This is a genomic window from Bradyrhizobium sp. UNPF46 (assembly GCF_006658625.1).
GTDB lineage: Bacteria > Pseudomonadota > Alphaproteobacteria > Rhizobiales > Xanthobacteraceae > Bradyrhizobium > Bradyrhizobium nitroreducens.
Genome location: NZ_LFJB01000002.1, coordinates 1 through 57077 on the forward strand (window position 1 = coordinate 1; position 57077 = coordinate 57077).

Consider the following 57077-nt stretch of genomic DNA (forward strand, 5'->3'; position numbering starts at 1 on the left):
CAGGCGATGAGCGGCATCGTCGAGCTCATCAACAACATCACCGGGCAGATCAACCTGCTCGCGCTGAACGCGACGATCGAATCCGCGCGCGCCGGCGAAGCCGGACGCGGCTTTGCGGTGGTCGCCTCCGAAGTGAAGAGCCTCGCCAACCAGGCCAAGCAGGCGACCGACAAGATCGGTCAGGAGATCGGCAGCCTCAACGGCATCTCCGGCGACGTGGTCAGCGCGCTGGGCTCGATCAAGCAGGCGATCAACAATGTCAGCGAATACGTGACGTCGACCGCCGCGGCCATCGAGGAGCAGAGCACGGTGACGAACGAGATGTCGACCAGCATGCAGCGCGCCGCCGCGGAAGCGGCCGCGATCGCGGCGCGGGCGTAGCCTAAGCACTCGGAAGCGTAGGGTGGGTTAGCGCAGCGTAACCCACCATTTCTCTTGGTTGCGCAGCGGTGAAATCGGTGGGTTACGCCTTCGGCTAACCCACCCTACGGTACCGTCACGCCTTCGGCAGCTTGGCCTTCAGCGCGTAGAGCGCATCGAGCGCCTGGCGCGGGGACATCTCGTCGGGGTGCAGCGCCCTCACGGCTTCCATCAGCAGTTCCGCTTCGCTCGGCGGCGCGGCTTCTGCGGCGGCGCGCGAGGGGACTGCGAATAGCGGCAGATCGTCCACCAGGGCGCGCGCGGTCTGGCCGCGGTCCTGCGCCTCCAGCTTGGAGAGCACGGCTTTCGCGCGCGTGATCACGGCCGGCGGCAGGCCGGCGAGCTTCGCCACCTGGATGCCGTAGGAGCGGTCGGCCGAGCCCGGCAGAACCTCGTGCAGGAACACGACATTGCCCTGCCACTCCTTCACCCGCACCGTCGCGTTGAACATGCGCGGCAGCTTGGCCGAGAGCGCGGTCAGCTCGTGATAATGCGTCGCGAACAGCGTGCGGCAGCGGTTGCTCTCGTGCAGATGCTCGATCGCGGCCCAGGCGATCGAGAGACCGTCGAAGGTCGCGGTGCCGCGGCCGATCTCGTCGAGGATCACCAGCGCACGCTCGCCGGCCTGGTTGAGGATCGCCGCGGTCTCGACCATCTCCACCATGAAGGTGGAGCGGCCGCGGGCGAGATCGTCGGCGGCGCCGACGCGCGAGAACAGGCGGTCGACGATGCCGATGCGCGCGCGTGTCGCCGGCACGAAACTGCCAATCTGGGCAAGAAGAGCAATCAGCGCGTTCTGGCGCAGGAAGGTCGATTTACCGGCCATGTTCGGACCGGTGAGCAGCCAGAGCTGGCCGGACTTTTGCGCAGGGTTTGGTGACAGGTCGCAGGCGTTGGCGATGAACGGCTCGCCGTTGCGCTTCAGGGCCTGCTCGACCACCGGATGGCGGCCGGCTTCGATCGCGAAGGCGAGCGAGGAATCCACCTCGGGCCGGACGTAGTTCTCGTCGATCGCCAGCTTGGCCAGCGATGTCGCGACGTCGAGCAGCGCGAAACCTTGCGCGGCCGCGCGCAGATCGTCGCTGATCTCGAGCGCCTTGGCGCAGAGTCGCTCGAAAATCTCGAGCTCGAGCCCGAGCGCGCGGTCGCCGGCATTGGCAATCTTGGCTTCGATCTCGCCGAGCTCCGACGTCGTGAAGCGCACCTGGCCGGCCAGCGTCTGGCGATGGATGAAGGTCGCGTTCAGCGGCGCCGACATCAGCTTGTCGCCGTGCTGCGCGGTGACCTCGACGAAATAGCCGAGCACGTTGTTATGCCGGATCTTGAGGCCTTTCACGCCCGTGTCGTCGGCATAGCGCGCCTGCATCGAGGCGACCACCAGGCGCGAGGCGTCGCGCAGGTTGCGCGCTTCGTCGAGGGCAGGTTCGTAACCCTGGCGAACGAAGCCGCCGTCGCGCTTGATCAGCGGCAGCTGATCGTCGAGCGCCGTCGCAAGCTCGGCAGCAAGCTCGCGCGATGGTCGCTTCAAGGCCGCCATCACCACCGCGATCTCCTGCGGCGGATGGTCCAGTTCGCCCAGCCGCGCCAGCACCTGGTCGGCGGCGATGATGCCGTCGCGAAGTCCGGCGAGGTCGCGCGGGCCGCCGCGCCCGACCGAGAGACGGGCCAGCGCCCGCGACATGTCGGGCGCGCCGCGCAATATGCTGCGGATGTCCTCGCGCGCGGCGGAATCGGCAACGAAGGTGCTGACCGCGTCTAACCGCCGCGCGATTGCGGGCGCGTCCGTCAGCGGTGCCGCCAGGCGCTGGGCCAGCAGGCGCGAACCGGCCGAGGTCACGGTGCAATCGATGGCGTCGAGCAGCGAGCCGCGGCGTTCGCCCGCGAGCGTCCGCGTCAACTCGAGATTGGCGCGCGTGGCCGGATCGATCGCCATGGTCGCGCCCGAGGCCTCGCGTGCGGGCGGCGACAGCGGCGGATGCTTGCCGACCTGGGTGCGGTCGACATAGGTGACGGCAGCAGCCGCAGCCGTGGCTTCCAGACGGGTGAGCTGCGCGAGGCCGTCCATGGTCGCGACCGCAAAATAGTCGCAGAGTCGCTTCTCGGCGGTGGCGCCGTCGAAGACGTCGCGGGTCAGCGGCGTCACCGCCGGCAGCTCGCGCAAGGTCTGGCTCAGCTCGTTGTCGCTGTAGAGCGCATCGGTGACGATCGCCTCGTTCGGATTGATCCGCGCCAGCGTTGCCGCGAGCTCGCCGCCCGAACACTCCAGCACCGCGAATTCGGCGGTCGAGATGTCGATCCAGGCGAGGCCGAAGCGGTCGCCGCCTGCCGATGAGCGTGCCCGCGCGATCGCCAGCAGATAGTTGTTGGCGCGCGCATCGAGCAACGTGTCCTCGGTCAGCGTGCCCGGCGTGACCAGCCGCACCACGCCGCGGCGCACCACGCTCTTGTTGCCGCGCGCCTTGGCGGCGGCGGGATCCTCGGTTTGCTCGCAGACCGCGACCCGGTGGCCGGCCGAGATCAGGCGATGCAGATAATCCTCGGAACGTTCGACCGGCACGCCGCACATCGGGATGTCGGCGCCCTGGTGCTTGCCGCGCTTGGTCAGCACGATGCCGAGCGTTCTGGAGGCGATCTCGGCGTCCTCGAAGAACAATTCGTAGAAATCGCCCATCCGGTAGAACAGCAGCAGGCCCTGATGCGCCGCCTTGATCTCCAGGTACTGTTCCATCATCGGCGTGACGCGCGCGGCGGCTTCCGCCTGGGGCGCGGGCGCTTCGTCGGGGGGCGGTGCTTGTATCGGCTGTTGCATCGTCATGGGCGGCGCAACCTACAAAATTTCGCTTCCTGCTCCTATCGGTTTGGCTTGATAGGGGAGGTTTTCCACGTTGTCCGTGTGGGGGGGCGCGAGGTGCTGCCACATTCTCGCTCGTCATTCCGGGATGCGCCGGCAGGCGCAGACCCGGAATCTATCGGGCCGCACGTCACGCAGACAAATGGATTCCAGGCTCGCGCCAAATGGCGCGCCCCGGAATGACGTCTGCCCCGCGAAACCGTCAATTGACCTGCTGCGGGCACCCTCCTAAAACTCCGCCGTCATTGAAGAATTCTGGCCGAACCGCGGCATTCAGGGAGAACAACGATGCGTGACGTCTTTATCTGCGATGCCGTGCGGACCCCGATCGGCCGTTTCGGCGGCTCGCTCGCCAAGGTGCGCGCCGACGATCTCGCCGCCGCCCCGATCAAGGCGCTGATGGCCAAGCACCCCAATCTCGACTGGGCGCAAGTGGACGAGGTCTTCTTCGGCTGTGCCAACCAGGCCGGCGAGGACAACCGCAACGTCGCGCGCATGGCGCTGCTGCTCGCAGGCCTCCCGGATTCGGTTCCCGGCCAGACCCTGAACCGCCTCTGTGCCTCCGGCCTCGATGCGGTCGGCGCCGCGGGCCGCGCCATCCGCTCCGGCGAGATCGAGCTCGCCATTGCCGGCGGCGTCGAGTCCATGACCCGCGCGCCCTTCGTGATGGGCAAGGCGCAGGAGGCCTTCTCGCGCTCGGCCGAGATCTTCGACACCACGATCGGTTGGCGCTTCATCAATCCGCTGCTCAAGGCGCAGTACGGCGTCGATGCGATGCCGGAGACCGGCGAGAACGTCGCCGAGGAATTCCAGGTCTCGCGCGCCGACCAGGACGCCTTCGCCATCCGCTCGCAGCAGCGGGCAGGCGCCGCGATTGCGGCGGGCTATTTCGCGGAGGAAATCACGCCGATCACCATTCCCGGCGGCAAGGCAGGTCCGATCACGATCGACAAGGACGAGCACCCCCGTCCCGAGACCACGCTGGAAGGCTTGGCCAAACTGAAGCCGATCGTGCGCAATCCAGGCACGGTGACCGCCGGCAACGCCTCCGGTGTCAATGACGGCGCTGCTGCCATGATCCTGGCATCCGAGGCCGCGGTGAAGAAGCACGGCCTGACGCCCCGCGCCCGCATCCTCGGCCTTGCCTCGGCCGGCGTGCCGCCGCGCATCATGGGCATCGGCCCCGTGCCCGCGACCCGCAAGCTGATGGAGCGCCTCGGCAAGAAGATCGGCGATTTCGACCTGATCGAGCTCAACGAAGCCTTCGCCTCGCAGGGCATCGCCTGCATGCGTCAGCTGGGCGTTGCCGACGATGCCGATTTCGTCAATCCGCATGGCGGCGCCATCGCGCTCGGCCACCCCCTCGGCATGAGCGGCGCGCGCCTCGTGCTCACCGCCGTCCACGGCATGGAGAAGCGTGGCGGCAAGCTCGCGCTCGCCACCATGTGCGTCGGCGTCGGACAGGGCGTTGCCGTGGCGATCGAGAAGCTGAATTGACGAGACGCACAGCGTCTCGTCATCCCGGGGCAGCCCGTCAGGGCTGAACCCGGGATCTCGAGATTCCGGGTTCAGCCCTATCGGGCTGCCCCGGAATGACAGGGAAGGACCGCCCCATGATCATCGAGCGTGAGCAGGACGTCACGGCCGCGGCGCTGGCGGTGATGGAGCGGACGTCCGATCCGCGGCTGCGCCAGATCATGGTGTCCCTGGTCAAGCATCTGCACGACTTCGTCCGCGATGTCCGCCTGACGGAGAAGGAGTTTCGCGATGCCACCGCGGTCATCGCCGAGCTCGGCAAGCTGACCACCGATACGCACAACGAAGTCGTGCTGATGGCGGGCTCGCTCGGCGTCTCGCCGCTGGTGTGCCTGCTGAACATGGCGATCAGGGCAATACCGAAACCGATCAGTCGCTGCTCGGGCCGTTCTGGCGGCTGAACTCGCCGCGGGTCGAGAATGGCGGATCGATCGTGCGCTCGGAGACGCCGGGGGCGCCGCTGTTCGTCAACGGCCGCGTCGTCGACAGGGACGGCCGTCCGGTTGCCGGTGCGGAGGTCGATGTCTGGCACGCTTCGCCGGTCGGCCTTTATGAGAACCAGGACCCCGATCAGGCCGACATGAACCTGCGCGGCAAGTTCACGACCGACCAGGATGGGCGCTTCGCCTTCCGCTCGGTGATGATGGTCGGCTATCCCATTCCGACCAATGGCGTGGTCGGCCGCCTGCTCGCGGCGCAGGGCCGCCACCCCTATCGACCGGCCCATCTTCATGCCCTGATCTTCAAGCCGGGATTCAAGGTCCTGATCTCGCAGGTCTACGATCCCAACGATCCCCATATCGACAGCGACGTGCAGTTCGGGGTGACGCAGGCGCTGATCGGCAAGTTCCAGCGCCACGATGCGCCGCATCCGACCATGCGCGACGTCGCGACGCCATGGTACTCGCTCGACCACACCTACCGGCTCGAGGCCGGTGAGGCCGTGCTGCCGCGCCCGCCGATCAAATAGCGCTGCTGACGGGCGCAGGGCGCCCGCCAAACCCGCTTCCCCAAATTAGTTATATCCTATAATGATTGGCGGAAGCGTTGACCGGCCGGATCAAAAATGGCCGGGGAGGAGTTCGCCTATGACATTCATCTACCCCACGGACAGCAACAAGGCGCATCCGCTGCCGCTGTCGCCCGACTACAAGAGCTCGATCAAGCGTGCGCCGAACAAGCCCTTGATCCCGATGCGCCACACGCTGTCGGAGCTGACCGGCCCGGTCTACGGCCATGAGACCGTGCGCGAAGGCGACAACGATCTCACCACCCAGCACACCGGCGAGCCGATCGGCGAACGCATCATCGTTCACGGCCATGTGCGCGATGAGGACGGTCGCGGCGTGCCGAACTCGCTGGTCGAGATCTGGCAGGCCAATTCCTGCGGCCGCTACGTCCATGTCCGCGACCAGCACCCGGCGCCGCTCGATCCGAACTTCACGGGCGCCGGCCGCACCGTGAGCGATGCGAGCGGCTACTATCGCTTCGTCACCATCAAGCCGGGTGCCTATCCCTGGGGCAATCACCACAATGCCTGGCGTCCCGCGCATATCCATCTCTCGGTGTTCGGCCATTCCTTCGTCACGCGCCTCGTGACGCAGATGTACTTCCCGGCCGACCCGCTATTCCCGTTCGATCCGATCTTCAATTCGGTGCCGGACGAGAAGGCGCGGGCGCGGATGGTCTCGTCGTTCGACCTCGAGAATACCCAGCCCGAATGGGCGCTGTGCTACCGCTTTGACGTCGTGCTGCGCGGCAAGAACGCCACGCCCATGGAGAACCACTAAAGTGCAAGAGTCCGTGAAGCCCGACGGTATCACCCCGTCGCAGACCGTCGGTCCGTTCTTCAAATACGGTCTGACGCCGACCGGCGAGTACGCCTGGAACGACGCGTTCACCAATTCGACGCTGACCCCCGACGTCACGGGCGAGCGCGTCCGTATCGAAGGCCGCGTGTTCGACGGTGACGGCGTTGCCGTGCCGGATTGCATGCTGGAGATCTGGCAGGCGGACGCGCAGGGCCGCTTTGCCGACCCGCAGGACAAGCGCGCGCTGCCGAATGCGAGCTTCCGCGGCTTTGCCCGCTGCGGCACCGACAAGGACGGCAATTATTCCTTCGAGACCATCAAGCCGGGCGCGGTGCCGGATCCCGACGGTAAGCCGCAGGCGCCGCACATCCTCCTTGCGGTGTTCGGCCGCGGCATGCTGCGGCATCTCTACACCCGCATCTATTTCAGCGATGAGGCCGGCAACGCCGCCGATCCCGTGCTGGCGCTGGTGCCGGCGGATCGCCGCGCCACGCTGACCGCCGTGCGGGATGCCGGCAAGCCGGTCTACCGGCTCGACCTGCGGCTTCAGGGCGACAACGAAACGGTGTTCTTCGACGTGTAAGGCCATGCGTGCCGGGGAGGGCTCATCCCCGGCACGCATATCTCATCCGGCGCATCGACGCCGAGGCTGCGTTGTTGCAGCCGAAACGTTTCTCCCGTGCGTGTGTCAGCTTCGCTGACTCAAATACCGATAGCGCGACGTCCAAATCCCGTAATTATGCGGAGCTCGCGCGATGCAATTCCTCCGCGAAGCAATCCCGCATTTACCGTATTTGTCTAAGGTGGCCGCAGTTCAATGCCGCTGCTCCGGATTGTTTCATGAAATTTCGGCTGTCCTTGTCCTCTGCGATCGTCGCGTTCGGCATCGTTCTCGCCATTGGCTTTGCCGCCGTGGTTTCGACCAGCCTGTACGCCTTGAAAGAGCTCAAGGTCGGCGGTCCGCTCTACTCCGACATCAAGCTGGGCAACGACCTCATCGCGGACATCCTGCCGCCGCCGGAATATGTCATCGAGGCCTATCTCGAGGCGACCCTGGCGATGCGCGAGCCGGATCAGCTGGCGGCCCACGGCGAGCGGCTGGTTCAGCTCCGCAAGGACTACGACGAGCGCAAGGCGTTCTGGGTCACATCGAGCCTGTCGGCCGACCTGAAGACGGCGCTGGTGTCGAAGTCCGACGCCGAGGTGCAGAAATTCTGGAAGGCGTCCGACCAACTCCTGCCGGCCCTCGAGGCCAAGGACGCCGCCGCTTCCGAGCGTGCCTATGCGCAGCTCAGGGACGCCTACACCGCACATCGCGCCGTGATCGACAGCATCGTCGAGAGCGCCAACAAGCAGAATGCCGCCATGGAGAAGCTGGCGGCGGACCGCGACAGCTCGATGCTCTATATCCTCCTCGGCGTCTCCGCCGCCGTCCTCGCCTTCGTTGCCGCGGGCCTGCTCGGCGTCGCCCTCGGCGTGGTGCGCCCGATCGTCCGCATGACGGGCACGATGCAGAGACTCGCGACCGGCGATCTCGCCGCGGACATTCCATTCGCTGAGCGCCAGGACGAGGTCGGCTCGATGGCGGGGGCGCTTGTGGTGTTCAAGCAGGCGGCGGTCGAGAATGCCCGTCTGCGCGAGGAGCAGTTGCGGCAGGAGCAGGAGGCGGCGCTGGCCAAGCGCTCCGCCCTGCACCAGATGGCCGAGACTGTCGAACGGGAGACCGGTCGCTCGGTCGACACAGCCGGTGCGGCGACGCAAGGCGTCGAGCGGGCGGCGTCCAGCCTGTCCGAGATCGCAAGGTCGCTCTCCGCGCAGTCGCAGGCGGTGGCGGCAGCCTCCACCCAGGCCCTCGGCAGCTCGCAGACCGTCTCGGCCGCGGCCGAAGAGCTGAGCGCCTCGATCCGCGAGATCGCAAGCCAGGTCCTGCGGACCAGCACTGTCACGAAGTCGGCGGTCGCCGGCCGCGAGCAGGCGCGCTCGACCATCCAGTCGCTGGCCGGATCGGTGAAGAAGATCGCCGAGGTCTCCGACCTCATCGGCGGCATCGCCGGCCAGACCAACCTTTTGGCGCTTAACGCCACGATCGAGGCGGCGCGCGCCGGCGAGGCCGGCCGCGGCTTCGCCGTGGTCGCCGCCGAGGTGAAATCGCTGTCGGACCAGACCGCCAAATCCACCGAGGAAATCACGCGGCTGATCGCCGAGATCCAGACCTCGACCCAGGCTGCGGTCGACGCCGTCGAGACGATGGGGGGACACATCGCCGAGATCGACGGCGTGGCGACCTCGGTCGCCACCGCGATGGAACAACAGGACGCTGCGACCCGCGAGATCTCGCGGTCGATTTCCGAATCGGCGTCCGCGGCGAAAGAGGTCTCGGCCAAGATCGGCAATGTCAGCCGCGACGCCGCCTCGGTCAACGAGCGCGCCGCGGAGGTCAGGCAGGCGATCGCCGGCATGGCGGCCAATCTCGAACAGCTGCGGTCGGTCGTGGTGCGGACCGTGCGCGACTCCACCGCGGCGGCTTGAACCGGGCGCCAGGCCTGCCGCTGGTGCCCTGGGTTGTGATCGTGCAGTATGGCGCGGGACAGGGGCATCGTGGTCATGACACCTCCACAACTGCCGGCGGTCGTTGAGCCCGCCCAACTGACGGCCGCACTGCGCCGGAGCGGCGTGCTCGACGCCGGCGCGGTCCGCGAGGTGAAGGTGCTGCATCAGCGCGACACCGTGGTGTCACATATCGTCAGGCTCGGCCTACGCTATGTCGGCGAATCCGCCGGTGCTCCGCAGTCGCTTATCCTCAAGATGACGCACGCTTCGTTTGCCAGAACACTCGCGGATCGCGGCGAGCACGAAGTCGTCTTTTACACCCAGCTCGCCCCGAACATGCCGCCTGGACTGGTGCCGCGCTGTTTCGACGGCCATTTCGACGCGGAGAGCGGGGCCTGGCATCTGCTGCTCGAAGACCTCACCGACAGCCATGAACTCGCGACTATACCGACGCTGCCACCGTCGCGAGACCAGTCGATGGCCATCGTCACCACGCTGGCGCGCATGCATGCGGCCTGGTGGAATCATCCCGGCCTCGGCGAGACCGTCGGCACCTGGGCCAGCACCGACGATAGCGTAGCCCGCATGGAGACCTTCGCCGCTCATTACGATCGCTTCGCTGACGAGCTCGGTGACCGCCTAAGCGAGGAACGCCGCATCCTCTATCGCCGTCTCATCGAACAGTCGGCCCGGCTGTCGCAGCGTTATCATTCACGCCGCCATGTCAGCATCGTCCATGGCGATGCACATACCTGGAATTTTCTGCTGCCGCGCGCGGGTGTCGCCGACACCGTGCGCATCTTCGATTTCGACCTGTGGGGGATCAATGTGCCCACCGGCGACCTTGCCTACATGATGGCGATCCAATGGTACCCGGAACGCCGGCAGGCGCTGGAGCGGGCGCTGCTCAACCGCTACCACGAGACGCTGCTCGCACACGGCGTCACCGGTTATACGCGCGGCGCGCTCGACCAGGACTATCGCTGGTCGGTGCTCTGGCACATCACCAAACCGGTCTGGCAATGGGCCATCAACCTCCCGCCGGGGATCTGGTGGAACAATCTGGAGCGGGTGATGATGGCCATCGAGGATCTCGGCTGCGAGGAGCTGTTGTAGGGGGCGTGTCCCGGGCGCGGTGCAGCGTGTAGCGCTGCGCCGCAGAACCGGGACACAGCATGCCGGGGCATGGGCCCCGGCTCAGCGGCGCTTCACTTGTGTGCTGCGCCGCGTCCGGGGCACTAAAGCGCGATGAGATTTGGATGAATCATCATCGCGCTTTAGCTTGTTGTTTGCGCATGATCTTTTCGGAAAACCGCTTCGCACTTTTCCGGATCATGCTTTAGGCTCCCGCTACTCCATCACCGCATGTTCCGGCCCGGCTGCCTGCTTGCGCAGCGTGGCCTTGGTCGAGCCGATCAGCAGAGCGAGCGGGATAGTGCAGAGGATGAAGAGCATTACCAGCTGGTAGTCCTGCGAAAACGCGATGATCTGCGCCTGCACGCTGACCATCCTGTCGGCCATGGCGCGGCCGGCGTCGGTGGACAGGTTGATCAAGCCCCGGACGTCGGGCATCTGCAGGGCATGGTTGAACGGATTGATGTGCTCGGACAGGATCGCGTAGGTCCGCCGCGTCCCCTGCGTCAACTGCGCGATGACGACGGAGATGCCGACCGAGCTCGCGACGTTGCGCATCAGGGTCAGCATCGCGGTGCCGTCGGTACGCAAATCGTTCGACAGCGTCAGGAACGCCACGGTCGAGAGCGGCACGAAGACGAGGCCGAAGCCAAACCCCTGGATGACGCTGACGGTGACGATCTCCGGCACCTGGGTCAGGTCGGTCCAGCCGGTCATCTGGAACAGCGAGCCCGCGGTCAGCGTCAGGCCGGAGATGATCAGCGTGCGCGCCTCGAAATAACGCATCATGCGGCCGACCAGCATCATCGCGAAGAAGGTGCCGAAGCCGCGGCTCGCCAGCAAGAGGCCGGCGGTGATGATGGGATAGCCGATCACGTTCTGCATGTAGGGTGAGGCCAGCGCCATGGTCGAGAACAGCACGAGCCCCATCACGATCATGAACATGCAGCCGGTGACGAAGTTGCGGTCCCGGAACAGCGCGAAGCGGATGAACGGTGTCGAGGTCGTGAAGGAGTGCGCGAGGAAGAAGTAGAAGGCGACGGCCGAGATGATGAACTCCGCGAGGATCTCATTGGATTCCAGCCAACCCAATTGCTCGCCACGGTCGAGCGCGAGCTGCAGGGCGCCGATCGCAACCGCGAGCGCCGCGAAACCGAAAAAATCGAACTTGAGGCTGAGGTCCTTCCTGGTCTCGTCCATGAACACGATCAGCCCGAGCACGGTGATGGCGCCGAACGGCAGGTTGACGAAGAACACCCAGTGCCAGGAATAGGTCTCGGTCAGCCACGCGCCCAATGACGGCCCCATGATCGGGCCCATCATCACGCCCATGCCCCAGATCGACATCGCCTTGGCGCGTTCCTGCAGCGTGTAATAGTCCAGCATCACCGATTGCGACAGCGGCACCAGCGCGGCGCCGAACACGCCTTGCAGCAGGCGGAACAGCACCATCTGGTTGATGTCCTGCGCGAGGCCGCACAGCACCGAGGCCATGGTGAAGCCGGCCGAGCAGATGATGAAGATGCGCTTGCGGCCGAAGCGGTTGGCGATCCAGCCCACCGGCGCCGTCATGATCGCGGCGGCGACGATATAGGATGTCAGCACCCAGTTGATCTGGTCCTGCGAGGCCGACAGCGTGCCTTGCATGTAGGGCAGGGCGACGTTGGCGATGGTGGTGTCGAGCGCCTGCATGATGGTCGCCGTCATGGCGCAGATCGTCACCATGTTCCGGCGCAGGCCGGGGACCATCAAATTGGCGTTGGGACCGGACATCCGATCAGTCCTCGTCTCGTCAGTCTTTGTCTTGCTGGTCTTTGTCCTGGCTCGCCGTCGCCGACAGGCCGAACAGGCCCGCGAGCGATCGCTTGTGGCCGGTGTCGATGGTGGCATAGACGCTCATGCCGGCCTTCAGCTTCCGCACGTATTTGTCGGTCTCGTCGAAATAGATGCGGATCGGCACGCGCTGCACCACCTTGACGAAATTGCCGGTGGCGTTCTGAGGCGGCAGGATGGCGAATTGCGCGCCGGTGCCGGGCGAGAGCGAGCCGATCTTGCCCTTGAAGACGTGGTTCGGGAACGCGTCGACCTCGAGCGTGACCGGCTGCCCCTCGGTGACGTGGGTGAGGTCGCTCTCCTTCGGATTGGCGTCGACCCAGGGATGGGCGACGTCGATGATGGAGAACACCGGCGTGCCGGCGGCGACGAAGCGGCCGAGCTGGATCTGCTCGACCTGCGTCGCGACGCCGTCCATCGGCGCGCGCAGCACGGTGTGGTCGAGATTGCGCTGGGCATCGTCCAGCTTGGCTTTCGCCTGTGCGTAGGGCGGGAATTGCTCCAGCGGCAGATCGGGATTGCCCAGCAGCTGCGTCCTGGCGTTGGAGAGCTGCTGCTTGATGTATTGCGCCTGCGCACCGGCGGTGACCAGCGCATTCGAGGCGTTGTCGAGATCGAGTTGCGAGCCGAAATTGTTCTTCACCAGCGCCTGCTTGCGCTCGACGTCGCGCTGTTTCAGATCGATGCCCTGCTGGGCGAGGCCCAGCATGTCGCCATAGATCTTGATGTTGGCGACGAGGTTGTCATAGGTCGTGCGCGCCTGCGCGAGCTGCGCCTTGGTCTCCTCCACCGCGAGGCGGAACGGAACGGGATCGATCTCGAACAGCTCGTCGCCCCGTTTGACCGACTGGCCTTCCTTCACGACCACCTTCAGGATCTTGCCGGAGATGTCGGGCGTCACCAGCACCTTCTGCGCGCCGACATAGGCGTCGTCGGTGCCGACATAGCGCCCGCCATGGAGGTAGAAGGTCAGGCCGCCGATGGCGGCGATCACAGGCAGCACGACGAGGAGCAGGAAGCGGCGGTAACGCCGCAGGCCCGCGACCAGGCGGCGGCGCGGATCGGTGCCGGCTTTCTTTGTGGGCTTGCCCCCGTCGGTCTTCTGCTCCGGCTGGAACTTGAGGACTTGGTCAGCCATAGCGCTGCTCCTTGCGTGCTTGCTCCGCGCCGGATGTCTGGATCGCGGTCCGCACGTTTTCCTTGATGGTTTCGAGCTGGGTCAGGAGGCGATGGGCGTCCGCCGGCGTGATGCCGTCCAGCGCGTTGGCCGTAAGCTCGGACTTCAGCCCGCTCATCCGCCCCAGCAATTGTCGCCCGGCCTTCCTCAGGTACAGCCGCTTGACGCGGCGGTCTGAAGGATCGTTGCGGCGCTCGATCCAGTCGCTGTCGCAGAGCTTGTCGATCAGGCGCGTCAGCGTGATCGGCTGCATCTCGAGGAGCTCGGCGAGTTCCGACTGCTTCATGCCCTCGCTGCGCTCGACCTTGGCCAGCACCGCCCATTGGGCGCGGGTGATGCCGAACCGCGACGCCTCCTTGTCGGCATAGACGCGCAAGAGGCGGTAGAGCTCGCCCAGCGTGAACAGGAAATTCTGGTCGACGGACCCGCGGGTCATAAGCTTGGTCTCCAATAAGTTTCGAATATAATAAGCAAGCTTATGATTATTCCATGGCCGATTAGCAGGATGCTGTCCCGCAGCGCGAGCATGGCTGGCAGCCGCTTGCAGGGTCGTGCTTTGGGTTCCCGGGCCCAAATGCTAGAATATTTTCATATGACCCTCGCAAAGCCGGCATTTCCGACGCCCGACCACGATCACGGCCGCTGCACAGCGGATGCGCTGGCGCATGCCGAGGAGGTCTGCGAGCAGCGCGCGCAGAAATTCACGCCGATTCGCCGCCAGGTGCTGGGTGCGCTGCTCTCCAGCCACCGCCCGCTCGGCGCCTACGAGGTGATCGACGAACTTGCCAAGTCCATGCCGCGCCCGGCGCCGATCACGGTCTATCGCGCGCTCGATTTCCTGATGGCCAACGGCCTTGTGCACCGCATCGAAAGCCGCAACGCCTACCTCGCCTGTGCCGCCCATGATCACGATGCGACCTCGGCGGTGGCGTTCCTGATCTGCGAGCGGTGCGGCCTGGTCGGCGAGATCCCCTCGGCGTCATTCGCCAAGGACCTCAACGCCGCGGCGCGCAGCTCAGGCTTCGCGCCAAAGCTGTCCGTGGTGGAGATCACGGGCGTCTGCACTCACTGTCAGAAAGCTGCATAAAGCAACAACGGCGCAAAGCCGGTTTTTCGGGAAGACATGTCCTCACCACAAGCCATATCGTCCGCCGCACGTCCCCTCAGTGCCGGCGCCATCGCCCTGATGCTCATGCTGTGCCTGACCTGGGGGTTCAACCAGATCGCGGTGAAGCTGGTGCTGCCGGATATCCCGCCGATGCTCCAGGCCACGATCCGCTCGGCGGGCGCGCTGCCGGTGCTGTTCATCATCGGCTCGCTTCGCGGCGTCAAATTCTTCGAGAATGACGGCACGTGGAAGCCGGGCCTCGTTGCCGGGCTGATGTTCGGCATCGAATTCGTGCTGATCTTCCAGGGGCTGCGCCTCACCTCGGCCTCGCGTGCGGTGGTGTTCCTCTACACCGCGCCGTTCTTCGTCGCGCTCGGCTCCTATCAGGTGCTGGGCGAGCGGCTCGGCGCCTCGCAATGGCTCGGCCTCGCCATCAGCTTTGCCGGCGTTGCGCTTGCGATCGGCGTGCCGCAGCCTAATGTCGATTCGCATGTGCTGCTCGGCGATCTCATGATCGTCGGTGGTGCCGCGCTGTGGGCGGCGACCACGCTGGTTGCCAAGGGCACGCGGTTGCGGTTCGCCGCGCCGGAGAAGGCACTGGGCTATCAGGTCGCGACCTCGATCCCGATCCTGGGGCTGGCGGCCTGGCTGTTCGGCGAGAGCATCACGCACATGCCGGCGCCGCTGTCGCTCGGCCTGATGGCGTTCCAGGCGATCTGGGTGGTTGGAACCACGTTCACGCTTTGGTTCGCTCTGGTAAAGGCCTATTCGGCCAGCAAATTGTCGGCTTTTACCTTCATCACCCCTTTGTTTGGCGTGGTGGGTAGCTATTTCATCATGCACGACACCCTAAGCTTGGCATTCGGGGCGGCTGCCCTCCTTGTAATTGCTGGGCTTTTTCTGGTTAACCGTCCCAGCCAAGTGGCTGCGGCGCCGCGTGATGCATTGCTGAACGTCACCAAAACCTGATATTTGGACCCCATGAACAAGCCCGAAACATCAATCGATTCCGACATCGCGGGGCCCGCGCCGCGCCATCATACCACCCAGGTCAAGGTCGGCGACGTCGCCGTCGGCGGCGGTGCGCCGATCGTCGTGCAGTCGATGACCAACACCGACACCGCCGACATCGACGGTACCATCGCCCAGGTCGCAGCACTCGCGCGCGCCGGCTCCGAAATGGTCCGCATCACCGTGGACCGCGAGGAAGCCGCAGCGGCCGTGCCGCACATTCGCGACGGCCTCGCCAAGCGCGGTATCACGACGCCGCTGATCGGCGACTTCCACTATATCGGCCACAAGCTGCTCGCCGCCTATCCGGCCTGCGCCGAGGCGCTCGCCAAGTACCGCATCAACCCGGGCAATGTCGGCTTCAAGGACAAGCGCGACACCCAGTTCGCCGACATCATCGAGATCGCGAACAAGAACAACAAGCCGGTCCGCATCGGCGCCAATTGGGGTTCGCTCGATCAGGAGCTCCTGACCAAGCTGATGGACGAGAACGCCGCGTCCGCCAATCCGCGCGACGTGCGCGCGGTGACGCGCGAGGCCATGGTGCAGTCCGCTCTGCTGTCGGCCGCGCGCGCCGAAGAGCTCGGCATGCCCAAGAACCGCATCATCCTCTCCGCGAAGGTCTCGGCGGTGCAGGATCTCATCGCGGTCTATCAGGATCTCGCCAGCCGTTCCGACTACGCCATCCATCTCGGCCTCACCGAAGCGGGCATGGGCTCGAAGGGCATCGTGGCGTCATCGGCCGCACTCGGCATCCTCTTGCAGCAGGGCATCGGCGACACCATCCGCATCTCGCTGACGCCGGAGCCCGGCGGCGACCGCACTCGTGAAGTGCAAGTCGGCCAGGAGCTGCTGCAGACCATGGGCTTCCGCACCTTCGTGCCGCTGGTCGCGGCATGCCCCGGCTGCGGCCGCACCACATCGACCACGTTCCAGGAGCTGGCCCGCTCGATCCAGGATTTCATCCGCGACGAGATGCCGACCTGGAAGACCAAATACCCTGGCGTCGAAGAGCTCAACGTCGCGGTGATGGGCTGCATCGTCAACGGCCCCGGCGAATCCAAGCACGCCAATATCGGCATCTCGCTTCCGGGCACCGGCGAAGCGCCGGCCGCGCCCGTGTTCGTCGACGGCAAGAAGTTCCGCACGCTGCGCGGCCCGACCATCTCCGCCGACTTCAAGGCGCTGGTGATCGACTACATCGACCAGCGTTACGGCCAGGGCGCCAAGGTGCCGGTATCAGCGGCGGAGTGATTTCACTCCGCTAACGCCCACACTCCGCTGTCGTCCCGGACAAGCGCGCCTCAAGCGCGCGCCGATCCGGGATCCATCACCACAGGACTGTGTGGTTACGACGGATAGTCACGCCGAGTTTTCGCCAAACACCTCCCTGTGGCTATGGATCCCGGATCTGCGCTTGCGCTTGTCCGGGACGACGACTGTGTTTGCGGTGCAGATTGCACATCTATGACAGCGCGCTACGATGCTCCCAATCAACAACGATCGGGAGACACGCCATGAGCTCACTCGCCGGCAAGCAGGGCCCGCGCTACCGCCACATCGCTGAAGACGGCGCACCCTACGAGACCATCGCGGTCGAAAAGCTCACGCCCATCATCGGTGCGGAGATCTCCGGCGTCGACATCGGCTCGCTCGTCGAAGGCGACACGCGCTCCAACCGGCAGATGGACGAGATCCATCGCGCGCTCGCCGAAAACCTCGTCATCTTCTTCCGCGACCAGAACATCACGCCAAAGCAGCACCTCGCTTTCGGCCGCAAGTTCGGCGAGCTGCATTTCCATCCCGCCGCGCCGCATGAGGATGAAGACCCCGCCTTGATGAAGATCTATGCCGACAAGAATTCGCCGCGGGCCAATGGCGAGGGCTGGCATTCCGACGTGTCCTGCGATCTCGAACCGCCGATGGGCTCGATCCTCTACATCAAGCAATGCCCGCCGCGCGGCGGCGACACGCTGTTCGCCAACATGTATGCGGCCTATGAGGCGCTGTCCGACCGCATGAAGGCCTATCTCGACGGGCTGACCGCGCTGCACGACGGCGAGCCGATCTATCGCGGGCTCTATGCAAACTACGGCGTCGCCGACCGTCCGTCTTATCCGAACGCCGAGCATCCCGTTGTGCGCACGCATCCGGTCACGGCTAAGAAGGCGCTCTACGTCAACCGGGGCTTCACCCGCCACATCAACGGCATTCCGCGCGACGAGAGCGACGCGATGCTCGCTTACCTCTACCAGCACGCCGAAAACCCGCTGTTCCAATGCCGCTTCCGCTGGACCGAGAACGCCATCGCGTTCTGGGACAACCGCTGCACCCAGCACCGTGCGATGTGGGACTACTGGCCGCATACGCGCTCGGGCACGCGCGTGACGGTGAAGGGGGAGCGGCCGGTTTAGGCGGCTTCGCGCGTTAACCGCCTGCCGCCCCGCATCAAGGGTTCGCACTCTTGCCAGACCTGGCATCGCGCTTGGACATTTCCTCCAGAAGACGCTCATGTGGTAGAGCAATTTGGTCGTCGCCGAAGTAACCGAAGAATCGTAAGTTGGCGAGCTGTTCGTATGCTGGTCCGGGATTGAAGCGGTAGCCGATGGTGTTGTCGGTGTGTGCGAGACGTTCCCAGTTGGTGCCCCTGCTAGCTTCGGCTCTCGCCTCTCTGTTCCACTTCGCGATCGTCCGTTCGTCGTTCTGAATGACAAGGAGGGCCTGACGCTTGCTTTCCTCGTCTTGAATTTGAAATGGTTGCAACGATTCCAGATCAATTTCGAACACGGTTTGCACTACTTCTATGGCTCTCATCTCCAGATCGTATAGGACCTTCGCCGTCTTAATCGTGTGCAGGGGCAGATACACTTCAAAGGACTGCCACGAGAGATCCCACAACGTCTTCTTGAAAATTTTGGAACCCAGCACTTTTGCGGCCGCTTCTGTGTTCTGGTTCCGGCAAGCCGCAGTTGGTCTCTGTGTGTACATGCAGGCAGCAGCGACGAACGCGTCCTGTCGGGCGGAAGGGGGAATGTGAATATTCTGGTTGTTGGTGTTGTCGGTGTCGCTGTTCCCCTCGCCATTACAACCGGAGACACAATTGTGGTGAGGCTCCGGGGGGATGTATTGAGCCGATAATCCCCCACCACCGGTCAATAGGGCTATGCTCACCGAGAGAGTCGCCAAGCGCCGAGACTTCATGTCCGCAACTCCTTCGTCAACAAGTGGAAGACTAGAAAATATCGCCTCTTCGTTGAGTCACTCAAGCAGATATCGGATTAGTTGTTATCGCCCGTTCGGGGTCTCGTTCCCATTTCTTCACATTCAGTTTCTTTCCTGGCGACGACAGTGATGCCATGCCTACCTATCTATCCGCATTGCGGTCCCGCTTCTGCTGGGATCGAGAACGCCATCGCCTTCCGGGACAATCGCTCCACCCGGCACCGGGGTGATTTGGGGCTACTGGCCGCACACGCGATCGGGCTCGCGCGTAACGGTGAAGGGGGAGCGGCCGACATAGATTAGATGAACAAAGCTCTCAACAGATTCTCATATTGCCCAAGCCCAGCGCTTTCGACGTATCACGAGCCGAAGCGTATAGATGGCAACGTCTTCACCGGATGGGCGGTTTTGGCGAACTATCGAGTTTATTTTTGCGCCAAGCGCGCCGTCAAAAAGTTCAACAAAACTGTTGCTGGGATGCATGTTGGCCACATCCTGCCTCCTGCCAGTCGCATTCTCGAATCTGACTCCGTTGAGAGAGTTGTTCGAGATGTCGCCAATTGCGAGGTCGAGTCTATTCTCTTCCCAATTGATGCTCCAACTGCGGCAGAAGGGGGTCTCGTGAGCTCTTCTCTCAGCAACCAAGTCATATTCTGCTCGGGTGTAGAAAACAAAACCTCTGATAGATCTAAACAGAAGTGACAATATGAGCAGCGCGACGGTCGAAGCTGCTGAGACGATAATCTTGGTACCAATATCTGCAAGACCGATCGCGTCCACGATCATCTGGCCGGTCCTCCTGGGCAAAAAGACTGATGCAATTATAAGTTTATGAAACTAAACTATAATCCGGCCACAGCAAAGATCGGTCGGCCGAGGACCGGATCAACATTTGACGTCCTCCCGCGCTCGCGCCAATCTTCCCCAAAACAAGATCGGGAGGATTTTCCATGCTTCGCGCAGAGGACAACAGATTCCTGACCGAGTCCGGCCCTGGTACGGGCATGGGCGAATTGCTGCGCCGCTTCTGGATTCCGGTTCTGCTCTCGGAAGAGCTTCCCGAACCCGACGGTGAGCCGAAGAAGATCATCGTGCTCGGCGAGGAGCTGCTCGCCTTTCGCGACTCGCGCGGCGTGGTCGGTGTCATCGACCAGTACTGCCCGCATCGCGGCGCCAATCTCTGGCTCGGGCGCGTTGAGGAGTGCGGCATCCGCTGCGTCTATCACGGCTGGAAGTTCGACACTGATGGTCGGTGCGTCGACATGCCGACCTCCTATCCCGATCTCGATGCCAAGGATCTCATCCGCATCAAATCCTATCCGGTGCGCGAATGGGGCGAGATGATCTGGGCCTATATGGGGCCTCTCGAGGCGATGCCCGAGCTGCCCGATCTCGAGATGGCGCTGCTGCCGGCTTCGCACCGCTACGTCAGCAAGAAATGGCAGGACTGCAACTGGGTGCAGGCACTGGAAGGCTCGATCGACACCGCGCACTTCACCTTCGCTCATCTCTCCTTCGACAAGGAGGAGAACGAGATCCTCGATATCAAGAAGCACTTTGTGAATCCGATCGCGCGCATGTCGAGCGATCACATGCGCTGGATCGCGGAGGATCCGCGCCCGGTGATCAAGGTTACCCCGCACGAGGCGGGGCTGACGATTGCCGGCGGCCGGCTCACCGGCAGCGACAATATCTACTGGCGCATCGCGCAGTTCCTGATGCCTTTCCATGCCTATGCGCCGAGCGCGATGCCGGGCGAGAACATCTTCGGCCAGACCTTCGTGCCCGTCACCGACACCAATTGCTGGATCTATACCTACGCCTGGAATCCGGAGCGGCCGCTGACGCAAGCAGAGCGCGAGGCCTATGATCGTGGCAACGGCGTGATCGCAGAGGTCGACGACAATTACGTGCCGCTGCGCCACAAGGGCAACGACTATTTGATTGACCGCAAGCTGCAGAAGACCCGTAGCTACACCGGCATCAGGGGCGTCTCCGAGCAGGACGCCGCCGTGCAGGACAGCCAGGGCCCGATCGCCGACCGCACCCGCGAGCATCTCGGACCGACCGATCTCGGCATCATGCATTTCCGGAAAGTCGTGATGGAGCTGGCCCGCGCGCTCCAGCAAGGCGAGCCGCCGCCACAGGCGGCGCATCAGGACCGCTGCGCAGTGCGCTCCGGTGCCTGCGTCACCAGCAAGACCAAGGATCTGCCGGCCGTGATGCTGGAACGGTTTGGCGATGTCGCGGGCTTTGTCGGCCGCCCGCGGATTGCGGCTGCGGAGTAACGCATGGGGCAAGCGCGCAGCATCATCGCCGGACTGGTCGCCGCGATCCTGGTGTCATCGCTTGCGCCAGCCGGCCGCAGCGAGGCCGCTGCGCGAAAAATCGAGACGACCAGACCGCCCGCCAAGTGCGAGATGCCGAAATTCCGGATCGTCGTCGACGTCGGTCACACTCCCGACTCCTACGGCGCCCTCAGCGCGCGCAATGATCCGGAGTTCGGCTTCAATTTCGTTCTTGCACGACGCATCACGGCAAAGCTCAAGTCCGAAGGTTTTGAGGCAACCCGCCTGCTCGTCACGGACGGCAAGGCGCGGCCGAGCCTGTTCAAGCGGGTCAGCGCCGCCAATGACGTCCGGGCGGATCTCTTCCTGTCGGTTCACCACGATTCGGTGCCGGACAAATTGCTCGACACCTGGGAATTCGACGGCGCGAAGAGCAATTTCAGCGATCGCTTCTCGGGTCACTCATTGTTCGTGTCGCAGCAGAACCCGCACTTTAGCAACAGCCTGATGCTGGCACGAATGATCGGCCGGCAGTTGAAGGAGCAGGGCCTGCATTATGCCAGCCAGTACACCTTGCCGGTGATGGGTCGTTATCGCCGCCAACTGCTCGACAAGGATGTCGGCGTCTACCGCTATGATGGGCTCGTCGTGCTATCGCGGACCAGAAGCGCCGCCGTGCTGCTCGAAGCCGGCTCCATCATCAACCGCGACGAGGAGATGGCGATGAACTCGCCGGAGCGGCAGGAGGCGGTCGCGGGGGCTGTTGCGGCTGCGATGAGGGAGTTTTGCGAGAGGCGGTAATCTGCTCCGTCGGTTCGATGACGAGGGAGCTACAGCGGCACACCCCTGTACTCCCGGTTCGCCAGGCTCGCCTCCTCCAGATCCAGATCGCGCTCGATCCGCCGCCGCGTCTCGTCGGTGATCTGGCCGTCGCGCAGGAGATTGTGAATGAATTTTCGTTCGGCGGCGATCAGGTCCCGGGTCAGCGCGGTGCCGGCCGCGGAGACGTCGTGGTGGGTGGGATCGAGCGAGTCAGGAAGCTGGTTGACCCGGATCTCGTGACGCGCACGCAGCAGCCGCATCACCTCGTCGGAGACATCCTTCTCTTCAGTCAGCGCGTCGAGCGATTTCAGCGCGGCGTCCAGCGCCTGACGCCGCGCCGTGATCTCGGCCTCGTGCTCGGCGACATGCTCGTTGCGGCCGGCCTGGGCGACACCGAGCCAGCGCACCACCGGCGGCAGCGTGAGGCCGACGCCGATCAGCGTGACGAAGATGACGCCGAAGGCCACGAACAGGATCAGGTCGCGGTACGGGAAGGCATTGCCATCGGGCAACGTGAACGGCAGCGCCAGCGCGGCCGCGAGCGACACCGCGCCGCGCACGCCGGTGAAGGCGAGGACGAACGGCCATTGCCAGGGCGGTGACGGATCGCGCCGGCGCAGCGATTTGCTGAGCATTCGCGGCAGATAGGTTGCGGGATAGAGCCAGGCGAAACGCGCGATCACGATGATCACCAGCACCAGCGCGGTCGCGATCAGGATGTCGTCGAGCGGAAACGTCTTCGATTTCTCGTAGAGCGCGCGCATCTGGAAGCCGGTGAGCAGGAACAGCACGCCCTCGATCAGATAAATCACGAGGTCCCAGAAGAAGATGCCTTGCAGTCGCGTCGCCGAGGAGATCAGCAAGGGGCCGTTCCAGCTCACATAGAGCCCGCAGGCCACCGTCGCGATCACGCCGGAGCCGCCGAGATGCTCGGGCAGCCAGTAGGAGACGTAGGGCGTGATCAGCGACAGCGTCAGCTCGACCTGCGGATCCCCGGACCATTTGCGGAAGCGAAGGGAGAGCCAGCCGACGCCGATGCCGAAGGCGATCTCGCTGGCGACGATGAGAAGGAACTCGCCGGCCGCGAGCGGCAGCGAGAAATGCCCGACCATGATCGCGGCCAGCGCGAAACGATAGAGGATCAGCGCCGTGGCATCATTGGCGAGCCCTTCACCCTCGAGAATGACCAGGAGCCGCCGTGGCATGTTGAGGCGGCGCGCGATCGCGAGCGGTGCCACCACGTCGGGCGGTGCGACGATGGCCCCTAACAGGAAGCCGATGGTCCAGGGCAGGCCGATCATGGTGTGCGTGGCGGCCGCTACCAGCGCCGCGGTGAAGATCACCGCACCGACCGCGAGCAGCACGATCGGGCGCAGATTGTTCTTGAACTCGCGCCAGCTCATGGCGACGCTGGCCGAATAGATCAGCGGCGGCAGCACCATCAGCAGCACCAGTTCCGGCGGCAATTCCACCGGCGGCATGCCCGGCACGAAGGCGAGGCCGACGCCGGCCAGCATCAGCAGGATGGCGGGCGCGATGTTGAAGCGGCGGGCGGCAAGTGCGGTGCCCGCCAGCACGGCGAGCAGGATGAGAAAGGTCTGAAATTTCGCTTCCATGGCGGTCTGTCTTGACCCGGAAGCGACTGCTGCGTCAATGCGCGCGGCTCACGCCAGCCGCTCGGCCACCATGCGCCCGATGCGCGCGAATGCGGCTTCGATCTGCGCCGGATTCGGCGTGCCGCCCTGGGTATAGGCCGTGATCAGGATCGGCGTCTCGGGCTTGGTATCGGGCCTGGGCCAGACGACCGCGATATCGCCTGACGCATCCTTGCCGTTGTTGCCGGTCTTGTCGCCGACGATCCAGCCTGCGGGCAGGCCGCCGCGCAGCCGGTTCGCGCCGGTCTTGCAGTTCACCATCCACTCCGTGAGCTGCGTCCGCGAGGCCGGCGTCAACGCCTCGCCCACCACCAGGCGCCGCAAATTGCCTGCCATCGCCACCGGCGTCGTGGTGTCCTGGGGATTGCCGGGCGGTGAGCGGTTGAGCTCCGGCTCATTGTGATCGAGCCGCGAGGTGCTATCGCCGAGCGATCGCCAGAATGCCGTGAGGGCCGCCGGCCCGCCGATCCGCGCCAGCAGCAGATTGGCGCAGGTGTTGTCGCTGAGCTCGACGATCGCCTTGCACATCTCGGTGACAGACATCGCGCCGGCAGCGAGATTCTGCTTGGCGACCGGCGCATAGTCCAGCAGGTCGGCCTTGCCGTAAGGAATCATCGCCGCAAGCTGCTCCTCGCCGCGATCGACCCGCGCCAGCACGCAGGCCGCGAGCGAGGCCTTGAAGGTCGAGCACATCACGAAGCGCTCGTCGGCGCGCCAGGCGAGCTTCTTGCCGGTCGCAAGGTTCTCCGCATAGACCCCGATCCGTCCGCCGCTCTCGCGCTCGTAGGATTCGAGTTCGGGCGGCGCCTCCGCGGCAAGCGCCGGAGACGCGGCCATCCAGGCGAGTGAGGCGAGCAGAGAGCGGCGGTCGAGAGGCATGGAGAACTTTCGGGCGAGTGGAGGTGGGAGATGGAGCGCTCGCTTCATCCGCATCGTCATTGCGAGCGAAGCGAAGCAATCCAGAGTCCTTCCGCGGAGGGATTCTGGATTGCTTCGTCGCAAGGGCTCCTCGCAATGACGGGGCGAGAGCTACGCCCGCAATGACAGAGAATGGGGAGCGAGCGCGTCCGAATTGGGGCAGCGGAGCAGCACCCCTCACTCCTTCAGATCATATCGATACGATTTCGACACGATCTGCCAGCCGTCGGCGAGCTTCATCGCCACCAGGTAGTCGGTGAAATAGCGCGGCGGCAATTGGCATCGCACCTTGATGAAGGCGGTCTTGTCGTCCGAGCGGTCGATGGTGACGATGAAATCCTCGCGCGGCTTGCCTTCGGCCTTGCCGGAGGGGCGCTTGCGCACGCGGTCGAGCCAGTCGGGCACGGTCAGGACCTGCAATTCGCCCTTCTCGACCCAGCGCAAGTCTGCGGAGGGATGGAAGATGGCGCCGAGCTTTTCGGCGTCGCCCTCGTAGAGGCCGTCGAAATAGGCTTGCACGACGGCTTCGACGCTCGACCGGTTCTGGCTCATGGGTCATCCTTTTGCATGATGGCTTGGGGCGAACTTAGTCGTACGCATCAGAATGCGCTATGGGTGTGTCGGCCATTTGCGCCGAGGTTTGCCATGACCGGATCAGAAAATTCGAATGCTCCTATCCTGATCGGCGAATGCTACTGCCGCACCATCAGATTCGAAGTGGCCGACGCGTTCTCCTATGCGATGAACTGTCACTGTTCGAACTGTCGCCGGACCACCGGCTCGGCCTTCAAGCCGTTCGCCGGCATCGCGCAGGACAGGCTTCGCATCGTCAGGGGTGGCGAGCACCGGCTCATTTTCGGCGACGACACCACCCATGACGCCCATTGTGGGCGATGCGGCTCGCTGCTTTATTCCCGGGTGCGCGAAGGACAATGGGTCCACGTCGCCATGGGAACCCTGGTCGATGCCCCTTCGATCCGGCCCAGCGCCCATATTTTCGTGGCCTCGAAGGCGCCCTGGCACGAGATTACGGACGATCTGCCGCAATATCGGGGGCATATCGGCGATGGCTAGGGAAACTCGGTCGATCCGCCCGCCTGGCTGCGAACCGCGACCGCGCTGGCGCGACAAACAAAGGGGGGCTTTCGGGTTGCTGGCGGCGCGGCCTTCGTGACCTCCATCACAAGCGCCGCCACCAGATCCTGCTAAAGCGGTTCCAAAGGGGCTTGAACGTCCCGAACTTCGGAAGTCGTGTCATGCGCAAAATGCTCGGATTCTGCCAGCTTCTCCTCGCCGCAGCGCTGCTGTTCGGCTCCGGTCCCGCTCTCGCCGGCAACCGCGTCGCGCTGGTGCTTGCCAACTCGGCCTATCGGCACGCGCCGTCGCTCGCCAACCCCGTCAATGACGGTGCGGTGATGGCGAAAACGCTGAAAGAGGCCGGTTTCGATGTCGTCGATTTCCGGCAGGACCTGTCGGCCCTGGATACGCGGCGCGTGCTGCGCGAATTTGCCGACACGACCCGCACGGCCGACATCGCCGTGGTCTACTATGCCGGTCACGGCATCGAGGTCGAAGGCTCGAACTATCTGATCCCCGTCGATGCCAAGCTCGAGCGCGACACCGACGTCTATGACGAGGCGCTTTCGCTCGACCGCGTCCTCGTCGCCGTCGAACCGGCAAAGCAGCTTCGTCTGGTGATCCTGGACGCCTGCCGCGACAATCCATTCGGCAGGACCATGAAGCGCACCGTTGCCTCGCGCGGCATCGGCCGCGGTCTTGCCCAGGTCGAGCCGACCAGCCCCAACACGCTGATCGCCTATTCGGCCAAGGCGGGCTTCACGGCCCAGGACGGCGACGGCGCCAACAGCCCCTTTACGGTCGCGCTGTCGCGGCATTTGACGACGCCGGGCCTCGATGTCCGCCGCGCCTTCGGCTACGTGCGCGATGACGTGCTCAAATCGACGGGCAACAAGCAGGAGCCGTTCGTCTACGGCTCGCTCGGTGGCGAGGATGTGCCGCTGGTTCCGGTCAAGGTGGCGGCTGCCGCGCCGGCGGCGCCCGTGGTCAACCGGCAGGCCGACATGCGCCGCGACTACGAGCTCGCGCTCCAGGTCGGCAACAAGCCGGCGTGGGAAGCTTTCCTCGCCCAGCATCCCGACGGCTTCTATGCCAACCTCGCCAAGCTCCAGATCGACAAGCTCCAGGCCGAGCAGGCCCATGCGGCCGCGGTCGAGAAGGCGAAGCAGGCCGAGGCCGAGCGCGATCGTCTCGCCGCTCTCGGCGCCCAGAAGGACGCGCAGGCCAAAGCCGCCGCCGATGCCAAAGCCGCCGAGCAGGCCCAGCTCGCCGCGCAGAAGGCGAAAGAACAGGCGCAGCAGCAGGCGGCCGCCGCGGAGCAGCAGCGCGTCAATCTCGCCGCGGCTGCGCCGAGCGCCGCACCGGCCAGCACCGCGAGCCCGGCCGGCACCAGCGTTGCCTCGCTGACGCCGGCAGCCGCGCCGGCCGATCTCAGCCGCTCGGTGCAGACCGAGCTTGGCCGGGTCGGATGTTTTTCAGGGCAGGCCGACGGCAACTGGAACACCTCCTCGCAGCGCTCACTGTCGCAGTTCAACCGCTATGCCGGCACCAAGCTCGACGTGAAGGTCGCGAGCACCGACGCGCTCGATGCGGTCAAGGCCAAGCCGGCTCGGGTCTGTCCGCTGGTTTGCGAGCACGGCTTCAAGGCCGACGGCGACAAGTGCACCAAGATCGTTTGCCGTGAGGGCTACGCGGTCAATGACGACAATGAGTGCGAGAAGCAGCGCGCCGCAAAGCCGGCCAAGCCTGCAACGGCAAAGCGCGACGACGGTGATGAGCGTCCCGCGCGGCAGCGTCGACAGGCCGGCGGCGCGGCAGCCGGAGCCGCTGGCGGCTATGGCGCTGCGGCCGGCATTGCCGCTGCGGCCGGTGCGAGCCGTCCCACGGGTGGCGGCCAGATGTTCTGCAACAGCACCGGCTGCCGTCCGGTCAGCCGTGGCTGCCATCTCGAATATCGCGGCGGTGGCGGCCCCGCCAATGACGCCAATGCCGAGGTCTGCAACTGACAATTCAAGTCGTCCCGGCAATGCCGGGACGATGTCAGTTCGAGATGGCGCTCGCGGCAATGTTGACCGTCAGTGCCAGCAAGGCCGTGTTGTAGATGAACGAGACGATCCCATGCGCCGTGGCCGTGCGGCGGATGGTCTTGTCGGTGATGCCGACATCGGAGACCTGCGCGGTCATGCCGATCACGAACGAGAAATAGACGAAGTCCCAGTAGTCGGCGTGGTCTTCCTTGTCGCCGCTCGGGAATTGCAGTCCGCCCGGTGGGTGCCGGTAATAGTCGTGGGCGTAATGCAGCGCGAAGGTGGTGTGCACGGCGGCCCACGACAGCGCGATGGTGGTGATCGCGATCGTGAGTTCTGCGGGGCCGCGATGGACGCCCAGTTCGGCGACGATCGCCGCGATGCTCGCGAACGCGCCGATCGCCGTGACCAGCAGGATCACGAAGCGGCCGTCGTCCTGCATCGCGGCGCTGCGGCGGATGTGCTGGTGGTCGTTGCAGAGCATCATCGCATAGACCAGCACGAGATAGACCGCGATCAGCGCGTCCCAGCCGAGCACGAGCCGCGTCGTCAGCCGGGGTGAGCCCGGTAGCAGCAGGCCAACGAGGATGCCGATACCCAGCGAGATGAACGTCCGCGGCCGCGCATAGATCAGCCGCATCGGCCGCGACATTTTTTGGAAGCGCGTGAGGACGGGATCTTCCTGGTCGATGCCCGTCATCGCACGGTCAGTTCTTGCGCTCGGCGACAAACCGCGCGGCGGCCTGCAGCACGGCGGCGCGGTCGCCGAAGATCGAGACGGCGCTGTCGGCGCGCGCGAGCAGGTCGCGGACACGCTGCTTGGCGCCTTCGATGCCGAGCTGGGTGACGAACGTGGTCTTGCCGAGCACGGCATCGGCGCCGGCCGGCTTGCCGAGCGCGGCGGCATCGCCCTCGACGTCGAGCAGATCGTCGGCGATCTGGAAGGCTTCGCCGAGCGCACGGCCGTAATCGTCGAGCGCCTGATATTCCGCACTCGAGGCCTGGCCGAGGATCGCACCGGCGATGCAGCCGTAACGCAGCAGTGCGCCGGTCTTCATCTGCTGAATGCGGGCGACGTCGATCGGCTCGTTGCCGCCGAAGCGGCCTTCGCCGGCGAGGTCGAGGATCTGGCCGCCGACCATGCCGCCGATGCCGGCACAGCGCGCCAGCGCGCGCGTCAGCAGGAGCCGCACATTGGCGTCGCGGTGGATCTCGTCGCGGGTCACGATGTCGAAGGCGAGCGTCAACAGGCCGTCGCCGGCGAGGATCGCGGTGGCGTCGTCAGTCTGCTTGTGCAGGGTGGGGCGGCCGCGGCGCAGGTCCGAATTGTCCATCGCCGGCAGATCGTCATGGATCAGCGAATAGCAGTGGATGCATTCCAGTGCGGCGCCCACGAGCAGGGCCGCTTCGCGCGGCACGCCGAACACGGCTGCGCTTTCGACCACCAGGAACGGCCGCAGGCGCTTGCCGCCGTTCAGGCTCGAATAGCGCATTGCGTCCATCAGCCGCTTGGGCCGGGCGATCTCATCGTGCAGGATGTCGTCCGACAGCAGGCGCCCGAGCAGGGCCTCGGTGTCATCAGCGGTCTTGTCCAGACGTTTGGCGAAATCGGACGGGGACGTGCCGGTCATCAAGAAGGGCTCCAGAACTAAAATTCGGCGGGACAATCCTTTATGAGCCCGCCCCAGTCAATCGTTTGGAAGGCCTAAAAAGTGCTGGAAAAGGCCCGGATTATCACAGACTTAATGGGGAGCACCGTGGCCGCTTCTCGTTCCATGCCGGAAAGGTCGATTTGCGCATCGTCAAAATCCTGCTCGTAGCGCTCGCGGTCGTCATTCTCGCGCCCTATGTGATCGCGCCGTTCTACCGCACCGGCCATCCCGTTTCGACGCTGATGGTCTGGCGCTCGCTTCGCGGCGCGCCGATGCAGCGGGAATGGATCGATCTGGCGGCGATGTCGCCCTCACTGCCGCGATCGGTGATCGCAGCCGAGGACGCCCATTTCTGCAAGCATCACGGCATCGACTGGGGCGCGCTGCGCGAGGCGATCGACGACGCCAAGGAGGACGGTACGCCGTTCCGGGGCGCCTCAACCATCACCCAGCAGGTCGCGAAAAACCTGTTCCTCTGGCAGGGCCGGGATTTCGTCCGCAAGGCGCTGGAGTTTCCGCTGGCGCTCTGGATCGATCTGGTGCTGCCCAAGCCGCGGATCCTGGAGATTTACCTCAACATTGCCGAGCTCGGCCCACAGGGCCAGTTTGGCGTGGAGGCGGCCAGCGCCTATGCCTTCGGCAAGTCGGCCGAGGACCTCTCGCCCCGGGAGGCGGCGCTTCTGGCCTCGATCCTGCCGAATCCGGTCAAACGCAGCGCCAAAACCCCGGGTCCGGGTGTCCGGCGGCTGGCCGCGACCTATATGGCGCGGGGCCAAGCGAGCTCGCTTGTGACCTGCTGGCGAGAAAATCGCTGATTTTGAGCCCGTTCCGGGCGTATTTTCCGGGCCAAGAGCCTAGCTTTGCGGCCAGCCTTCCTCTATAAGCCCGGCCTTGATCGGCATTTCGCTCGCCCCGTTTGGGTGCTGAGCCGTCCCTTCGCGGACGATGCCCTGATGACACCAATCCCTAGAGGATATTGAAATGGCCGTTCCGAGAAGAAAAACCTCGCCGTCGCGCCGTGGCATGCGCCGCTCGGCAGACGCCATCAAGAAGCCGACCTATGTGGAAGACAAGGACTCCGGCGAGCTCCGTCGTCCGCACCATCTCGACCTCAAGACCGGCATGTACAAGGGCCGGCAGGTCCTGAAGAAGAAAGAGTCCTGAGTTTAGGACCTTTCTCCGGGCAGGATGATTTGGCCTGCCTGATTTCGGCCCACCCATGAGATAGACAGTGACGGCGGCGGAGCGAATGCTTCGCCGCCGCATTGTCCTGTCCGGATGTCATGATCGAGAAGGCGTTTTGCCGATGGTCGGTTTTCCGCTGCTTCTGATTCCGCTCGCGGTGTACAACATCATCGCCTTCCTGATGCCGACCGTCTCCTTTACGGACGTGCTGTTCAGGGTGCCGATGATCACGGGCGAGGCCTGGCCGGTTACGCTCGCCGATCTCCTGCTCGCGCTGGGCGTGGTGCTGCTGCTGCTCGAAGTGGTCAAGGGCGCGCGGCCCGGATCGAAATTTCTGATGGACCATCTGCTGTCGCTGATCCTGTTCGGCGGAGCGGCCGCCGAATTCGTGATGTGGCCCAAATTCGGCAACTCGACCTATTTCCTGCTGGTGCTGCTGGCGATGGCGGATTTCCTCGGCGGCATCGCCCAGCGCACGCGCCGCCGCGTCACCTATGTCGCGGAAACGACGGTGCCGGCGCCGCGCAAGGCCAAGCGTCAGGTGGAAGCTCCGGCAGAGGACGCCGTGGCCGAGCGCAAGTTCGAGCCGGTGGTTGCGCCGCAGCCGGCGCCGGTCGAGCCTCCCGCATCCACGGCGCAATCCGTCGCGGAATCCGTGCTGATGGATCATCCTGCGCCCAAACCCGTGCAGGGCGCGACTTCGCCGGAAATTCCCTCGCCACAGCTTCAGCCGGGTAACGGCACGCCGCCGTCGTCCGACACCCCGCCGCGCTGACCGGCGTCAAGCGACCTGTCGTGTTCGCGCGCTGACGCTTTGCAGCGGGCGCTTGCGGCCATAGGCCGTCAGCGCATCCTCGGAAGAGGCGCGCCGCAGTCGGTTGGTCTGGGGCAAGTGCTCGGCATTGGCGATCAACTGAGTGACGAAGCTGGGATCGGGGCGCGACAGCGGCGCCTTGTGGACCCACCGCAATGTCGGCATCAGCGGCACGAGGGCCATGCCGGTTTGCCGCTCCGTCTCTGTCGATCCACCCGCACTCACCATCACAGCACCGTTAATCCGCTTGAACTGGCGCGTTTCGGGACATGGGCGCCGTTGCATGTGGTGATCTCGCAAGGCTCATGCCGGCCGAGCCTAATCGTTCCTGGGCACCTCGGGAACGTGGTTTCCAAATTGTTTATGAACTTTGCCTAGGGTCGAAGGCGAATCTGGCCGTATCCTGTGCCGACTCAGGACTCTCCCGCTGTCCCGAAACGAGGCGATTTTGACCCCTGCATTGCCGCAAGCCTCCGACATTCTGGCCGCGCTCGGTCAAGCCGTGTTCGCCTGGGACATCGCCAGCGATGCAATCGTTTGGGGGGACCCGGCCGCGAGCGTCTTCCCGGGCATCCCCGCCGAGCGGCTCGCGACCGGCGCCGAATTCGCCAAGCTGATCGAGCCCTCGCCGTCGCTGCGGACCGCCGCGCTGGCGCAGACTTCCGCGGTGCACGGCGCCGACGGCACGCCGTATCGCGTCGAGTACGGCGTCCGCATGAGCGCCGCCGATCCCGTGATCTGGATCGAGGAGACCGGCCGCTGGTTCGCCGGCGCCGACGGCCGCCCGGTGCGCGCGATCGGGTCGGTTCGCATCAACAATGAGCGCCATGCCCGCGACGAGGAGCTGACCAAGCTGGCCCGGCTCGATCCGCTGACCGGCGAGCTCAACCGCTCTCACCTGATCGCGGCGCTGGCCGAGGCGATCGAGGAGACCACCCGCTTCCGCTCGACCGCCGCCTTCATGCTGGTCGGCATCGATCACCTCGCCCGCGTCAACGACGCCTTCGGCTTCGACGTTGCAGACGCGGTGATCCTCGACATCGCCAAGCGTATCCGTTCGCGCCTGCGCGGCGGCGACGTGCTCGGGCGCTTTTCCGGCAACAAGTTCGGCCTGATCCTGAAGAACTGCACCGTCGACGACATGAATGTCGCCGCCGAGCGCTTCCTCACCGGCATCCGCGACGAGGTGGTGCCGACCAAATCCGGTCCGGTCTCGGTCACCGCATCGATCGGCGCTGTCAGCCTGCCGCGCTATGCCCGCAACACCGACGAGGCCGTCAACCGCGCCCATGAGACGCTGGACGCCGCCAAGCGCCGCCGTGCGGGCTCGTTTGCGGCCTGGCGTCCGGATGCTGCGCGTGATGCGCAGCGCCGTGTCAACATCCGCGTCACCGACGAGATCGTCACCGCGCTGAACGAGCGCCGCATCAAGCTCGCCTATGAGCCGGTGGTCTCGGCCGTCTCGCGCGAGCGTGCGTTCCACGAATGCCTGGTGCGGATGGACCAGGGCGACGGCCAGGTGCTGCTCGCGCCCGACATCGTGCCGGTCGCCGAACGGCTCGGCCTGATCCGCCTGGTCGACCACCGCGTGCTCGAGCTCGTGGTCGCCGAGCTCGCGGCCGCACCCGGCATCAGCCTCAGCCTCAACATCTCGCCGGATACGACCATGGATCCAGACTGGTGGGCGGGGATCGAATCGCTGATGCTGGCCCATCCCGGTGTCGCCGAACGGCTGATCGTCGAGATCACCGAGACGGTCGCGATCCAGGACATCGACGATGTCCGCGGCTTCGTCACGCGGCTGAAGAATTTCGGCAGCCGCATCGCTATCGACGATTTCGGCGCCGGCTACACCTCGTTCCGAAACCTGCGCAAGCTCGGCGTCGACATCGTCAAGATCGACGGCGCCTTCGTGCAGAACATCACCCATTCCGCCGACGACCGCGCCTTCGTGCAGACCCTGATCGACCTCGCTCGCCGCCTCGACATCAAGACCGTGGCCGAATGGGTGCAGGACGAGGAAGCCGCCAACATGCTGCGCGACTGGGGCTGCGACTACATCCAGGGCCGGCTGATCGGGCTGGCCTCGGCCGAGCGGCCGTGGGGCGCTCCGCCGGACAGCGCGCTGCCGGCGGCGGTGTAGCGTTTCACGCTAGAATTTCCTCTTTGAAATCAACCCCCTTCTACTGTGCATGGGGTTGTTTTCGCGAAAATTGAAAGTCGTCGGGTGGGACGGAGCCATTGCGCCCCCGCCCATTCTGCAAAGCCTCACGCCCCTTCGTCCAGTGCCACCAGCTCGCGCTTCTTGCGCAGCGACGGCAGCAGCGGCGCGATCAGCAGCATCATTGCGAATGCGAGGCACACCGCCGAGATCGGCCGCTGCACGAAGGTCCAGAGATCACCCTGCGACAGGATCAGCGACTTGCGTAAGTTGTTCTCCATCATCGGTCCCAGCACGAAGGCCAGCACCAGCGGTGCCGGCTCGTAGCCGAGCTTGCGCATGAAATAGCCGACGATGCCGAATGCGATCATCACATAGACGTCGAACACGTTGTTGCTGGAGCAGTAGACGCCGAGGATCGTGAACAGGATGATCAGCGGGAACAGGATGTTGTAGGGCAGCTTGAGCAGCTGCACCCACATGCCGATCATCGGCAGGTTCAGGACCAGCAGCATGACGTTGCCGATATACATGCTGGCGACGATGCCCCAGAACAGGCCCGGGTTCTGCGTGATCAGCAGCGGTCCCGGCTGCAGGCCGTGAATGACGAAGGCCCCGAGCAGCAGCGCCATCACCACATTCGGCGGGATGCCGAGCGTCATCAGCGGAATGAAGGCCCCGCCTGCCGCAGCGTTGTTCGCCGATTCCGGGCCCGCGACGCCTTCGATCGCGCCGTGGCCGAAGCGCTCGGGCGTCTTCGACAGCCGCTTCTCCAGCGCGTAGGACGCGAACGAGGCCACCACCGCGCCCCCTCCTGGGAGGATGCCGAGGAAGAAGCCGAGGATGGTGCCGCGGCCGACCGGACCGGCGCTCGCCTTCCAGTCCTCCCTGGTGGGCAGGAGATGGGTGATCCTGGTGTTGATGATGTCGCGCTTGATCGCCTGCTCGGTGTTGAGCAACACCTCCGCGACGCCGAACAGGCCCATCACGACGGGTACGAGCCCGATGCCGTCGATCAGCTCCATGCGGCCGAAGGTCATGCGCGGCTGTGCGGTGATGCTGTCGAGCCCGATCAGCCCGAGCACGACGCCGATGCACGCCATCAGCAGCGCCTTCGGCATCGAGCCCTGGGTCAGGAAGGTGAGCACCACGAGGCCGAGCACCATCAGGCTGAAATACTCGGCCGGGCCGAACGCGATGGCGACGCTGGCGAGTTTTGGCGCGACCAGCATCAAGGCGATCAGCGCGAACGTGCCGGCGATGAAGGAGCCGAAGGCGGAGATGCCGAGCGCCGGGCCCGCGCGGCCCTGCTTTGCCATCTGGTGGCCGTCGATGCAGGTGACGACGGAAGCCGCTTCGCCGGGGATGTTGACCAGGATCGAGGTGGTCGATCCCCCATACATCGAGCCGTAATAGATGCCCGCCATCATGATGATGCCGGATTCCGGCGTGCCCGACAGCGTCACGGGCAACAGCAGCGACATCGCCGAGATCGGCCCGATGCCCGGCAGCACGCCGACCAGCGTGCCGATGAAGACGCCGATGAAGCAGTAGAGCAGGTTGACCGGCAGCAGCGCGACGCCGAATCCATGCGCGACGTTGACGAGCGTATCCATGGGGTCAACCGATCCCGAACAGGCCCGAGGGCAGCTGGATCAACAGCAGCCGCTTGAGCACCCACCACATGCCCGCCGGCACCAGGACGGCGATGGGAATCGCCAGCGTCCAGCGTACGGGATCGATCAAGCGCAACAGCAAAAGCATCAGGGGAATCGACGACAGCAGGAAGCCGAGCGGCTCCAGCGCGACGGAGAATGCCATGAGGCACGCGATCAGCAGGAGCGGCTTGCTCCAGCGCACGTTCTCCCAGCGCGAGGCAAGCGTCGGCCCGCCCTCGGTGAGCGCCGAGAGGATGATGGCGCCGGCGAACACGCACATCAGGATGCCCGTGTAGAACAGCACGTAGCCGGAGCCGGGATCGTTGATGGTGCCGAGCTTGAGCTTCATGCCCGACCAGATCACGAAGCCGCCGAGCGCGAGCCCGATCAGTCCGCCCCAGAGTTCGGAGTTGGAAAGGCTGAGTTTTACATTGGTGGGGTGGTTCATCGATTTTCTCTCGGTCGTTCCCCGGACGCTGCGCAGCACGAAGTGGTGCGCTGCAGATCCGGGGTCCAGCGATGCGGTGGCAACTTGGGTCGGCTCTGCGGTGCATCGCTAAAGAAGCGCTGCACCGCGTCCGGGACACGCTGGCGGCCTTGCTCTACTTCTTCGCCAGCCCGAGCGTCTCGATCACCTTGCGCTCGGACTCGGTGACCTCGACGACGAACTTCTTGTAGTCCTCGGTGTTCTTGTAGTTCGGCACCATGTCGTATTTGGCGAGCGTGGCCACGACGGCCGGATCCTCGACCGCCTTCTTGAAGGCGTCGTGCAGCTTGGCGACGATCTTTGGATCGAGGCCCTTCGGGCCGGCGATGCCGAACGGGGAGTCATAGACCATGGGGTAGCCGAGCTCCTTCAGCGTCGGCACGTCAGGGTAGTTCGGCGAGCGTGAGCCGGTCCACACCATCAACAGGCGGAGCTTGCCGGCGTCGACCAGCGGCCGCCATCCCGTGGAGTCCGCCTGGAGCATCGTGTGCTGCCCCAGCACCGCAGCGTTGGTCTCTGCGCCGCCCTTGAAGGGGACTTGCGTCAGCTTGATGCCGGACATTCCGGCGATCTGCTCCATGCCGATATGCAGCGAGGTGCCGGCGCCCGGCGTGGCATAGGTCACCTTGCCCGGGTTCGCCTTCGCGAACTCCACCACGTCCTTCCAGCTCTTGAACTGCGACTCCGCGCTGGTGGTCACACCGAAGGTGTAGCCGGTGAGATGGACGATGTAGGTGAAGTCCTTGGCCGGATCCCACGACACGTCCTGCATCAGGGGCAGGCGGAACACGGTGATCGGAATCTGCGAGATGGTGTAGCCGTCGGGCTTCGCGGCCGCCGCCATGGTCGCCGGTCCCACCGTGCCGCCGCCGCCGGCCTTGTTGTCGATCACGATCGGCTGTCCCAGCACCTTCGAGGCGCTGTCGGCGATCGCGCGCATCGAGATATCGGTCGATCCGCCGGCCGGCCACGGCACGATCAGCGTGATCGGCTTGCTGGGATAATCCTGCGCACCGGCAGCGGTCGAGAGCAGTGCGCCCATGACAACATGCATCGCGGCAAGTGCGATCGTCTTCAGCCCGTATCGCGGCATCGGAATTCCTCCCTCGCGGCGGCCTCGTTGGGCCCGCCGTCCTTCGTTCTTGTGAGAGGATTGTTCCCGAAATCGAGGGAGAAGAAAAGCGCATTGCGCGGACTGCGGGCAGCGGCGGGTGCAGCAATCCCGGCAGAACCGGAACATGCGACAATTGGTCGTTTGGTCGTGTGCCGAGAGGCGGAATTTGAAGGAGCAGAAGCCGCTCTATGCCACGCGCCGGACCGTGTTCAGCGTCTCGATGGCGCGCCCGACCTCCGATGCCGGGCAGGGTCTGCCGAAATAATAGCCCTGCACGGCCGTGCAGCCGCATTCGCGCACGAAGTCGAGTTGCTCCTCGGTTTCCACGCCCTCCGCCGTGGTCTCGACGCCGAGCACGGAGCCGAGGCTTGCGATGGTGCGGACGATGGCCACGCTCTCCGGGCTTTCGCCGAGCGTGCCGACGAAGGAGCGGTCGATCTTGATGCGGTCGAACGGAAATTTGCGCAGGTAACTCAGCGAGGAATAGCCGACGCCGAAATCGTCGAGGCTGACACGGACCCCCAGCGCGCGGAGCTGGTGCAGGATCTCGATCGTCGCCTCGCTGTCGTCGAGCAGGGCGGTCTCTGTGACCTCGAGCTCGAGCCGCTGCGGCGGCAGGCCGGCTTCAGCCAGCGCGCTCGTGACCATCGCCACCAGCCCGCGCGAGCGGAACTGCACCGGCGACAGGTTCACCGCGACGGCGACACCGGGCCAGGACGCGGCGGTCGCACAGGCGGTGCGCAGCACCCATTCGCCGATCGGAACGATCAGCCCGTTCTCTTCCGCGATCGGAATGAACTCGGCCGGCGAGACGGAGCCGCGCGAAGGATGCTTCCAGCGCAGGAGCGCCTCGAAGCCGGTGAGCTCCGATGAATCGAGCCGCACCTGCGGCTGGAACGCCAGGTGGAATTCGTGTGACTCCAACGCACCGCGCAAATCCTGCTCCAGCGCGTGCCGGCTGCGCGCCTCCTCCTCCATCTCGGGCTCGAACAGCTGGTAGGCGCCGCGGCCCTTGGCTTTGGCCTGGTACAGCGCGAGGTCGGCGCACTTCATCAGTTCGTCGGCATCGAGCCCGTGGTCGGGCGCGATCGCGATGCCGACGGAGGCGCCGACATGGATCGACTGGTTTTCCAGCGGCGGCGGATGGCCGAGGATTTCGACCAGGCGCCGCGCGAGCTTTTCCGCCGATTGCGGCTGCGGCCCGCGCTGGAGCACGGCGAATTCATCGCCGCCGAGGCGCGCGACGGTGTCGTGCTCGCCGACATTCTCCTTCAGGCGCGCTCCGACCCAGCGCAACAGGCGGTCGCCAGCGGCATGGCCGAGGCGGTCGTTGACGGTCTTGAAATTGTCGAGGTCGAAGCACAGCACCGCCATCGCGCCGCCTGCGATCGCCACCTGGTTCAACCCCTCGCTCATCTTCTCGCGGAACAACGTGCGGTTGGGCAGGTCGGTCAGCGAATCGTGCCGCGCCATGTGCGCGACGCGGGCCTGGGCCTTGTGACGCTCGGTGACATCCTCATAGGTGACCACCCAGCCGCCTTGCTCCATGCGCTTGTGGTTGAGCTTGATGATGCGGCCGTCGTTCAGATGCCGGTGCAGCGTGTGTTCACCCTCGCGCAGCCGTTCGACATAGTCGGCGTAGAGCTTGGCGCCCGTCATGTCCGGGTGGTTGCCGAGCTCGCAGCTGTGCTCCATGATCTCGCGCATCGAGACGCCGGGCTTCACGATGTCAGGAGACAAGCCGTACATCTCGATATAGCGGCGATTGCAGACGATCACGCGCAGGCTCGAGTCGAGCATGCAAAGGCCCTGGCTCATGTTGTTCAGGGCCGCATCGAAGCGGCGGTACTGCTCGCTCAACTCCTCGACGGCGTGCTCACGGTCGGTGATGTCCTCGTAGGTGGCGACGAAGCCACCCTCGGCCAATGCGCAATAGCGCACCGAGATCACGGTGTCGTTCGACATGCGCCGACGCATCGGCGAGCTGTCGCGGTCCGCGATCCGTGTTCGGGCGGCTTCGAGGATTTCCCGGGGGCTGTACTCTGAAGCAAACGCTCCGTTCGCCATCGAACGCTCGATCAACTCGCCCAGGTGCGTGCCCGGCCTGGTCTCCTCCGGCGACAGCCGGTAGATCTTGCGGTACGTGGTGTTGCAGACGCGAAGGCGCATGTCGCTGTCGTAGAAGGCGAGTCCGTGCGCCATGTTCTCCAGCGCCGCATCGAGCATGAAGTTCTGCTGCCGCAGCGTTTCCTCGTATTGCAGCCGCTCGGTGACATCCTCGTGCACGGTCACCCAGCCGCCGTCGGGCAGGAAGCGGGAGACCGTCTGCACCATGCGGCCGTCGTAACGCTTGACCAGCATGGTTTTCGCTCGCCTGTTACGCACGTCCTCCAATCTGGCCCTATGGAATTCGTCGGCGGGCATGCCGGACTGATTGCCGCGCAACACCCAATGGTCGAGCACCGTACGATGCGAGACGCCCGGCTTCACGACATCGGAATCGAGGTTGTAAAGCTTCAGGAAACGGTCGTTGCAGACGACGACGTGGCTGTCGGCGTCGTACATGATGAGACCGTGCGACATGTTGGAGAGCGCGTGCTGGCTTCGCTCGGTCTGCACGCGCAATTCCGCTTCGAGCCGGGCGAGGCGGGTGACATCGTCGCAGATCGTCATCCAGCCGCCGCCGGGGAGCGGCTTCAGCTCGAGCGACATGACGAGGCCGGAGGCAAGCCGCTGCTCGGTCCGGAACGGCCTTCCTCCGGCAATCTGTGCCATCCGCGCCGAATAGAGAGCGTCAAGCTGGCTTTCCGGAAAGTTGCCCCGGCCGGCGCTGTGCGCGAGCACCTCGCGGTAACGCGTGCCGATCCGCACGACCTCCGCCGACATGTCGAACAGGGAGAGGTAGCGTTGGTTGACCAGCACGATCCGGTTGTCGGCATCGTAGACGCAGACGCCTTGCTCCATGTGGTCGAGCGCAAGCTGGCTCAGCGCGACCAGGGCCTCCAGGCCCTGCTCGCGGCGTGCACCAAGCTCGTTGTCGCGGGTCGAAATCATGGGATCGGCGGGATCTCGGCGAGCAATAGACTTAACGCAACTTAATTCAGCAGCCGAGGGTAACGAAGAGGCCGGAAAATTCCCTTAAGCGCAGTAGTTTACGGAGGGTGACTGGCGATGGAGAGCGCATCCTGATTGCTGAGGTGCCTGCAAGAGTTGGCCATCGGCGCGCGCCAAATGAGGTGTCGTCCCTGCGCTCGCAGGGACGACGGTTTGGTCTTGGCCCGACCGCTGCCCTACGGCCCGTACAGCACGAGCTCAGTATCGGTGAGGTCGCCGAGCTGCGGCCGGTGCGGGCCCTTGAAATATTTGCGGCCGCGCCGCTCGGTGTAGAAACCGACAAGGCCGGGAAGCGGCCCATTGGTATCGACCGCCACCGCGATCTTGCCGAGCCGGAGCAGCAGCCGGCCGATACGGCCGGCGCAGGCGGCATATTCCGCTGCGTTCCGGCAATAGATCAGCTTCATCGCTGGCGGCGCAATGAAGCCCCGGCGGATGCGCACCGGTTGCAAGATGAAGGGAAACGCTCCCTTCGGCGTGCGGCACACGAGGCTGAGGCAATTGTACCGCGCATGCCGCGTCAGCAGCTCGGTTTCGGAGTCGGAGAGCCCCTCGATCGTCTTGGCGTGAGGCGAGATGACCTCGATCTCGCTCCAGCGGGGAACGCGCGCCAGTGCGGGTACCGAGAAGAAGATACCGCGACAATAGGCGCGAAAGCCCTGGGTCTCGATGATCGGCCAGGTCCACGGCGCCGGGCTGATGTTGAAATAGGTCACGTCCTTGTGCCGCTGGGCAATCTTGGTCAGCAGCGGAGCGTAGTTGCGGAAGGCCGGATCGACATACCAGCTCGACAAATTGCACTGGATGGCGGTCTCTTCGCCATTTTTGCGGGCTGTGTAGATCAGCAGCAGCACGCCGACCGGCGTGCCATCATTGTCGAGCATGTAGCCGAAGCGCGGATAGCCCTCCGGTGCGGACCGGAAAGCCTGTCGGCGCAGGCCCTGCATCCAGTATTCGCGTGAACGGCCGACGAAGCCGCGCGTCAGCAAGTCCGCGATCTTCTCGACATCGGACTCGGTGATCTCGCGGCATCGCACCTTGGTGTGGATCACGCTTGTCTTACCCGTGGAAATGACACGCCTCGTGGAGTTTATCTTTTGAGCATGATCTCGGCGGAAAACCGCTTCACACTTTTCCGGATCATGCTTTTAGCGCCAGCCTTCGACATGAGCGTCGGCCGTGGCCTGCGGCTGCAGGCCCAGGACGTCCCGCACCCTGGCGGGCCAGGCGGAGAGGTCGGTGCCGTGGGTGTGGAACATGGCGACGGCCAGCCGGTCCATGCCGAAGGCGACGCAGCCGGTGTGCGCCGGCTCGCCATGGGCGTCCTGAATGCCCCAGGTCGTGCCGAAATGCTCGCGGTGATAGTTGAAGCTCATGCAGGCGGTCGGCTGCTCTTCCGAGCGCAGCGGAATCAGGAGCTCGAACTTGAGCTGCTGCTGCTTCTGGCTCACCGCCTTCATCTGGCCGACGCGACCGAAGAACGGATCGCTGGCATAGTCGACACGGAAGGTGAGGCCGAGGTCGGTCGCGATCTTCTGCGCGCGCACCATCCAGCGCTCGCGGAAATCGGCGACGTCGTCGGGAGTGCCGATGCAGACATACTCGCGCATCCGGAACGATTGCAGCCGGTCGAGATGCTTCGATGGTTCGCGGCGGAAGCAATCGGCGGCAACGTCGAAGCGCAGGCCGCCTTTCGGCAATTGGCCACGGCTCGCCGCGATCGGATAGACCGGATAACAGGCTGCCGGCGACAGCACGAGGTCGGCGGGCGACAGCGAGGTGGTCCAGTCGCCGCCGGCATCGAAGCGGCTCACCGCGGCATTGATCTCGCGCTCGGTGCCGTGCAGGCCGCAAACGCAGCCGAGCAGGTTCGGAAAGCTCTTGAGATAGCCGGATTTCTCCAGCTGGGCCCGGCTCATCACCGGCGGGAAGCGCATCACCTCGGTGCCGGCCTCGCGATGGCCGGTGATCAGCGCGACGAGCTTTTCGACGACGCCTTCATAGAGCGCGGTGCGGGCATAGACGCCGTCGGCGCCCATGCGATGGAACAGCTTGTCGGCGAGATGATCGAGCGGGTCGGTCATCTGCGGCGCGGTCGCGGGCGAATCGGGGAGGATGGCAATGTTCATGGGACGATGTCCTGCTATTTCAAAATTGTTCTTGTTGGTTCAGTCGCCAGGCACTTAGTCACGAAGGCTTGCCGGCACGCCGCTCATCAAGGTCGATGTCGCGGCATTGGCCAGAATACGGTCGTTGTTGATCATGATCGGGGACGACAGCACGTCGCGCAGGTGCCGGCCCATGGTGAACTCGCCGTCGTTGCGGTAGCCGGAGAGGCCGGCGGTGCGCATCGCATGCATCACGGTCTCGACCGCGAGCTCGGAGGCCTGCACCTTCAGAAGCGTGATCGACGACTGGAAGTCGAGCGAGCTCAGCGCGCGTTCGTCATGCTCTGCGCGGGAGAAGGCGTCGATGTTGGCCGAAATCAGCGCGCGCAGCTTGGCCAGCGACATCTTCGCGGCGGTGAAATGCGCGGCGGCCGGCGGCATCTGTCCGCCGGACGTGCGGGCCGCCTTGCGGATGAAGGCCTGCGCGCGGGTCACGGCCGCGGCCGCGATGCCGGCCCAGGCCGACGACCAGCACAGATGCGCGAACGGCGTCATGGTCTGGGCGTGGATCTTGTCGTAGGCCTCCGGGAAGACGCGGTCGGCGGGGCAATCGACCTTCAGCTCGAAGCCGGTCGAGCAGGTACCGCGCATGCCGAGCGTTTCCCAGCCCTGGGTCTGCTTCAGCGAATAGTCGTCCTTGGCGAGCGCCAGCAGCACCTGGTCGGAAGCCGCGGCGTTGGTGGCGCGGCGGGCAATGGTGACGAGGCCGTCGGCTTCGGCGCCGTACGAGATCACGGTGGCGTCGCGCACCAGCGAGACGGTGTCGCCGGCGTGGTCGACGGCGGCGGCGCTGGCGCGGATGTTGCCGCCGTTCTGGCCTTCGGTGGTGGAGGAGGCGAGCAGCCACTGGTCGCGGGCGACCCGGCGCATCATGGTTTCCATCCACGGAATGCCGTGGCCGTGCCTGACGATGCAGGCAACCTTGGTCTGGTGCATCGCATAGATCATGGCGGTCGAGGCGCAGGCGCGTCCGAGCGTGTAGCAGATGTCGGTGACGTCATGAATCGACGCACCGAAGCCGCCGTACTCGACCGGGATCATGACGCCAAGCAGCTTCTGCTCGCGGGCGATCTCGAAAGCCTTGTGGGGAAAACGGGCGTCGCGATCGACACCGTCGGCGTCCGCCGCCGCAGCAGCGGCGGTCCGGGCGGCGCGCTCGATCAGGGAGGGGCCCTGCTCGAGGAAGCTCGTCTGTGTTTCGTCGACAGTGAGGACTGCTTCACGCACGTTCATACTCGTCCGCCTCCGGTTTGCCGTTCGAGATCGCCGGCATCATTCGCGATGCGCGTAAGCGATCCTCCGGCCATCTTGCTTGTGAGATGAGGCTACGGATTTAATTCAAATTCGTCGATGAAATAGAGGGTAAACAAAGCCAAATTCCGAACGAACAGTTAAGGTCCGGTTGTTTGCATCTCCCGATTTTCGGGCATCGCGTTAGGAATCTGGAAGAGGGGCGGATTCCAGACAATCTGAGTCATCGTTTACTAAGAAACGCGAAGTAATGGTGTCGCCCATTGCGGGACCCGCCGGCCGTGCCCATCGTAGCGGCAAGCCGGTCCGACCTTTGACAGACAGACGGGAATTTGCCGATGCAACCCTTTGATACCGAATTGCGCAATCGCATCATCAAGCTGGTGAAGGGCATCCTCGAACAGAATTCGCTCAGTGCGGACGTCACTGCGTCGGCCAAGCTTGTCGACGCCGGCCTGACCTCGATGGATATGGTCAATCTGATGCTCGGGGTCGAAGCCGAGTTCGACTTCACCATCCCGCAGTCCGAGATCACGCCGGAGAATTTCCAGTCGGTCGAGACGCTGGAGCGGATGGTCGCGACCCAGCTGCGGCTGGCGAACGCGGCTTAAGCAAGACCGCCGAGGGTGAGGCAGACGCCATCGCCCCTCACGCCACCACCCCCGTTCCAAAACCGCCGCAAAACTGGCATAGCTTAACCATGTCGCATCGAGCTGACAGGGTGGAGCAGGCATGACTCAGGCGGTATTGGGCATCATCGGCGGCTCGGGCATCTATGACCTGCCGGGTCTCGAGGGTGCGCGCGAAGAGGTGATCAGGAGCCCCTGGGGCGAGCCATCGGCGCCTTTGAGGCGCGGCACCATTGCCGGCTTGCCGATCGTGTTCCTGCCGCGGCACGACAAGGGCCATCGTCTGTCGCCCTCCGACATCAATTATCGCGCCAATATCGACGTGCTCAAACGCGCCGGCGTCACCGACCTGATCTCGCTGTCCGCCTGCGGCTCCTTCAAGGAAGAGCTGCCGCCCGGAACTTTCGTGCTCGTCGATCAGTTCGTCGACCGCACCCACAAGCGCGAGAGCTCGTTCTTCGGTCGGGGCTGCGTGGCGCATGTCTCGATGGCGCATCCGGTCTCGCCGCGCCTGCGGATCCATCTCGCGGCGGCGGCTGAAGCCGAGGGCATCGCGATCGCACGCGGCGGAACCTATGTCTGCATGGAGGGGCCGCAATTCTCCACCTACGCGGAGAGCATGACCTACAAGACGTCGGGCTATTCGGTGATCGGCATGACCAACATGCCCGAGGCGAAGCTCGCGCGCGAGGCGGAGCTCTGCTACGCCACGGTGGCGATGGTGACGGATTTCGATTGCTGGCATCCCGACCACGATGCCGTCACCGTGCAGGACATCATTCGCGTGTTGACGTCGAACGCCGACAAGGCGAAGGCGCTGGTGTCGCGGCTGGCAAAGGATTTTCCGCGCGAGCACGAGCCGTGCCCGATCGGCTCGGACCGCGCGCTCGACAGCGCGCTGATCACGGCGCCCGAGGCGCGCGATCCGGAGCTTCTGAAGAAGCTGGACGCGGTGGCCGGGCGCATCCTGCGCGGTTGAGGCTCAAGGCGGATTACGAAAAGGCAGAATGCCATGAAGGTCGACGGCAAGCATTTCCGCAGCATCTGGCGCGAGCGCGACGGCTGGTCGGTCGGCGCGATCGACCAGCGCCGGCTGCCGCATGAATTCGTCGTCGCGAGGCTGACATCGTGTGAAGACGCGGCCGTCGCAATCCGCGACATGCTGGTGCGCGGCGCGCCGCTGATCGGTGCGACCGCGGCCTACGGCATGGCGCTCGCGATGCGCGAGGACGCCTCCGATGCCGGTCTGAAGCGGGCCTACCAGACGCTCATCGTGGCGCGGCCGACGGCGATCAATCTGAAATGGGCGCTGGACGAGATGCGCGTCGCGCTCGCGCCGGTCGATCCGCTGGAGCGGGCCGAGGCAGCCTACGCCCGCGCCGACGAGATCGCCGAGCAGGATGTCGAGATCAACCGCGGCATTGCCGGCAACGGTCTGAAGCTGATCGAGGCGATCGCATCGAAGAAGCCCGGCGAGACGGTCAATTTGCTGACCCATTGCAACGCCGGCTGGCTCGCCACCGTCGATTGGGGCACGGCGACGGCGCCGATCTATCTTGCGCATGAGCGCGGCATCAGGATCCACGTCTGGGTCGACGAGACCCGTCCGCGCAACCAGGGCGCCTCGCTTACTGCCTGGGAACTCGGCCATCACGGCGTGCCGCACACGGTGATCCCGGACAATACCGGCGGCCATCTGATGCAGCACGGCATGGTCGATCTCGCCATCGTCGGCACCGACCGCGTCGCCGCCAACGGCGACGTCTGCAACAAGATCGGCACCTACCTCAAGGCGCTCGCCGCCCACGACAACGGCGTGCCGTTCTACGTCGCGCTGCCGTCGCCGACGATCGATTTCGCCGTCCATGACGGCATCCGCGACATCCCGATCGAGCAGCGCAGCGGAGTCGAGGTTACCGACATGACCGGCCGCACCGCTGACGGACGGCTGGAGACGGTGCGCATCGTGCCCGAGGGCTCGCCAGTCGCGAACTACGCCTTTGACGTCACGCCAGCGCGCCTCGTCACCGGCCTGATCACCGAGCGCGGCGTACTGAAGCCGGATCGCGCTGCGCTGGCAGCGGCGTTTCCCGAGCGCATCGCCGCTGCGGCGGAATAGGTCTCGTAGGATGGGCAAAGGCGCGGAAGCGCCGTGCCCACGATCTGCTTAGGGTGGGCACGCTTCGCATTGCCCACCCTACGGCACTTGCGGACTATATCAGCTTCAGTCCCGTCGCCTGCTCGAGCTCGGCAATGGCCTGCGCGCCACTTGCTACCTTGATCGTGGTCATGCCCATCTCGCGCGCGGGCTTCAGGTTGACACCGAGATCGTCGAGATAAACGCACTGGGCAGGATCGACCTTCAGCGTCTCCACCATCATCTTGTAGATGCGCGGGTCGGGCTTGCGCAGGCCGATCTTGGCGGATTCGATGACGTGGTCGAACAGCACCATGACTTCGGCGATGTAGAGCGAGCGCCCCGTCAGGCTGCCGATCGCATTGGCCGGCAGGTTGTTGGTGATGCAGCCGGTCTTGAATTGCGCCTTGATGCGCTTCAAGGCTTCGACCATCTCGGGCCGCAGATCGCCCTGCAGCAGCGGCAGCACCTCGCGGCCGCGCACCTCGGCGCCGAGGGCCAGCGACTCCTCTGCAAACAGTCGATCGAACGTCTCGATGTCGACCTCGGCGCGCTCGAACTTGGCCCAGGCGTTTTCCAGATGGTTGGCGGCATTGGTGCGCCGGATGATGTCGGCGGGCAGGCCGCGTTCCGTCTCGAACCGCGTGAACGCCTCGAACGGCGAGCTCGTCAGCACGCCGCCAAAATCAAAGATCACCGCCTCGATCGTCAAGATCCCGTCCTCGTCAATTCCTTTCCAAGAGGGCTAGCATGCGCTATCGGCAAGGGCCAGTCCGAAGCAATCTGTCGCCGCCAATGCCGAAGCGTGTTCCCATGAAGAAGCTTGCCATTCTCATTGCAGCCGCGCTGCTCGCGACACCCGCTCATGCCATCGTCGGTGGCGGCACGCCGCAGACCGACGGAGTCGCGCGCGCGGTCGTCACCATCGTCGGCTCGCGCGGCAATTCCTGCACCGGCACCCTGATCGCGCCGAAGATCGTATTGACCGGCGCTCACTGCGTGCAGCCGGGCGCGGACTACAAGATCGTCGATCACAGTGGTGGCGCACCGCAATTGCTGAACGTGCGCACCATCGCGATCCACCCGGGCTACAAGGCGCAAGTCCATCGCGCCGGCGCAGACGTGGCGCTGTTGCAACTGGAAATTCCACTCAAGGGAAAATCGGCGGTGCCGGTCGGCGCGCCGAATATTCCAATCCGGGTCGGCAGCCGTTTTGTCATTGCCGGTACCGGTGTCACCGTACGCGGTGATGGTAGGAGCGGCGGGGCCACGCGCGTCGCGGGACTTGTCGTCACGGGCCAGCCCGGCACGCTCCAGATCCGCCTGGTCGATCCCGTAACCAACGGTGTTCGCGACGGAATTGGCGCTTGTACCGGCGATTCCGGCGGTCCCGTGTTCGAGGACAAGCCGAACGGCGCCGTGCTCGTCGGTGTCATCAGCTGGGCGACGGGACCGAACGCCGGGGATGGCTGCGGTGGATTGACCGGCGTCACGCCGCTCACGCTCTACCGCGACTGGATCTTGCAGACCGCGCGGAGCTGGGGTGCGGCGCTGTGATTTGACCGCGACTTGATCTATGTCATTTTGAAGCTGAAGCGCGGCGGGTGATCATGCCGCGGAGGAAACGCGTCGTCCGTCAAGGGCGGCCACAAAACAACCAAGGCATAGAAGCAACAATGAATGTCGCTGTTCGCGGTCACACCGCTACCAAGCAAGCTTCCGAACACTTCGACGTGCTGATCGTCGGCGCCGGCATCTCCGGCATCGGCAGCGCCTATCACATCGAAAAGCAACTGCCGGGCACGAGCTACGTCATCCTGGAAACGCAGACGACGTTCGGCGGCACCTGGAGCACGCATCGTTATCCCGGCATCCGCTCCGACAGCGACCTCCACACCTTCGGCTACAGCTTCAAGCCCTGGGTCGGCCCGCCCATCGCGACCGCCGAGGAAATCCTCTCCTATATGAAGGAAGTCATCGACGACAACGATATCGCCCGGCACATCCGCTACGGGCACAAGATCAATTCCGCGAGCTGGTCGAGCGAGCAGAATCTCTGGACCATCGAGGCGACGACGACCGATACCGGCGAAGCAAAGACCTTCACCGCGAACTTCCTCTGGATGTGCCAGGGCTATTACCGCCATTCGGAGGGCTACACGCCCGAATGGGAAGGCATGGACCGTTTCAAGGGCCGCATCGTTCATCCCCAGACCTGGCCCGATGATATCGACCTCACGAACAAGAAGGTCGTCGTGATCGGCTCGGGCGCCACCGCGGCGACGCTGGTGCCGAACATCGCGGACAAATGCGCGCACGTCACCATGCTGCAGCGCTCGCCGACCTATTTCCGGCTCGGCCGCAACGCCATCGAGATCGCGGAGGAGCTGCGCCGGCTCCAGGTCGACGAGGCCTGGATTCACGAGATCGTCCGGCGCAAGATCCTGTTCGAGCAGGATGCCTTCACGAAGCTCTGCGTGTCCAAGCCGGAGCAGGTGAAGAAGGAGCTGATCGCCCAGATCAGCGCCGTGCTCGGTCCGGATTACGACGTCGAGACGCATTTCACGCCGACCTACCGGCCGTGGCGGCAGCGCATCGCCTTCGTGCCGGATGCCGACCTGTTCAAGGGTATCGCCAGCGGCAAGGCCTCCGTCGTGACCGACGAGATCGAGTGTTTCATCGAGAATGGCATTCAGCTCAAATCCGGCAAGGTGCTGGAGGCCGACGTCATCGTCACCGCGACCGGCTTCAACCTCGCCGCGCTCGGCGACATCGCTTTCGAGATCGACGGCAAGCCGCTGGCCTTTGGCGATACCGTCACTTATCGGGGCATGATGTTCACGGGCGTTCCGAACATGGTCTGGGTGTTCGGCTATTTCCGCGCCAGCTGGACGCTGCGCGTCGATCTCGTCGCCGACTTCGTCTGCCGGCTGCTCGGCCACATGAAGGCGAAGGGCAAGAAGAAGGTCGAGGTCAAGCTGCGCCCCGAAGATCACAACATGCCGATCCTGCCCTGGATCGATCCGGAAAACTTCAACCCCGGCTACATGATGCGCAACATGAACCTGCTGCCCAAGCGCGGCGACAAGCCGGAATGGCAGCACAGCCAGGATTACTGGACCGAGAAGGACGAGATCCCGAAGACGGATCTGGACGACAAGGCGTTCGTCTACGGGTGAGGGAATGCGTGGCTGAAGGCTCCTGTGGGGAGCGGTAACATTCACCTCACACTCCGCTCTCCCTGTGGCTAAGGGTCCCGGATTGGCGCGCGCTTAAGGGCGCGCTTGTCCGGGACGACACCAGATATCAAATCAGCGGCGTCTCAACACGCCCACACCGCAGCTCACGAATTCCGTCGCGTCGCATTCGTTGCAATCGCTGCCGCCGCCGTCCGGTTCTCCACGCCGAGCTTCGCGTAGATTTGCTCCAGATGCTTGTCGACCGTGCGCGGGCTGAGGCCCAGGATCTGCGCGATGTCGCGGTTGGTCTTGCCCTTGCTGAGCCAGGCCAGCACCTCGCCTTCGCGGGTGGTGAGGCCGAGCTCGCTGGTGAACTCGGCCGGCAGCGCAGTGCCGGATTCCCTGGAGAGCCGCAGCAGAAACTCGTTTGGTGCGGTTTCGCCCATGTAATAGAGCCGGAGCTGCGGATTGTCCGGCAAGGAGATCGCTTGAGACTTCGAGCTGCCCTTGACTCTGGCCTGCTCCAGCCATTGCAGCAGCGCCGGCGTCAGGACGAAGTCGCCGGCCTGTGCACTGTGATGGTCGGACAGCAATTTCTGCGCCTGCGGTGTCGCCCATAGCAAATGGCCCTGGCGGTCGACCGCGAACAGGAAGCGGCCGGAGACGTCGAGCGCGGCGCGCGCGCTCTGCGTCAGGCGGGCATTGCCGAGATGGACGCGGATGCGCGCCAGCATCTCCTCGATCACGATCGGCTTCGTCACGTAATCGACGCCGCCGGCCTCCAGCCCGCGCACGATATGCTCGGTTTCGGCAAGCCCCGTCATGAAGATCACAGGGACGTTGGCAAGATCCGCATCGCGCTTGAGACGGCGGCAGGTCTCGAAGCCGTCGATGCCGGGCATCACGGCATCGAGCAGCACGATGTCGGGCGTGATCTGGTCGACGATGCGCATCGCGGCCGCGCCGTCGAGCGCCACCATCACTGTCATGCCGGCGCCGTCGAGCGCGTCGGTGAGCAGCCGCAGCGTCTCCGGGGAATCATCGACGACGAGCGCGATGTCGCGCTTCTTCGCTTCAATGTTCATGCGCATGCAACGTCTTCAATGTGGCCATATACTGGTCGAGATCGAAGCGATCGACCAGGAAGCGCATCTGCGCGACGAAGTCGGCATGCTCCGGATGCTCGCCGCCGATCTCGTCGAGCTTCAACTGGATGCCCTTGACGTAGCCGATCTGGCCGAGCCCGATCAGCGCCTCGATGTGCCGCGCCGGCGGCCGTGATCCGCTTTCGGGACGCCAGAACGACACCGCGATCTCGTCCGGGCCGTATTGCCATTCGATCCTGAGAAGCTGGCGGATCGTCTCCAGCAGCCGCGGGATGTCTATCGGCTTCATCAAATAGCCGTCGTGGAAGGTCTGTGCCAGCGGCGTGCCGTGGGCCTCCAACGCGCTTGCCGAGACCATCAGGATGCGTGCCTGGTGGTGGCCGCTTGCGCGCAAGGCCTCAGCCACCGACCAGCCATCCATGGTTGGCATCGAGATGTCGAGCAGGAACAAATCAGGCCGGCAGTGCTGCGCCAGCGCAAGACAGCCGGGGCCGTCGGGCGCGCTGAGCAGGATGAAGCCGAGCGGCGTCAGCACCTCGCGCAGGAGGTCGCGATGCACGGGATCGTCGTCGGTGATGAGGATGGTCTTGCGCGCGCCATGATAGCCGGAGACCGGAGCCTCCACCGGCGCGATGCGCTGCGGATTGATGACCTCCGAGAGCAGGATCTTGACCTTGAACGTCGAGCCGATGCCGACCGTGCTCATGACCTTGATATCGCCGCCCATGACGCCGGCCAGCAGGCGGCTGATGGTCAGGCCGAGCCCGGTGCCGGTCTGCGGCTGCGAGGCGCCGAGTGCACCGCGCTCGAAGGGCGCGAAGATGCGCTCGAGATCATCGCCCTGGATGCCGGGCCCGGTGTCGATCACTTCGAACTCGGCCACCGGGCTGCGATAGTGCACGACGAACTGCACGCTCCCGGACTGGGTGAACTTGATCGCGTTGGAGAGCAGATTGATCAGCACCTGGCGCAGCCGCTTCTCGTCGGCATAGACCACGACCGGCAGGTGGGGCGGCCGCCTGAACACGAAGTCGATACCCTTGGCCGCGGCCTGGAGGCGGAACATGCCGACGAGCTGGTCGAGGAATTCGCTGAGCCGCACCTCGTCGCGCGACAGATACAGCCGCCCCGCCTCGATCTTGGAGATGTCCAGAATGCCGTCGATCAGGCCGGAGAGGTGGTCGGCGCTGCGGCGGACGACGCGGACCTGATCGCGCGGCTTCGTGCTCAGCGTCGCGTCCTGCTCCAGGAGCTGGGCATAGCCGCTGATCGCATTCAGCGGCGAGCGTAGCTCGTGGCTGAGGCCCACCACATAGCGGCTCTTGGCGAGGTTGGCGGATTCGGCGACTTCCTTGGCGCGCTGCAGTTCGGCATCGGTGCGCTTGTGGGCGTCGATCTCCTGGATCAGCAGCGTCGTCTGTCGCCGCGTCTCGGCCTCGGCCGCGCGGCGGCTCTGCTGGGCCAGCACGAACAGCCAGGCCACCACGCCGATGATGATGCTGAGCGAGAAGAACACCTTCCACAGCACCTCGGAAACGAGCGCGTTCTCGCCATGCACGCTTGCCGATGTCTGCAGATAGATCAATCCGAGCACCAGCGCGACGAGGCCGGCAGAAACCGCGAACACGCCGACATAATGGCCGAGCTGCGAGTTGATCCGTGCGTAGATCGGCTGTGGCATCAGCTTGCCCAGCGTCTCCGACACCTGCACCTGGATCCGCGCGTGCGGCTTGCAGAGATCGTGGCAGCGGGCGTCCAGCGAGCAGCACAGAGAACAGATCGGCCCAGCATAAGCGGGGCAGGAGGCCATGTCCTCCGGCTCGAACGCGTGCTCGCAGATGCAGCACTGGATCGCCTCGAGGTCCTGCCAGCTCCGCTTCGGCTTGCGCGCGATGTAGTATTTGCCGTCCGTGGCCCAGGCGATCAACGGTGCGGCGATGAAGGCCACCGCGAGCGCGATGAAGGCCGACAGTGCCTTCGCGGTGGGCCCGAACAGGCCGTAAAAGGCGCTGATGGAGACGATCGTGGCGATGGTCATCGCGCCCACGCCGACCGGATTGACGTCGTAGAGATGCGCGCGCTTGAATTCGATCTGCTGGGGCCGCAAGCCAAGCGGCTTGTTGACGACGAGATCGGCGACCAGCGCGCCGACCCAGGCGATCGCGACGTTGGAATAGAGCGCCAGCGTCTGCTCCAGCGCCTTGTAGACGCCGATCTCCATCAACAGCAGCGCCACGATGACGTTGAAGACCAGCCAGACGACGCGGCCGGGATGGCTGTGGGTCAGGCGCGAGAAGAAGTTCGACCAGGCGATCGAGCCGGCATAGGCGTTGGTGACGTTGATCTTCACCTGGGACAGGATCACGAACGTGCCGGTCAGCGCTAGCGCGAGGTCAGGCTGCGACAGCACGTAACGGAACGCTTCGAGATACATGTGCGCCGGCTCGGCGGCCTCCTCCGGCGGCACCCCGTGGCTGAGCGCGAAGAAGGCGAGGAACGAGCCCGCGAGAAGTTTCAGGGTACCAAGCACGATCCATCCGGGGCCAGCGCTCATCATCGCTATCCACCAGGACGCCCTGGACGCGCGGCGGTCGCGCGGCAAGAACCGCAGGAAGTCGACCTGCTCGCCGATCTGCGCCACCAGCGAAAACACCACCGAGGCCGCAACCCCGAACAACAGCAGGTCGAAATGCCCGTTGAGATCGCCGTGCTCACCCGAGAACTTGCGCCACTCCGTAAAGGAGTGCGGGTTGTGCCAGGCGATCGCCGCGAACGGAATGATGTGGAGCACGATCCACAGCGGCTGCGTCCACAATTGGAACCGGCTGATCAGCGTGATGCCGTAGGCCACCAAGGGGATGATGACGACGGCGCTGATGAGATAGCCGACCGGTCGTGGAATCCCGAAGCACATCTCGAGCGCGGAGGCGAGGATCACCGCTTCGATCGCAAAGAAGATGAAGGTGAAGGAGGCGTAGATCAGCGAGGTGACGGTCGAGCCGATGTAGCCGAATCCGGCGCCGCGCGTCAGCAGGTCGATGTCGATGCCGCATTTGGCGGCATAATAGGCGATCGGCACGCCACAGCAGAAGATGATGAGGGAGACCACGAGGATCGCGGCGGTCGCGTTGGTGACGCCGTAGTTCAGGGTGATGGTGCCGCCGATCGCCTCCATCGCCAGGAACGAAATCGCGCCCAGCGCCGTGTTGGCGACCCGGGCGGCGGACCAGCGCCGCGCGCTCTTGGCGGTGAAGCGCAGCGCATAGTCTTCCAGCGTCTGGTTGGCGACCCATTGGTTGTACTGTCGCCTGACGCGGTCTATTCGCTGCCGCCCTGCCACGCTTTACCCCACTCCCGATACGGACCCCGCGCCCTCGCAAATTCCGTACCAAAAGCCTACGTCGGCATTTTGCGGTGCAGTATACGCGATCTTGCGTATGCTTCCGCCGCCCAGATCCGAGCCATCCTCACGGCACCAATCGCGTGTTCTCGAACAAAAGTGGGGTGCTCATGTCGGACGAAGCAAACAAGGGCCTGTTATCGCCGCTTCGGCGCAAACTATTGATGGGAATGGCCGCCGTGCCGGCCATGACGATGCTGCCGCGGGGGGCTTTTGCCCAGGCCCCGGCGACCTCGGCGGTCAACACCACGGGGCTTGCCGTCACCGACACCGAAGTGACGGTCGGCATTCTGCACTCGGCGACCGGCACCATGGCCATCTCCGAAACCGGCTCGATCCAGGCCGAAAAGCTCGCCATCGAGCAGATCAACGCCGCCGGCGGCGTGCTCGGGCGCAAGATCAAGTTCATCCAGGAAGACGGCGCCAGCGACTGGCCGACCTTTGCGGAAAAGGCCAAGAAGCTCCTGGTCAACGACAAGGTCGCGGCGATCATGGGCTGCTGGACCTCGGCCTCGCGCAAGGCGGTGCTGCCGGTCGTCGAGCAATATAACGGCATGCTCTACTACCCGACCTTCTATGAGGGCCTCGAGCAGTCCAAGAACGTCATCTACACCGGCCAGGAGGCGACCCAGCAGATTCTCGCCGGCCTGAACTGGATCGCCAAGGAGAAGGGCGCAAAATCGTTCTTCTTCATCGGCTCCGACTACATCTGGCCGCGCACCTCCAACAAGATCGCGCGCAAGCATGTCGAGAACGTGCTGAAGGGCAAGGTGGTCGGCGAGGAATACTATCCGCTCGGCAACACCCAGTTCAACTCGGTCATCAACAAGATCAAGCTGACCAAGCCCGACGTCATCTTCACCGACGTCGTCGGCGGCTCGAACGTCGCGTTCTACAAGCAGCTCAAGGCTGCCGGCATCGACCTCTCCAAGCAGGCGCTGCTGACGATCTCGGTGACCGAAGACGAAATCGACGGCATCGGCGGCGAGAACATCGCGGGCGCCTATGCCTGCATGAAGTACTTCCAGTCGCTCGACAATGCGAACAACAAGGCTTTCGTGTCCGCGTTCAAGAAGATGTGGGGCGAGAAGACGGTCATCGGAGACGTCACCCAGGCGGCCTATCTCGGCCCGTGGCTGTGGAAATTGACCGTCGAGAAGGCCGGCTCCTTCGACGTCGACAAGATCGCGGCGGCATCGCCCGGCGTCGAATTCAAGGGTGCGCCGGAAGGCTATGTGCGCATCCACGAAAACCATCATCTGTGGTCGAAGACCCGCGTCGGCCGCGCCAAGCTCGATGGCCAGTTCGAGCTGATCTACGAGACCGCCGATCTCGTCGAGCCCGATCCGTTCCCCAAGGGCTATCAGTAAGGCGCGCCACCAGTAAGGGCCGCGGCGCCCGTCGCTCTCCCTCAAGGCAAAACCACTCCCTGGCGTGGATCGCAAGTCCATGCCTCAAGACCCCGCGTCGCGACTCTGCATCGCGACGCGGGACCCTTATCCCCGACGGAGGACATCGATGTTCGGCGACTACTCGCTTGGTGATCTCGGCTCCATCTTCGTCATGCAGGGCTTTGCAGGACTGATCCTGTTCTCGGTCTATGTCCTGATGGCGCTCGGGCTCGCCATCATCTTTGGCCAGATGGGCGTCATCAACATGGCGCATGGCGAGTTCATGATCCTCGGCGCCTACGTCACCTGGATGACATCGAACTTCTTCCAATCCTATCTGCCAAGCTTGTTCAGCGGCTACTTCTTCCTCGCGATGATCCTGGCCTTTGTCGCATCCGGCGCATTGGGGATGCTGGTGGAATGGGTGCTGATACGACACCTCTACAAGCGCCCGCTGGATACGCTGCTCGCCACCTGGGGCCTCAGCCTGATGCTGCAGCAGGCCTATCGCTCGGTTTTCGGGGCGCGCGAGGTCGGCGTCGAGCTGCCGCAATGGATGCTCGGCTCGCTGCACGTCACCGACAGCATCGAGGTGCCGATCAACGGCGTCTTCGTGATGTGCCTCACCGTGCTGATCACCATCTCGGTCGCCTACGTCCTCTACATGTCGCGCTGGGGCCGCCAGGTTCGCGCCGTGGTGCAGAACCGCATCATGGCCGGCGCGGTCGGCATCAACACCGAGAAGGTCGATCGCTATACCTTCGGCCTCGGCTGCGGCATCGCGGGTGTCGCCGGCAGCGCCTTCACCATGATCGGCTCGACCGGGCCGACGTCGGGCCAGCTCTACATCGTCGATACGTTCCTGGTCGTCGTGTTCGGCGGCGCCGCCAGCCTGCTCGGCACCATAGCATCCGCCTTCTCGATCTCGCAGACGCAGTCGACGCTCGAATTCTTCATGTCGGGCTCGATGGCCAAGGTGCTCACGCTGCTCGCGGTGGTCGGCATCCTGATGCTGCGGCCGCAGGGTCTCTTCGCCCTCAAGGTTCGCAAATAACGGGAAGCAGGCAAGTCATGATCATCAACTCTCGCTTCTTCAATCGATCCGAACTCATGGGCTTCATTGCTCTGGCCGCCGTGCTGTTCGTGATCCTGCCGCTGACGCTCGACGTGTTCCGCCTCAATCTGGTCGCGAAATACCTGACCTACGCCTTTGTCGCGCTCGGCCTCGTGCTGTGCTGGGGCTATGGCGGCATCCTGAGCCTGGGGCAGGGCGTGTTCTTCGGCCTCGGCGGCTATTGCATGGCGATGTTCCTCAAGCTCGAGGCCTCGAGCGTCGAGAACACCAAGATCCAGTCGACGCCCGGCATCCCCGACTTCATGGACTGGAATCAGATCACGTCGCTGCCGTTGTTCTGGCAGCCGTTTCACAGCCTCACCTTCACCATCCTCGCCATCATCCTGGTCCCCGGCATCTTCGCCCTGATCATCGGCACGGCGATGTTCAAGCGCCGCGTCGGCGGCACCTATTTCGCGATCATCACCCAGGCCGTCGCCGCCATCCTCACCATCCTGATCGTCGGCCAGCAGGGCTATACCGGCGGCATCAACGGCATGACCGATCTGCGCACGCTCAAGGGCTGGGACATCCGGCCCGACCACGCCAAGATCATCCTGTACTTCGTCGAGGTCGTGCTGCTGTTCGTCTGCATCGGCATCGCGCAGTTCATCCGCCTGACCAAGCTCGGTCGCATCCTGGTGGCGATGCGCGAGCAGGAGGATCGGGTGCGCTTCTCCGGTTACAGCGTCGCCAATTTCAAGATCTTTGCCTTCTGCATGGCCGCGGTCTTCGCCGCGATCGGCGGCGCAATGTTCGCGCTGAATGTCGGTTTCATGTCGCCGTCCTTCGTCGGCATCGTGCCGTCGATCGAGATGGTGATCTACACCGCGGTCGGCGGGCGGATGTCGATCTTCGGCGCGATCTGGGGCGCCATCCTGGTGAACTTCGCCAAGACCAGCCTGTCGGAATCCTTCCCGCAACTCTGGCTGTTCGGCCTCGGCGCGCTGTTCATCGCGGTCGTGCTCGCCTTCCCGAACGGCCTGTCCGGGCTGTGGGCCGACTACGTGCAGCCGCGCATCGATCGGCTGTTCGCCTCGCGCAAGTCGAAGTCGGACTGGAGCGGCAATTCGGTCG

The 57077-nt window shown here is 64.7% G+C and carries 48 protein-coding genes and 1 pseudogene (1 of these 49 running past the window's edge); 27 read left to right on the forward strand and 22 right to left on the reverse strand.

All coding sequences use genetic code 11. The annotated features are described in order from the left end of the window. Positions 1 to 381: methyl-accepting chemotaxis protein (locus tag UNPF46_RS00520; RefSeq protein ID WP_246668572.1), on the forward strand; the 381-nt coding region annotated here is incomplete at its 5' end. A gap of 115 nt (positions 382 to 496) precedes the next feature. On the opposite strand, the gene mutS is transcribed toward UNPF46_RS00520, so the two are convergent. Further along, positions 497 to 3235 carry a DNA mismatch repair protein MutS gene (gene mutS, locus UNPF46_RS00525; RefSeq protein ID WP_142248675.1) on the reverse strand — a complete coding sequence of 913 codons (2739 nt, stop codon included), beginning with the start codon at positions 3233 to 3235 and terminating at the stop codon, positions 497 to 499. A gap of 324 nt (positions 3236 to 3559) precedes the next feature. Here mutS and pcaF point away from each other — a divergent pair, with 324 nt between their 5' ends. The 6 genes and pseudogenes from pcaF (at position 3560) to UNPF46_RS00555 (ending at position 10284) form a co-directional block, all read left to right on the forward strand. Beyond that, complete coding sequence (gene pcaF / locus UNPF46_RS00530; RefSeq protein ID WP_100176524.1) at positions 3560 to 4768, forward strand: 3-oxoadipyl-CoA thiolase; 1209 nt, start codon at positions 3560 to 3562, stop codon at positions 4766 to 4768. 116 nt (positions 4769 to 4884) lie between these two features. Beyond that, a pseudogene (locus UNPF46_RS00535) lies at positions 4885 to 5777 on the forward strand (dioxygenase family protein). 118 nt (positions 5778 to 5895) lie between these two features. Beyond that, the gene (gene pcaH / locus UNPF46_RS00540; RefSeq protein ID WP_100176522.1) at positions 5896 to 6597 is read left to right on the forward strand and encodes a protocatechuate 3,4-dioxygenase subunit beta; all 702 of its coding nucleotides are present in this window, start codon (positions 5896 to 5898) and stop codon (positions 6595 to 6597) included. Between the two features lies 1 nt (position 6598). Next, a complete protein-coding gene (gene pcaG / locus UNPF46_RS00545) occupies positions 6599 to 7201 on the forward strand; it encodes a protocatechuate 3,4-dioxygenase subunit alpha (protein ID WP_100176521.1) in 603 nt (200 codons plus the stop codon). Between the two features lie 257 nt (positions 7202 to 7458). Further along, positions 7459 to 9147, forward strand: coding sequence for a methyl-accepting chemotaxis protein (locus UNPF46_RS00550; protein ID WP_142248676.1), 1689 nt, complete (start codon positions 7459 to 7461; stop codon positions 9145 to 9147). 48 nt (positions 9148 to 9195) lie between these two features. Next, positions 9196 to 10284 (forward strand): phosphotransferase family protein, encoded by a 1089-nt coding sequence (locus UNPF46_RS00555; RefSeq protein ID WP_142248677.1) that lies wholly within the window; start codon positions 9196 to 9198, stop codon positions 10282 to 10284. Between the two features lie 234 nt (positions 10285 to 10518). On the opposite strand, the gene UNPF46_RS00560 is transcribed toward UNPF46_RS00555, so the two are convergent. Genes UNPF46_RS00560 through UNPF46_RS00570 form a run of 3 tightly spaced genes read right to left on the reverse strand, consistent with a single transcriptional unit; the run spans position 10519 to position 13748 of the window. Beyond that, on the reverse strand, positions 10519 to 12075 hold the full coding sequence (locus UNPF46_RS00560; RefSeq protein WP_100176518.1) for an MDR family MFS transporter: 1557 nt from the start codon (positions 12073 to 12075) through the stop codon (positions 10519 to 10521). 19 nt (positions 12076 to 12094) lie between these two features. Then, entirely contained in the window at positions 12095 to 13273 is a 1179-nt protein-coding gene (locus UNPF46_RS00565; protein ID WP_100176517.1) for an HlyD family secretion protein, read from the reverse strand. Beyond that, the gene (locus tag UNPF46_RS00570; protein WP_100176516.1) at positions 13266 to 13748 is read right to left on the reverse strand and encodes a MarR family winged helix-turn-helix transcriptional regulator; all 483 of its coding nucleotides are present in this window, start codon (positions 13746 to 13748) and stop codon (positions 13266 to 13268) included. The genes UNPF46_RS00565 and UNPF46_RS00570 overlap by 8 nt, the downstream gene beginning before the upstream one ends. Before the next feature lie 156 nt (positions 13749 to 13904). Here UNPF46_RS00570 and UNPF46_RS00575 point away from each other — a divergent pair, with 156 nt between their 5' ends. The 4 genes from UNPF46_RS00575 (at position 13905) to UNPF46_RS00590 (ending at position 17845) form a co-directional block, all read left to right on the forward strand. Beyond that, positions 13905 to 14399 (forward strand): Fur family transcriptional regulator, encoded by a 495-nt coding sequence (locus UNPF46_RS00575; RefSeq protein ID WP_100176515.1) that lies wholly within the window; start codon positions 13905 to 13907, stop codon positions 14397 to 14399. 36 nt (positions 14400 to 14435) lie between these two features. Beyond that, the gene (locus tag UNPF46_RS00580; RefSeq protein ID WP_142248678.1) at positions 14436 to 15389 is read left to right on the forward strand and encodes a DMT family transporter; all 954 of its coding nucleotides are present in this window, start codon (positions 14436 to 14438) and stop codon (positions 15387 to 15389) included. A 12-nt stretch (positions 15390 to 15401) separates the two neighbouring features. After that, positions 15402 to 16685 (forward strand): flavodoxin-dependent (E)-4-hydroxy-3-methylbut-2-enyl-diphosphate synthase, encoded by a 1284-nt coding sequence (gene ispG, locus UNPF46_RS00585; protein WP_142248679.1) that lies wholly within the window; start codon positions 15402 to 15404, stop codon positions 16683 to 16685. 263 nt (positions 16686 to 16948) lie between these two features. Next, complete coding sequence (locus tag UNPF46_RS00590; RefSeq protein ID WP_142248680.1) at positions 16949 to 17845, forward strand: TauD/TfdA dioxygenase family protein; 897 nt, start codon at positions 16949 to 16951, stop codon at positions 17843 to 17845. Positions 17846 to 17879: 34 nt separating this feature from the next. On the opposite strand, the gene UNPF46_RS00595 is transcribed toward UNPF46_RS00590, so the two are convergent. Both UNPF46_RS00595 and UNPF46_RS00605 read right to left on the reverse strand, forming a co-directional pair. Next, on the reverse strand, positions 17880 to 18632 hold the full coding sequence (locus UNPF46_RS00595; protein ID WP_142248681.1) for a hypothetical protein: 753 nt from the start codon (positions 18630 to 18632) through the stop codon (positions 17880 to 17882). Positions 18633 to 18980: 348 nt separating this feature from the next. After that, positions 18981 to 19439, reverse strand: coding sequence for a hypothetical protein (locus UNPF46_RS00605; protein ID WP_142248682.1), 459 nt, complete (start codon positions 19437 to 19439; stop codon positions 18981 to 18983). A 164-nt stretch (positions 19440 to 19603) separates the two neighbouring features. Between UNPF46_RS00605 and UNPF46_RS00610 the strand changes: the two genes are divergently transcribed. Together UNPF46_RS00610 and UNPF46_RS00615 are read left to right on the forward strand one after the other, a co-directional pair. Then, positions 19604 to 20941, forward strand: a complete 1338-nt coding sequence (locus UNPF46_RS00610; RefSeq protein WP_142248683.1) for a Rieske 2Fe-2S domain-containing protein — start codon at positions 19604 to 19606, stop codon at positions 20939 to 20941. Positions 20942 to 20944: 3 nt separating this feature from the next. Next, positions 20945 to 21742, forward strand: a complete 798-nt coding sequence (locus UNPF46_RS00615) for an N-acetylmuramoyl-L-alanine amidase (protein ID WP_142248684.1) — start codon at positions 20945 to 20947, stop codon at positions 21740 to 21742. 29 nt (positions 21743 to 21771) lie between these two features. Here the strand turns inward: UNPF46_RS00615 and UNPF46_RS00620 are convergent, their stop codons facing one another. The 3 genes from UNPF46_RS00620 to UNPF46_RS00630 form a co-directional block, all read right to left on the reverse strand. After that, complete coding sequence (locus UNPF46_RS00620) at positions 21772 to 23379, reverse strand: Na+/H+ antiporter (RefSeq protein ID WP_100180136.1); 1608 nt, start codon at positions 23377 to 23379, stop codon at positions 21772 to 21774. 48 nt (positions 23380 to 23427) lie between these two features. Continuing rightward, positions 23428 to 24297, reverse strand: coding sequence for a class A beta-lactamase (gene bla, locus UNPF46_RS00625; RefSeq protein ID WP_142248685.1), 870 nt, complete (start codon positions 24295 to 24297; stop codon positions 23428 to 23430). 216 nt (positions 24298 to 24513) lie between these two features. Continuing rightward, positions 24514 to 24888, reverse strand: a complete 375-nt coding sequence (locus tag UNPF46_RS00630; RefSeq protein ID WP_142248686.1) for a nuclear transport factor 2 family protein — start codon at positions 24886 to 24888, stop codon at positions 24514 to 24516. Between the two features lie 93 nt (positions 24889 to 24981). On the opposite strand from UNPF46_RS00630, the gene UNPF46_RS00635 reads away from it, so the two are divergent. Both UNPF46_RS00635 and UNPF46_RS00640 read left to right on the forward strand, forming a co-directional pair. After that, a complete protein-coding gene (locus UNPF46_RS00635) occupies positions 24982 to 25410 on the forward strand; it encodes a GFA family protein (protein WP_100180139.1) in 429 nt (142 codons plus the stop codon). Positions 25411 to 25592: 182 nt separating this feature from the next. Beyond that, positions 25593 to 27419 (forward strand): caspase family protein, encoded by a 1827-nt coding sequence (locus UNPF46_RS00640; protein WP_142248687.1) that lies wholly within the window; start codon positions 25593 to 25595, stop codon positions 27417 to 27419. 34 nt (positions 27420 to 27453) lie between these two features. Here UNPF46_RS00640 and UNPF46_RS00645 read toward each other — a convergent pair whose 3' ends face one another. Together UNPF46_RS00645 and UNPF46_RS00650 are read right to left on the reverse strand one after the other, a co-directional pair. Further along, positions 27454 to 28140, reverse strand: coding sequence for a DUF1345 domain-containing protein (locus UNPF46_RS00645; RefSeq protein ID WP_100180141.1), 687 nt, complete (start codon positions 28138 to 28140; stop codon positions 27454 to 27456). A 7-nt stretch (positions 28141 to 28147) separates the two neighbouring features. Further along, a complete protein-coding gene (locus UNPF46_RS00650) occupies positions 28148 to 29071 on the reverse strand; it encodes a polyprenyl synthetase family protein (RefSeq protein ID WP_142248688.1) in 924 nt (307 codons plus the stop codon). A 161-nt stretch (positions 29072 to 29232) separates the two neighbouring features. On the opposite strand from UNPF46_RS00650, the gene mtgA reads away from it, so the two are divergent. From mtgA to UNPF46_RS00665, 3 genes are all read left to right on the forward strand, one after another. Continuing rightward, the gene (gene mtgA, locus UNPF46_RS00655; RefSeq protein ID WP_142248689.1) at positions 29233 to 29907 is read left to right on the forward strand and encodes a monofunctional biosynthetic peptidoglycan transglycosylase; all 675 of its coding nucleotides are present in this window, start codon (positions 29233 to 29235) and stop codon (positions 29905 to 29907) included. 166 nt (positions 29908 to 30073) lie between these two features. After that, positions 30074 to 30256, forward strand: coding sequence for a 50S ribosomal protein L32 (gene rpmF / locus UNPF46_RS00660; RefSeq protein ID WP_007598106.1), 183 nt, complete (start codon positions 30074 to 30076; stop codon positions 30254 to 30256). A 142-nt stretch (positions 30257 to 30398) separates the two neighbouring features. Next, complete coding sequence (locus tag UNPF46_RS00665) at positions 30399 to 31052, forward strand: hypothetical protein (protein ID WP_174719196.1); 654 nt, start codon at positions 30399 to 30401, stop codon at positions 31050 to 31052. 6 nt (positions 31053 to 31058) lie between these two features. Here UNPF46_RS00665 and UNPF46_RS00670 read toward each other — a convergent pair whose 3' ends face one another. Then, positions 31059 to 31274: a hypothetical protein gene (locus tag UNPF46_RS00670; RefSeq protein ID WP_430649787.1), complete on the reverse strand. Its 216-nt coding sequence runs from the start codon at positions 31272 to 31274 to the stop codon at positions 31059 to 31061. Between the two features lie 265 nt (positions 31275 to 31539). On the opposite strand from UNPF46_RS00670, the gene UNPF46_RS00675 reads away from it, so the two are divergent. Then, positions 31540 to 33234, forward strand: a complete 1695-nt coding sequence (locus tag UNPF46_RS00675; RefSeq protein ID WP_142248690.1) for a bifunctional diguanylate cyclase/phosphodiesterase — start codon at positions 31540 to 31542, stop codon at positions 33232 to 33234. 125 nt (positions 33235 to 33359) lie between these two features. Here UNPF46_RS00675 and UNPF46_RS00680 read toward each other — a convergent pair whose 3' ends face one another. The 7 genes from UNPF46_RS00680 to UNPF46_RS00710 all read right to left on the reverse strand — a co-directional run bounded on the left by UNPF46_RS00680 (position 33360) and on the right by UNPF46_RS00710 (position 43026). Beyond that, on the reverse strand, positions 33360 to 34868 hold the full coding sequence (locus tag UNPF46_RS00680; protein WP_142248691.1) for a tripartite tricarboxylate transporter permease: 1509 nt from the start codon (positions 34866 to 34868) through the stop codon (positions 33360 to 33362). A gap of 4 nt (positions 34869 to 34872) precedes the next feature. Beyond that, the gene (locus UNPF46_RS00685; protein ID WP_100181491.1) at positions 34873 to 35358 is read right to left on the reverse strand and encodes a tripartite tricarboxylate transporter TctB family protein; all 486 of its coding nucleotides are present in this window, start codon (positions 35356 to 35358) and stop codon (positions 34873 to 34875) included. A 154-nt stretch (positions 35359 to 35512) separates the two neighbouring features. Next, positions 35513 to 36490, reverse strand: a complete 978-nt coding sequence (locus tag UNPF46_RS00690; protein WP_100180147.1) for a Bug family tripartite tricarboxylate transporter substrate binding protein — start codon at positions 36488 to 36490, stop codon at positions 35513 to 35515. Positions 36491 to 36697: 207 nt separating this feature from the next. Beyond that, positions 36698 to 39565, reverse strand: coding sequence for a PAS-domain containing protein (locus UNPF46_RS00695; RefSeq protein WP_142248692.1), 2868 nt, complete (start codon positions 39563 to 39565; stop codon positions 36698 to 36700). A 236-nt stretch (positions 39566 to 39801) separates the two neighbouring features. Then, the gene (locus UNPF46_RS00700) at positions 39802 to 40677 is read right to left on the reverse strand and encodes an acyl-CoA acyltransferase (protein WP_142248693.1); all 876 of its coding nucleotides are present in this window, start codon (positions 40675 to 40677) and stop codon (positions 39802 to 39804) included. A gap of 96 nt (positions 40678 to 40773) precedes the next feature. Next, positions 40774 to 41754: an amino acid--[acyl-carrier-protein] ligase gene (locus UNPF46_RS00705; protein WP_142248694.1), complete on the reverse strand. Its 981-nt coding sequence runs from the start codon at positions 41752 to 41754 to the stop codon at positions 40774 to 40776. A 54-nt stretch (positions 41755 to 41808) separates the two neighbouring features. Further along, positions 41809 to 43026 (reverse strand): acyl-CoA dehydrogenase family protein, encoded by a 1218-nt coding sequence (locus UNPF46_RS00710; protein WP_100180151.1) that lies wholly within the window; start codon positions 43024 to 43026, stop codon positions 41809 to 41811. A gap of 356 nt (positions 43027 to 43382) precedes the next feature. Here UNPF46_RS00710 and UNPF46_RS00715 point away from each other — a divergent pair, with 356 nt between their 5' ends. From UNPF46_RS00715 to mtnA, 3 genes are all read left to right on the forward strand, one after another. After that, complete coding sequence (locus UNPF46_RS00715) at positions 43383 to 43655, forward strand: phosphopantetheine-binding protein (RefSeq protein ID WP_100180152.1); 273 nt, start codon at positions 43383 to 43385, stop codon at positions 43653 to 43655. A gap of 121 nt (positions 43656 to 43776) precedes the next feature. Further along, entirely contained in the window at positions 43777 to 44652 is an 876-nt protein-coding gene (locus UNPF46_RS00720; RefSeq protein WP_100180153.1) for an S-methyl-5'-thioadenosine phosphorylase, read from the forward strand. A gap of 33 nt (positions 44653 to 44685) precedes the next feature. Further along, entirely contained in the window at positions 44686 to 45792 is a 1107-nt protein-coding gene (mtnA, locus tag UNPF46_RS00725) for an S-methyl-5-thioribose-1-phosphate isomerase (protein WP_142248695.1), read from the forward strand. Between the two features lie 94 nt (positions 45793 to 45886). On the opposite strand, the gene UNPF46_RS00730 is transcribed toward mtnA, so the two are convergent. Next, positions 45887 to 46522, reverse strand: coding sequence for an HAD-IA family hydrolase (locus tag UNPF46_RS00730; RefSeq protein WP_181769714.1), 636 nt, complete (start codon positions 46520 to 46522; stop codon positions 45887 to 45889). Between the two features lie 101 nt (positions 46523 to 46623). On the opposite strand from UNPF46_RS00730, the gene UNPF46_RS00735 reads away from it, so the two are divergent. Both UNPF46_RS00735 and UNPF46_RS00740 read left to right on the forward strand, forming a co-directional pair. After that, complete coding sequence (locus UNPF46_RS00735; protein WP_174719198.1) at positions 46624 to 47367, forward strand: S1 family peptidase; 744 nt, start codon at positions 46624 to 46626, stop codon at positions 47365 to 47367. Positions 47368 to 47486: 119 nt separating this feature from the next. Continuing rightward, positions 47487 to 48989 (forward strand): flavin-containing monooxygenase, encoded by a 1503-nt coding sequence (locus UNPF46_RS00740; protein ID WP_181769715.1) that lies wholly within the window; start codon positions 47487 to 47489, stop codon positions 48987 to 48989. A gap of 164 nt (positions 48990 to 49153) precedes the next feature. On the opposite strand, the gene UNPF46_RS00745 is transcribed toward UNPF46_RS00740, so the two are convergent. Together UNPF46_RS00745 and UNPF46_RS00750 are read right to left on the reverse strand one after the other, a co-directional pair. Continuing rightward, positions 49154 to 50074 carry a response regulator gene (locus UNPF46_RS00745; protein ID WP_100181494.1) on the reverse strand — a complete coding sequence of 307 codons (921 nt, stop codon included), beginning with the start codon at positions 50072 to 50074 and terminating at the stop codon, positions 49154 to 49156. Next, a complete protein-coding gene (locus UNPF46_RS00750) occupies positions 50064 to 53435 on the reverse strand; it encodes a hybrid sensor histidine kinase/response regulator (RefSeq protein ID WP_100180156.1) in 3372 nt (1123 codons plus the stop codon). The genes UNPF46_RS00745 and UNPF46_RS00750 overlap by 11 nt, the downstream gene beginning before the upstream one ends. Before the next feature lie 170 nt (positions 53436 to 53605). Between UNPF46_RS00750 and urtA the strand changes: the two genes are divergently transcribed. From urtA to urtC, 3 genes are all read left to right on the forward strand, one after another. After that, a complete protein-coding gene (gene urtA, locus UNPF46_RS00755) occupies positions 53606 to 54865 on the forward strand; it encodes an urea ABC transporter substrate-binding protein (protein WP_100180157.1) in 1260 nt (419 codons plus the stop codon). A gap of 148 nt (positions 54866 to 55013) precedes the next feature. Further along, positions 55014 to 55940 (forward strand): urea ABC transporter permease subunit UrtB, encoded by a 927-nt coding sequence (urtB, locus tag UNPF46_RS00760; protein ID WP_100180158.1) that lies wholly within the window; start codon positions 55014 to 55016, stop codon positions 55938 to 55940. Between the two features lie 17 nt (positions 55941 to 55957). Continuing rightward, positions 55958 to 57077, forward strand: the 5' portion of a protein-coding gene (gene urtC, locus UNPF46_RS00765) for an urea ABC transporter permease subunit UrtC (RefSeq protein ID WP_174719200.1). The gene runs 26 nt beyond the window's last position; the window shows 1120 of its 1146 coding nt (coding positions 1-1120); its start codon is at positions 55958 to 55960; its stop codon lies beyond the right edge, outside the window.

What these genes read in the sequence shown, in the direction of transcription:
- rpmF (WP_007598106.1), top strand. Translation starts at nt 30,074, where the DNA reads ATGGCCGTTCCGAGAAGAAAAACCTCGCCGTCGCGCCGTGGCATGCGC.
- UNPF46_RS00735 (WP_174719198.1), top strand. Translation starts at nt 46,624, where the DNA reads ATGAAGAAGCTTGCCATTCTCATTGCAGCCGCGCTGCTCGCGACACCC.
- UNPF46_RS00720 (WP_100180153.1), top strand. Translation starts at nt 43,777, where the DNA reads ATGACTCAGGCGGTATTGGGCATCATCGGCGGCTCGGGCATCTATGAC.
- UNPF46_RS00680 (WP_142248691.1), bottom strand. Translation starts at nt 34,868, where the DNA reads ATGGATACGCTCGTCAACGTCGCGCATGGATTCGGCGTCGCGCTGCTG.
- UNPF46_RS00630 (WP_142248686.1), bottom strand. Translation starts at nt 24,888, where the DNA reads ATGAGCCAGAACCGGTCGAGCGTCGAAGCCGTCGTGCAAGCCTATTTC.
- mutS (WP_142248675.1), bottom strand. Translation starts at nt 3,235, where the DNA reads ATGACGATGCAACAGCCGATACAAGCACCGCCCCCCGACGAAGCGCCC.
- UNPF46_RS00610 (WP_142248683.1), top strand. Translation starts at nt 19,604, where the DNA reads ATGCTTCGCGCAGAGGACAACAGATTCCTGACCGAGTCCGGCCCTGGT.
- UNPF46_RS00690 (WP_100180147.1), bottom strand. Translation starts at nt 36,490, where the DNA reads ATGCCGCGATACGGGCTGAAGACGATCGCACTTGCCGCGATGCATGTT.
- bla (WP_142248685.1), bottom strand. Translation starts at nt 24,297, where the DNA reads ATGCCTCTCGACCGCCGCTCTCTGCTCGCCTCACTCGCCTGGATGGCC.
- UNPF46_RS00555 (WP_142248677.1), top strand. Translation starts at nt 9,196, where the DNA reads ATGGCGCGGGACAGGGGCATCGTGGTCATGACACCTCCACAACTGCCG.
- UNPF46_RS00715 (WP_100180152.1), top strand. Translation starts at nt 43,383, where the DNA reads ATGCAACCCTTTGATACCGAATTGCGCAATCGCATCATCAAGCTGGTG.
- ispG (WP_142248679.1), top strand. Translation starts at nt 15,402, where the DNA reads ATGAACAAGCCCGAAACATCAATCGATTCCGACATCGCGGGGCCCGCG.
- UNPF46_RS00570 (WP_100176516.1), bottom strand. Translation starts at nt 13,748, where the DNA reads ATGACCCGCGGGTCCGTCGACCAGAATTTCCTGTTCACGCTGGGCGAG.
- UNPF46_RS00670 (WP_430649787.1), bottom strand. Translation starts at nt 31,274, where the DNA reads ATGGCCCTCGTGCCGCTGATGCCGACATTGCGGTGGGTCCACAAGGCG.
- UNPF46_RS00650 (WP_142248688.1), bottom strand. Translation starts at nt 29,071, where the DNA reads ATGACCGGCACGTCCCCGTCCGATTTCGCCAAACGTCTGGACAAGACC.
- urtA (WP_100180157.1), top strand. Translation starts at nt 53,606, where the DNA reads ATGTCGGACGAAGCAAACAAGGGCCTGTTATCGCCGCTTCGGCGCAAA.
- UNPF46_RS00665 (WP_174719196.1), top strand. Translation starts at nt 30,399, where the DNA reads ATGGTCGGTTTTCCGCTGCTTCTGATTCCGCTCGCGGTGTACAACATC.
- mtnA (WP_142248695.1), top strand. Translation starts at nt 44,686, where the DNA reads ATGAAGGTCGACGGCAAGCATTTCCGCAGCATCTGGCGCGAGCGCGAC.
- UNPF46_RS00740 (WP_181769715.1), top strand. Translation starts at nt 47,487, where the DNA reads ATGAATGTCGCTGTTCGCGGTCACACCGCTACCAAGCAAGCTTCCGAA.
- urtB (WP_100180158.1), top strand. Translation starts at nt 55,014, where the DNA reads ATGTTCGGCGACTACTCGCTTGGTGATCTCGGCTCCATCTTCGTCATG.
- pcaH (WP_100176522.1), top strand. Translation starts at nt 5,896, where the DNA reads ATGACATTCATCTACCCCACGGACAGCAACAAGGCGCATCCGCTGCCG.
- UNPF46_RS00575 (WP_100176515.1), top strand. Translation starts at nt 13,905, where the DNA reads ATGACCCTCGCAAAGCCGGCATTTCCGACGCCCGACCACGATCACGGC.
- UNPF46_RS00590 (WP_142248680.1), top strand. Translation starts at nt 16,949, where the DNA reads ATGAGCTCACTCGCCGGCAAGCAGGGCCCGCGCTACCGCCACATCGCT.
- UNPF46_RS00565 (WP_100176517.1), bottom strand. Translation starts at nt 13,273, where the DNA reads ATGGCTGACCAAGTCCTCAAGTTCCAGCCGGAGCAGAAGACCGACGGG.
- UNPF46_RS00695 (WP_142248692.1), bottom strand. Translation starts at nt 39,565, where the DNA reads ATGATTTCGACCCGCGACAACGAGCTTGGTGCACGCCGCGAGCAGGGC.
- UNPF46_RS00635 (WP_100180139.1), top strand. Translation starts at nt 24,982, where the DNA reads ATGACCGGATCAGAAAATTCGAATGCTCCTATCCTGATCGGCGAATGC.
- UNPF46_RS00560 (WP_100176518.1), bottom strand. Translation starts at nt 12,075, where the DNA reads ATGTCCGGTCCCAACGCCAATTTGATGGTCCCCGGCCTGCGCCGGAAC.
- UNPF46_RS00705 (WP_142248694.1), bottom strand. Translation starts at nt 41,754, where the DNA reads ATGAACATTGCCATCCTCCCCGATTCGCCCGCGACCGCGCCGCAGATG.
- UNPF46_RS00550 (WP_142248676.1), top strand. Translation starts at nt 7,459, where the DNA reads ATGAAATTTCGGCTGTCCTTGTCCTCTGCGATCGTCGCGTTCGGCATC.
- UNPF46_RS00620 (WP_100180136.1), bottom strand. Translation starts at nt 23,379, where the DNA reads ATGGAAGCGAAATTTCAGACCTTTCTCATCCTGCTCGCCGTGCTGGCG.
- UNPF46_RS00640 (WP_142248687.1), top strand. Translation starts at nt 25,593, where the DNA reads ATGCGCAAAATGCTCGGATTCTGCCAGCTTCTCCTCGCCGCAGCGCTG.
- UNPF46_RS00615 (WP_142248684.1), top strand. Translation starts at nt 20,945, where the DNA reads ATGGGGCAAGCGCGCAGCATCATCGCCGGACTGGTCGCCGCGATCCTG.
- UNPF46_RS00605 (WP_142248682.1), bottom strand. Translation starts at nt 19,439, where the DNA reads ATGATCGTGGACGCGATCGGTCTTGCAGATATTGGTACCAAGATTATC.
- UNPF46_RS00580 (WP_142248678.1), top strand. Translation starts at nt 14,436, where the DNA reads ATGTCCTCACCACAAGCCATATCGTCCGCCGCACGTCCCCTCAGTGCC.
- UNPF46_RS00710 (WP_100180151.1), bottom strand. Translation starts at nt 43,026, where the DNA reads ATGAACGTGCGTGAAGCAGTCCTCACTGTCGACGAAACACAGACGAGC.
- UNPF46_RS00745 (WP_100181494.1), bottom strand. Translation starts at nt 50,074, where the DNA reads ATGAACATTGAAGCGAAGAAGCGCGACATCGCGCTCGTCGTCGATGAT.
- UNPF46_RS00645 (WP_100180141.1), bottom strand. Translation starts at nt 28,140, where the DNA reads ATGACGGGCATCGACCAGGAAGATCCCGTCCTCACGCGCTTCCAAAAA.
- UNPF46_RS00685 (WP_100181491.1), bottom strand. Translation starts at nt 35,358, where the DNA reads ATGAACCACCCCACCAATGTAAAACTCAGCCTTTCCAACTCCGAACTC.
- UNPF46_RS00595 (WP_142248681.1), bottom strand. Translation starts at nt 18,632, where the DNA reads ATGAAGTCTCGGCGCTTGGCGACTCTCTCGGTGAGCATAGCCCTATTG.
- pcaF (WP_100176524.1), top strand. Translation starts at nt 3,560, where the DNA reads ATGCGTGACGTCTTTATCTGCGATGCCGTGCGGACCCCGATCGGCCGT.